The following is a 56,357-nucleotide window of genomic DNA, read 5'->3' as shown; positions in this document are numbered from 1 at the left end:
GCCCAGGCGGGCCGCGTTTCATCAGGTAGACCAGGCAAAGCAAGGAGACTTCGCATGATCAGTCAGCTGGAAATCGTGTCCCGCCTGTTGCTGGCGGCATTGCTCGGCAGCATCGTCGGCATCGAGCGCGAGCGCCTGTCGTGGGCCGCCGGATTGCGCACGCACATGCTGGTGGCGGTGGGCGCCGCGCTCGTGATGGTCGTGTCGGCGTTCGGTTTCGCGGATATCCAGGACGCGAAGAACGTGTCGCTGGACCCGTCGCGCGTCGCCGCGCAGGTGGTGTCGGGCATCGGCTTCCTCGGCGCCGGGTCGATCATGCTGCGCGGCGAGATCATCCGCGGCCTGACGACCGCGGCGAGCCTGTGGGTCGTGGCGGCGGTCGGGCTGGCCGTGGGCGGCGGCATGTATGTCGCCGCGATCGCCGCGACGGCGATCGTGCTCGCGATCCTGGCCGGCCTGAAGCCGATCGAGAAGCGCTTCTTCGCCGCGCGGCAGCGCTGGGGCGTGCGCATCCTCGCGCGCCGCGGCGCGGTGAAGCTGACGTCGCTGCAGGCGATGCCCGGTATCGACCAGGCGCGCATCGTCCAGTTCATCATCGAGCAGGACGACGCCGAGCCGGACGACGACCGCATCCACGTGGTGTTTTCAAAGATGACGAGCCGCGAGTGCCAGGCGGTCCGTCAATCCCTGCAGAACCTCGTCGGCATCAAAAAGATGGAGGAGAGCGCAGCGTAGTCCGCCGTTCGAATAACATTGGCGTTCATTCCGAGGACATTCCATGTGGCAAGAAGAGCGATACCAGAGGATCCGGCTTCTGTTATCGAAGATGCAGCGCGTGTCGACCGACCGGATCATGGCCGACCTGAACGTGTCGCGGGAAACCGTGCGGCGCGATCTCGTCGATCTCGAGGCGCTCGGTGAACTGAAGCGCGTACACGGCGGCGCGGTGCAGGTGGGCGACGAAGCGCCGATCGCAGAACGCGCGCAGACGCACGTGAAGGCGAAGCTGGCGATCGCCCGCGCGGCGGCCAGGCTGGTCGCGGGCTCGCAGACGCTGTTCATCGATGCGGGCACGACCACGACGCTGCTGGCCGAGGAACTGGCGAAGCTGTCGGGCCTCACGATCGTCACGAACTCGATCGACGTCGCGCTGAAGATGCGGTCGAGCGACCCGGCGCAGGCGAGGAACGAAACGATCCTGCTCGGCGGGATGATCGGCAGCCGCGCGGCCGCGACCGTCGGCGACGGCACGGTCGCCGAGATCTTCCGCTACCGCGCCGATCTCGCGCTGCTGTCGCCGGTGGGCGTCGATGCCGTGCGCGGCGCGACCAACTACGACCGGATGGAAACCGAAGTGGCGCGCGCGATGGTCAGCAACGCGGCGGACGTCGCGATCCTGGCCGATTTCAGCAAGCTCGGCACGAACAGCCGGATCAGCTTCTGCGAGCCGGCGCGGATCGGCACACTGGTGACGGATGCGAAGGCGGAATCGGTCGACAGCTACAAGGGCCTCAAGAAGGTCATCAAGCACGTCGTGCTGGCGTAGCGCCACGCAGTGCGGGCACGATCGGCCGCCGTTATGCCGCCCATGCGGCGCGCCTTCTGTCGGCCGGCTTTTTAGCGGCGTAATATATCCGCCGATACAACGCAGGCCTGTCCACCGACGGGCCGTCATGGAGGCGGGCAATGGAGATGGCAGGGACGGCGGCGCCTTCGGCGCATCAGGCGGAGGCAGGCTCGATCGCGCTGACGGGCGCATTCGCGCGGCCGATGACGGTGACGCTCGACGACCTGCGCCAGCACGCGAGCGCGACGGCCGAGCCGTTCGACTTGCGCTGCTTCACGACGAACCGCTTCATCCGCTCGGTCGCGCCGTATCGCGGCGCGCGGCTGAAGGATCTGCTCGACGCGGCCGGGCTGCGCAACGACGCGCCGGGCGACTTCAAGCGCATGGTGTTCATCGCGCATGCGCACGACGGCTACGCGGTCACGTTCTCTTGGCACGAACTGTTCAACACGCCCGTCGGCGAACACGTGATCGTCGCGTTCGAATGCGGCGACGCGCCGCTGTCGATCGACGACGGCGCGCCGCTGCTGTTCTCGGGCGCCGACCGCCTGCCCGCACCGCGTCACGTGAAGCGGCTGGCCGGCATCGTCGCGCGCGTGCTCGAGGTCTGAACCGGCGCCTGCCGCACCGGCCATCGTGTATGCTTGCCCGCATCGTTCAAAGGGCGGGACAACATGAAGACACCGGCACACCCCAAGCCTGAGGTGCGGTTCAGGATGCGTATCCAGCAAGCCGACACGATCGCGCTCGGGCCGGGCAAGGTCGCGCTGCTCGAAGCCGTGCGCGAGCACGGGTCGATTTCGGCGGCGGCGCGCAGCCTGAAGATGTCGTACCGGCGTGCGTGGTTGCTGATGGACGAACTGAACCGCTCGCTGAAATCGCCGGCCACGGTGTCCGAACATGGCGGGCAGAGCGGCGGCGGCAGCGTGCTCACGCCGGTCGGCGAGGAGATCATCCGCCTCTATCGCGGGATCGAGGCGCGCGCTTACGCGGCTTGCGCCGACGACATCGCCGCGCTCACGAAAATGGTCCGGCGCTGAAGGTGCGCGGACGCTGACAACGGGCTTTCACGGGCAGCCTGAAGGGCCTCCCATGCGGCGAAGCGAATCAGAGCCTAGCCGTGCCGCAGGCAAAAGCGCGACGCGTCGCCCGTGGCGGCATCCGGTGCCATCACGTCGCGCGCCTGCGCATCGAGCCGCCCGATCAGCTCGACGAAACTGGCGACGCTCGCCGTGCGCAGCGGGTAGTACGCGATGTGGTGGCGTTCGCAGATGCGCTTGAGCAGGTTCATCGAATCGTGGTCGATACAGTCGACCGGGAACACGACCATCCGCGCGCCCGGTAGCGCCGCCGCCAGCAGGCCCTTGCGATCCTCGATGCCGCCGTCGTGCAGCGTCACCTCGCCGCCCGCCGCTTCGACGATCCGCTTGATCGCGCGATTCGAGCCGGGACGCCCGCCGACGTACACCAGACGCGTACCCAGAAGGATCGACAGCGGATCGGCCGCGCGCTCGGCCGGATCGTCCGCGGACGCCTGCACCGCCTGTTCGATCGCGCTCGCTTCGGCGCGCAGCGTCTTCACCATCGCCATCAGTTCGTCGAGCCGCGCACGCATCGCGCGGGCGCTCGCCTGTTCCGCGGCGATCCGCTGCTCGGCTGCCTCGCGGCGGCTCGTGTGCAGCGCGAGCCGTTCGTCGCGCGCGGCCAGTGCTTCGCGCAGTTCGTGGACTTCGTCGCGCAGGACGCTCTCCGCCGCCAGCGGCTGCGCGTTCTGGCGCGCGGCGAGGGCATCGCGTTCCTGCAGCGCCGCGTCGCGCTGCGCGCTCATTTCGTGCAGGCGCACCTGCTGCCGTTCGATCTTCGCGTGCAGCGCCGCATTCTCTTCCTCCAGCGCGACCAGCCGCCGGATATCGGCACGATTGGCCGCGCCGACCAGGTGCGACAGCATGTGCAGGTCGCCGAACGCGGCCTGGCGCACGCCCATCGTCGTGCGCGGATGCGTCATCAGCGCCCAGTATGCGGGTGGAATGTCGCCGCTCTTCAGCGCTTCCTTCCAGCGCGCGAGGAGTTCGTCCGCATCCTTCACGCTGTCGAACGCGCGGATCGCGCCGGCGTAGCGCTCGTCGAGCGCCTTGTGCAGCGCCTTCGCGCCGGCCGTGCCGTCGATGGCGAGTTCGACGGCCGCGTGATGGATCTCGAGGTCGGTCGCGCGCTGGCGATCGAGGTCGGTGAACTTCGGTACGAGCCTGCGCAGTTCGTGCGTGGTCAGGCAGGTGCCGATGATCGAGCAGTGCAGGTTCGCATCGAGTTCGGACAGGCGCGCGCGGCGCTTCAGCTCGGTCAATTGCGCGCGCGACGGCGCGCAGCATGCGTCGATCCGCGTGCCGGTTGCCGCGGGCAGGGTACCGCCGGGCGTCGAAAGATCCGCCGTGCGGGCAAGGCGAAAGGGCGGAGCGTGCATGTTGACCTCTGTCCGGCCTGGTCGGGCCGGGGACGGATGCGCGAAAGATTTGCGAAATATACCATGGAATATAACGCTGGAAATTCCGGGGAAATCACGGAGCAAGGCCGCGCGGCGCGGTCAGCAGAGCGCGGTCGAATCGTCGGTGAGCGGCAGTGCGGCGGGGGCTGGGGCTTCGGGCGAAACGGGGAGCGATGCCGGCGCGTGACGTGCCATCACGTACTCGACGCACAGCCCGACGAACAGCACGTCGACACGCTCCAGCGCGGCGACCGCGTCGCGCATCGCGGCCGGGTCGTTGCTGAACGAGTCGGAAAACACGTCGTCGCGCGTGCGTTCGAGGCGGCGCGCGTGGCCGATCACCCGTTCGAGTTCGGGCAGGCGCGTGAAGCGGGCGGCGCGGGCGGCGTGTTCGAGCGTCGACAGCAGTTCCCGAAAGCCCATCGCGGACAGCGCATCGTCCGGCCAGCCTTCAGCGTGCGCCGCCGAGAACATCCGGATGAAGCGCACGACGCTGCCGCGCAGGCGCCGGAACGCGTCGACGACATCCGTGACCTGCTGGGCGCGCGCGTCGCTCGACAGCGGCCTGAGCGCGTGGATCTTGCGCGCGAGCGGCTGTTCCCGTGCGGCGCGCTGCGGGGCGCGATCCGTCGGCGTGCGGGGCATGGCGAGTCTCCGGAGGTGCTGGTGTCGATATATTCTACGGAATATATCGAGTGCGCAGAAAAAGACGGCACCGTGGAGGAGACACGGTGCCGTCAACGGCCGGAGCGGCCGACTGGTCAGTCGATATCGCTCACGGCCGTTCCGGACGCGGCCGTGACGCGGAGGGACCTGCCGCCGGGCAGGAGGATCGGCGAGTGACAGGCCCCCCATCCGGCCCAAAGCAGCGAACGTGCCTAATGCTGCCGAGTAACCGCCGCCGGCAGCACGACAGCTCGCGCACCCGCCGTCTGGTCCACGGTCGCCCGGCCACCGTCGCGAAAGAACGCCTGCTCGGCGGCATTGTTCATCACGAGGATGCTGATGCGGCGATTGATCGGCTCGTCCGCCACATTCTTGTCGAGCGGCAGGGCATCCGCGAGCCCGCGCACCTGGAGCAGCTTGTCTTCCCGCAACCCGCCCGCGACCAGCGCGCGCCGCGCCGCGTTCGCGCGATCGCTGGACAGCTCCCAGTTCGAATAGCCCGTGGAGCCGTCGGGATACGGCGTCGAGTCGGTATGCCCCGCGATCGACACGCGGTTGTCGACATCGTCGAGTGCCGACCCGATCTGGGTGAGGATCGCGGTGGCATAGTTTTCGGGTTGCGCGCTACCCGACGCGAACATCGGGCGCTTCAGCGAATCGACGATCTCGATGCGCAAGCCCTCGTTGGTGATCGCGATCCGGATCTGGTCCTGGTACGCGCGCAACGACGGGCTTTGTGCAATCGCCGCGGTCAGCTTCGCCTTCAGGCGTTCGAGCTTTTGCGTATCGACGATGCTGGCGAGTGCGGCGGGCGAGCTGGCCGGCACCGGTTGCGCTTTCGCGTTGATCGCCGGCGTCGGGTCGGACATGTCGCGGCCGCCCCCTTGGACCACGCTCGGACGCGGCGCCTGCGCATTCTGCCCGCCGGACAGCAGCGTCGACAGCGGTGTGTTGAAGTAGTCCTCGATGCCCTGCTTGTCGTACTTGGAGACCGAGCCGAGCAGCCACATCAGCAGGAAGAACGCCATCATCGCCGTGACGAAATCGGCGTACGCGATTTTCCAGGCGCCGCCGTGATGGGCGTCGTGGTCCTCGCCTTTCTTGCGGCGCACGACGACGAGCGATGCCGCGACGGACGGTTTCGACGGGTTGGAGCGACTGTCGGCCATGGCGCCTCCGTTACGCGGCCTTGGGCGACTTCGTCGCGCGGACGGCCTCGTCGAGCTCCTTGAAGCTCGGGCGATCGGCGGTGAACAGCACCTTGCGGCCGAATTCCACCGCCACCGGCGGCGCGTAGCCGCTCATCGACGCGAGCAGCACGGCCTTCACGCACTGGAACGGCTTGGCCGCGGCGCGGCCCTTCGCGTTGAGCAGATCCGCGAGCGGGCCGACGAAGCCATACGCGAGCAGGATGCCGAGGAAGGTGCCGACGAGCGCGCCGGCGATCATCTTGCCGAGCACGGCGGGCGGCGCGCCGACCGAGCCCATCGTGTGCACGACCCCCATCACCGCGGCGACGATGCCGAACGCCGGCAGGCCGTCCGCCATCTTCTGGATCGCATTGGCCGCGACCGACGCCTCCGCATGGTGCGTATGCAGTTCCTCGTCCATCAGGTCCTGCATCTCCAGCACGTTCACGTTGCCGCTCGACATCATCCGCAGGTAGTCGACGATGAAGTCGAGCAGGTGATGGTCTTCGAGCACGTGCGAGTACTTCTGGAACAGCGGGCTTTGCTCGGGCGCATCGACGTCGGCCTCGAGCGCCATCATGCCGTCCCGGCGCGCCTTCTGCAGCAGCTCGTACAGCAGCGCGATCAGTTCGACGTATTGCTGCTTCGTATAGCCGCCGCCCTTGAAACAGGTCGGCAGGGTCTTGAGCGTCTTCTTCAGCGTCGTGACCGGATTGCTGACGACGAACGCACCCAGCGCGGCGCCGAAAATGCATAGCAGCTCGAACGGTTGGAGAAGGGCCGGCACATGGCCACCCACACCGACAAAACTGCCGATCACCGACCCGATCACGACGATCCACCCGATGGCTACAAACATGATTACCTCGTCCGCGACTTGCGCTGGTGCATCCGTTGTTCAATAGCGAGCGGGGCGCCCGGCTGTCCCGCTCCATGCCCGCGATGGCGCCGGTTCGTTGCAAGACGACGTCGATCGGCGGGTGTTGATGCAATAACGGCGATCGTCTGGACAACTGAACCCGTGATTGCACGGATCCCGCGTGGCGCATGAGCTGCACACGTTTGCGCGTGCCGATGTGCGCAACTTTATTGATCGAAGTCAAAAAATGCGCGGCCGTCGCGTGAACGACCGGGCGGATGTGAGCGGGAAACGGGGCGGGAGTGACGCAGCCCTCTCCGAAAAAGGATGGCGCGGGATGCCGCGGAGCGTGGCGCGCATCGCCGGTTGAACGGCAGGGTTTTCATCAGGACAACCGAGGCGCCGCACGATCCATCATGGCGAAAGCGCTATCGCAGCCAACCGCAGGAGGGCGCACCGTGACGTCCGCTTCCATTCCCTCGACCGCCTTCGTGTTCGCCGGCGGCGGCAGCCTGGGTGCGATCGAGGTCGGCATGCTTCGCGAACTGGTCGCGAGCGGCGAACGGCCCGATTGCGTGATCGGCGCGTCGGCGGGCGCGATCAATGCCGCCTATTTCGCCGGCCGGCCGGACGCGGACGGCGTCGCGATGCTTGAAGCGCTGTGGTGCAGGATCCGCCGCCAGGACGTGATGCCGTTCTCGATGCGCAGCCTCATCGCGATGCTGCTGCGCAACCGGCCGCATCTGGTCGAGGCCGACGCGCTGCGCCTGTTGCTGGAAAACAACCTGCCGTATCGCCGGATCGAGCAGGCCGCATTGCCGCTCCACATCGTCGCGACCGACGTGCTGAGCGGCCGCGAAGTCGTGCTGTCGGCCGGCCCGGTCGTGGATGCGGTGCTGGCCAGCGCGGCGATTCCCGGCGTGTTTCCGTCGGTCAGCATCGACGGCATGGAACTCGTCGACGGCGGCGTCGCGAACAATACGCCGATCTCGGTCGCGATCGCGCTCGGCGCCAAGCGGATCGTCGTGCTGCCGGCCGGGTTCGCCTGCGCGTTGCGCGTCCCGCCACGCAGCCCGATCGCGCATGCGACGCACGCGCTGACGCTCGTGATCGCGCGGCAACTGGTGCGCGATCTGGAGCTATACGGCGCGCGCGCGCACATTCATGTCGTGCCGCCGCTCTGTCCGCTCGAGGTGTCGTCCTATGACTACTCGCAGTGTGCGCAACTGATCGACAAGGCCGCGGCACGCACCCGCGCGTGGATCGAGGAGGGCGGGCTCGCGGCGTGTGCGATTCCAGGCCAGTTGCGCGAACACGATCATGCTGCGGTGCTTTCGCATTGATCGTTGCTCATGCACCGTGCAGCCGCAGGGCCGTCGAACGCCGGTTGCCGGGCTGCCCGGGCCTCGTTCCATAAATCGGTAAAAAAGACGGCACCGTGCCGCGAGACACGGTGCCGCCAACGGCCTCGAAGGCCCCACTGATCAGTCGATCGCGCGCATCGCGTGGCGCAGTTCCTGATAGCTGCGCAGCCCCGCCACGCCGAGTTCGCGCCCGATTCCGCTGAGCCCGAAGCCGCCCCAGCACACGTGCGGGTAGATGAGCTGCGGCGCGTTGATCCACACGAGCCCCGCGCGCACGCGCTGCTGGAATTGCTTCGCGATAGCCGCATCGCGCGTCACGACGGTCGCGACGAGCCCGTAGCGCGTGTCGTTCGCGAGCGCGATCGCTTCGTCGTCGGTGCGGAACGATTTCACGCACGCGACGGGGCCGAACACTTCGTCGGTCCACAGCGGGTTGTCGGCGGCCGGCTCGGCGATCACGACGGGCGCCATGAAGAAGCCGTCGCCGCCGGCATCCGCCACGCGGCCGCTGAAGGCGACGCGTGCGCCCGCCTCGATGCCGTGCTGGAGCATCGCTTCGACGCGCGTACGCTGCGCGGCCGAGATCAGCGGCCCCATCGCGACGTGTTCCGCGGCCGGCGGCGCGACGACGAGCGCGCGCACGGCCGTCTCGAACGCGGCCATGAAGCTTCGGTACACGCTGTCGTGCACGAGGATGCGCGCGGTGGCCGAGCACATCTGGCCCGCGTTCGTGAAGGCGCCCGCGACCGCGAGCGACACGGCGACGTCGAGGTCGGCGTCGTCGCGCACGATCAGCGACGACTTGCCGCCGAGTTCGAGCGTCACGCGCTTCATGTCGACGGCGGCGGCCTGCATGACCTTGCGGCCGGCCGCCGTGCTGCCGGTAAACGAGATCTTGTCGATCAGCGGATGCGCGGTCAGCGCCGCGCCGACGTCGGCGCCGCCGTTCACGACGTTGACGACGCCGGCCGGCACGCCGGCTTCGGCGACGATGTCGAGCAGCGCGTGCTCGGTGGGCGACGTGAGTTCGGACGGCTTCAGCACGACCGCGCAACCGGCGGCGAGCGCGGGCGCGAGCTTCCACGCGGTCGTGACCATCGGGAAGTTCCACGGCATGACGAGCGCCGCGACGCCGACAGAATCGTGGAAGCGCTCGGCGGTGACGGCGTCGCTCGGCAGTGCGACCGGTTCGGCCGTGAACAGCGCCGGGTCTTCGCACAGCTTCGCGTAGTACGCGAACGTCGCGGCGACGTCGCCGACATCGGCGTCGGCCTCGAACGGCGGCTTGCCGCTCACCTGCATCTGCAGCGCGGCAAGACGATCGCGCGACGCCTCGACGCGCTCGGCGATCGTCGCGAGAATCCGGCCGCGTTCCGCCGGCGGCGTATCGCGCCAGCCGGCGAACGCGTCGCGCGCGGCGCGCACCGCGGCATCGACGTGCGCAGTCGTCGCGAACTCCTGCCAGCCGATCGCGGCACCCGTCGATGCGTCGAAGATCGGCGCGCCGGGCGCGTCGGCAGGCGTGCGCACGGGCTGGCCGGCGATGTGCGCGGCGGGCAGCACGAACGTGGCGGTGGAACGGGAAAGCTCGGCGGTGGACATGAAGGTCATCCTGTCGGTCGGGTTAGCGGTAGGCGACGCCCGGCATCACGCAGAGCATCTCGAACGCGAGGTTCGCGCCGGTGAGCGCGGTGGTGCCGGTCGGATCGTACGGCGGCGCGACTTCGACGAGGTCCGCGCCGACGATGTTCAGGCCCTTCATCCCGCGCACGATTTCGAGGCCCTGCTGCACGGTGAGGCCGCCGATTTCCGGCGTGCCGGTGCCGGGCGCGAACGACGGATCGAGGCCGTCGATGTCGAAGCTCAGGTAGACCGGCGTGTCGCCGACGCGTTCGCGCACCTGCGCCATCAGCGGCGCGAGCGACTGGTTCCAGCATTCCTCGGCCTGCACGACGGTGAAGCCCTGCTGGCGGCACCAGTCGAAATCGTCCGCGTGGTAGCCGGTGCCGCGCAGGCCGATCTGCGTGACCTTGTCGCATTGCAGCAGCCCGTCTTCCACCGCGCGGCGGAACGGCGTGCCGTGCGCGATCTTCTCGCCGAACATCGTGTCGTTCACGTCCGCGTGCGCGTCGACGTGCACGACGGCGACCTTGCCGTACTTTTTATGCAGCGCGCGCAGGATCGGCCACGCGATCGTGTGGTCGCCGCCGAGCGTGATCGGCCGGCAGCCGTTCGCGACGATCTCGTCGTACGCCTCCTCGATGCGGCGCACCGAGTCCTTCAGGTCGTACGGGTTGGTCGCGACGTCGCCGATGTCGGCCACCTGCAGCGAATCGAACGGCGCCGCGCGCGTGGCCATGTTGTACGGGCGCAGCAGCACGGATTCGGTGCGGATCTGGCGCGGGCCGAAGCGCGAGCCCGAGCGGTTCGACGTGCCGAGGTCGAGCGGCACACCGACAAAGCACACGTCGAGGCCGTCGGTCGTCGCGGCTTGCGGCAGCCGCATCATCGTGGCGATGCCGCCAAAGCGCGGCATCTCGTTGCCGCCCATCGGTTGATTCAGTTCGCGGGGCATGGGCCGTCTCCTTTTTTGTGAGGTCAAGCGATCGGCCGATGGTAGAGGAGAACACGCGCGCGAAGATTTTGAAGTCGCAACGTTTACATCGACGGGCTTCGATGCAAGTGGCGCCACCGCATCGACGCGGCGCAACCGAACGCGGCCGCCAGTGCGGCCGGGTGTGTCAGCGCGAAATGGCGGTCGGCGCGGCGCCGTCGTGCGATCCGGTAGACGGGAACGCGGTGGAGGCTGAACCCCACGCGGCAAGCTCGCGTTTGGTGCGCACGCCGAGCTTCACGAATGCGCGCTTCACGTACGACTCGGCCGACGCGACCCGCACGCCGAGGATCTCGGCCGTCTCCGGCACGGTCTTGCCTGAGAGCAGGTGCTTGCAGGTTTCGTATTCGCGCTTCGACAGCTTCACGCCGTCGGCCGCGATCCGCGCATCGAATTGCGCGAGCGGGTGGACGTCGGGTGTCGGGTGCGCGACGCGCCGCACGGCCGTGGTCGACGCATGCAGTTCGAGCAGCGGGAACAGCATGTCGCTGATGCTGCGAAAGCGGTTCATCTCGGCGAGCGTGAACGGCGGCCGGTCGCGGCCGCGCTCCAGCGCGATCGAATGCTGCGAATAGCGCGTGCCGCGCGCGAGCACGCATTCGTGCCCGATACGCACGTCGTCGAACAGCCGCTGGCGGAATTCACCGGGCGGGATCGCCGCGATGTCGCGCACCACCAGCATCGTGCCCGTCTTGCCGCGCAGCCCCGCGAACAGCGGGTCGCTGTCGAGAAAGCGCTCGTAGTAGAGCGTCATCACGTCGGAGATTTCGGTGGATTCGGTATCGATGCCGCTGCTGCCGATCCATTCGCATCGATAGCCGGTGGGCATCGAGCCGTCGACGCGCGAGCGCTCGACGTGCGCGACGTCGAGCGGCACGACTTCATTGAGCAGTTGCGTAAGGCGCGGCACGAAGTGCGGCGTGCCGACCGTCTCGATCAGCTCGCCCAGCGCCTTGAACGACACGTTGAAACGGTCGTTGTCGCGGTGGAAGGGGTTCACGTTGAGCAGCATGCGGTTCCCCGGGTCAGAAGCCGGCGGATTGTAGCGTTCGCAACCGAAAACGTCATTAAGGGGAAACACCGTCGGTTGTCCTGCCGACCCGTTTGCCCCGGAAAACACCGCTTGTCCCCCCCGGAGGGGGGCATACCGGGGCAGTGTAAATGAGTAACTTTGTCCCTGCTTTTTTCAATCAAGAGACGAAAGATTCACATGACCAAACTGATCAAGGACATCCTGCCGCTCGGCGCAGGCATCGGCGAATTCACGAAGCTCGACTTCGGCATGGACGAAAGCGACTGGCGCGCGGCGGAAGGCAAGAGCGGCAACTACATCATCGGCTGGTGGGAAGGCAAGGTCGGCTCGGTGGAGTTTCCGGAAACCGCGGCCGACGAAGCTGTGTGGCTCGTCGAGGGCCGGATCGCGCTGACCGACGTCGAAGGCAACCGCAAGGAATTCGCGCCGGGCCAGGGCTACCTGCTGCCGGCCGGCTTCGCGGGCCGCTGGGAGACGATCGAGGACGCGAAGAAGTTCTACGTGCTGCTCGAGAAGTCGTGATGTCCGAAGCCGCCGCCGAGGTGTCGTCGTCCGTGTGACGCGCGCCCGGCGGCGGTTTCGCTGTTCGCGTGTGATGGCTGGGATCATGGAAATGGAAGTCAAGACAAGAGAGACTGCACCGGAGCAGGCGCACGCGATGCGTGGCGCACCGGTCGCACTGGGCGTCGAGGCGGCGCTCGCGAATACGAAGCTGTTCCCGTACTGGCTCGACAACCCGGCCGCGCCGGCCACCGAGCCGGAACTCGTCGGCGACGCGACGGCCGACCTGCTGATCGTCGGCGGCGGCTTCACGGGGCTGTGGGCGGCCGTGCAGGCGAAGGAGCAGATGCCGCACCTGAACGTGGTGCTGATCGAGGCCGGCAAGGTGGCGCACGGCGCGTCGGGCCGAGCGGGCGGGATCATCTCGACGTCGGTGATGCACGGGCTGCCGAACGCGGTGCGCGTGTTCCCGAACGACATCGCGCAGCTCGAGGCATTCGGCCATCACAACCTCGACGGTTTCGAGGACACGCTGAAGCGCTACGACATCGACGCCGATATCGAGTGGAACGGCGAGATGACGGTGGCGGTCGATCCCGAGCACATCGCGCACCTGAAGGGCGACTACGACCTGCATCGCGAATACGGCCACAACGTCGTGCTGCTGAACCGCGAGGAAACGCTCGAACAACTGAATTCGCCGCTGTTCGCGGGCGCATTGTGGTCGCGCAACCGCAGCGGCATCGTGCACCCGGCGAAGCTCGCGTGGGGGCTGAAGCGCGCGGCGCTGACGCTCGGCGTGAAGCTCTACGAGCACACGCCGCTCGTGACCGTGACCGACGAAGGCAGCACGGTGTTCGTGACGACGCCGAAGGGCAGCGTGCGCGCACCGCGCGTGGTGTTCGGCAGCGGCACCGCGAAGGTCGGGATTCCCGACATCAACCGCCGCGTGATGCAGGTGCGCGACCACGTGCTCGCGACCGAGCCGCTCACCGACGAGCAGCTCGCGCGCATCGGCTGGAAGAATCGCCAGGGCGTGTACGACACGCGCACGCAGCTCAACTATTTCCGGCTGACGAAGCACAACAACATCATCTTCGGCGGGCTGGTGAGCTATCACTTCGACGGCGACCCGGAACCGCACCAGGACGGCCAGCGCGAAACCTACTACCGGCTCGCGGAAGCGTTCTACCGCACGTTCCCGCAGCTGTGCGACGTGCGCTTCTCGCACGCGTGGGGCGGCCCGATCGACTACTGCTCGCGCGGCTCGGTATTCGCGAAGCGCTACCTCGGCGACAAGGCCGTGTTCGTCGCCGGCTATACGGGCTTCGGCGTCGCGGCGAGCCGGTTCGGCGCGTTCATGGGGCTGAACATCCTGTTCGACCGCGACAGCCCCGAGCGCAAGCTCGACATCGCGAACCAGAGCCCGAGCTATATCCCGCCCGAGCCGATGCGCTGGGTCGCCGCGAAGATCACGTTCCATGCGTTCGACGGCGCGGATGCGGAGGGCGGCTGGAAGCGCGCATGGATCAGCGGCATCAAGGCGATGGGCTTCCCGATGTAAGCGATGACGCGGTGGCGCGGCACCATGCCGGGCCGCCGCCGTCGCGACACAAAAAAGACGATCCCCAGAGGACACGGTCCGCGCCGCGGACACGGAGAGAGACACCAGATGAATGTAGTCAACCTGCAGGATGAAGCGCGGCAGGAAAGCGCGCTGTTCGTCGTCGTGATGCTGCTGCTCGGCATGCTCGGGCCGACGGTCTTCCTCGGCCTGCCCGCGATCGTCGGGCAGGTCGAGCGTCATTGGGGCTTCGGCGAAGCGGCGCTCGGGCTGTCGAGCTTCATCGAGGTGCTCGGCGAATCGACGGGCACGCTGCTCGTCGCGTTCGTGCTCGGCCGCCAGCCGGTGCGATGGGTGCTCGCGGGCGCGGTGACGCTCGCGGCCGGCGCGAACCTCGGCACGCTCGCGACGCACGGGCTGGTGGCGTATTCGGCGTTGCAGTTCATCGCGGGCGTCGGCTCGGGCGGGCTGAACGGCATCGCGCTGCGCTACCTGTCGTATTCGCGCGCGCCGGAACGCAATCTCGGGATCATGCTGATGGGGCAGGTGACGTGGAGCATGGTGCTGCTCGCCTTTATCTTCCCGATGCTGAGCGACACCTGGGGCGCGCACGGCGTGTTCGGGTTCGTCGCGTGCGTGCTCGGCGTGTTCGTGCTCGCGACGCCGCTGTTTCGCCGCGGCGAGACGCTGGCCGCACCGGCACCGGACGGCGTCGCCGGCCGCATCGACCGCAAGGGCGCGATGCTCGTGCTGTGCGCGCAACTCGCGCTGTACGGCGGCGTCGGCGTCGTGTGGACCTTCCTCGAGAAGATCGGCACCGCGGCGGGCCTGAGCGGCCAGTCGGTGTCGCTGGTGCTCGGTGCCGCGAACATCGCGAGCCTCGTGATCTGCGCGGCGATGCCGAAGCTCGGCGCGGGCGCGGGCCTGCGCCGCTGGGCACTCGTGAACCTCGGCGGCTGCGCGGTCGCGGCCGTGCTGCTCGCGCTGCCGGCCTCGGCCGCGACGTTCACGCTCGGCGCGATCGTCTTCATCGGCTGCTGGACCGGTGGCGCATTGCTGATCTACGCGACGATTCCGCAGTACGACCTGGTCGGCAAGTCGGCCGCGTTGTCGCCGGGTTGCGTCGCGCTCGGCTATGGCGTCGGCTCGGTCGCGGGCGGCTCGCTGATCGAGCGCGCGGGCACGCAGTCGGCGCTGATCGCGGCGATCGTGCTGTGCGCGGTGGCGTTCCTCTGCTACCGGCGGCTGCGGCCGGCCGTGTTCGGGATGGAACGCGCGCTCGCGGTGGCATCTGAATGACGGTGGCGACGCGCACCGCTGCCGATGGCGGCGCGCGTCCGGTTCGGTTCATCGGCGCAGGCGGCGAGCGTGACGTGCGAGGCGCGTCGTGCCAGCCGGCCGGGTAACGCGCACACGCGCAGCGGCTTGAAGCATGTTCTCGAATACTTCCGATCTCGATCTCCGGCTCATCCGGGTCTTTCTGGCCGTCGTCGACGCACGCGGCATCACGGCCGCCGAGGCGTCGCTCGGCGTGCGGCAGTCGACCATCAGCACGCAGCTGTCGGCGCTCGAAGCGCGCGTCGGCTTCAAGCTGTGCGATCGCGGGCGCGGCGGCTTTCGCCTGACGTCGAAGGGCGAGCGCTTCGCGGCCACCGCGCGCACGCTCGTCGCGGCCACCTCCGAATTCGTCGCACGGGTGCGCGACATCGATCGCAAGCTGGTCGGCACGCTGTCGATCGGCCTGATCGGCCAGGCGCCGCTCGTCGAGAACGCCCGCGTGGCCGATGCGATCGGCGCGTTCCGCAAGCGCGACCAGGCGGTCACGTTCGCGATGAAGGTCGCGTCGCCGCAGGAGCTCGAGGAGAGCCTCGTCAACAACCAGCTCGATCTCGCGATCGGCTATTTCTGGCATCGCGTGCCGGGGCTGCTCTACACGCCGCTGTTCACCGAGCAGCAGGTGATCTACTGCGGGCGCGGGCATCCGCTGTTCCATGCATCGCGGCCCGTGACCGCCGACGACCTGCAGCTTCACGACTGGGTATGGCGCACCTATCCGGTGCCGGAGGAACAGTACCCGCTGCCCGAGCGGCGCGTGACCGCGAGCGCGGACAGCATCGAGGCCGCGACGATCCTGATCCTGTCGGGTGGCCATCTCGGCTACCTGCCCGCGCATTATGCGGAGCCGTTCGAGCAGCGCGGGCTCGTGAAGGCGGTGGGCCGCACGACGTTCAGCTTCGACGTGCCGCTGCATCTCGCGATGAAGCGCAGCGCGAGCGACAAGCCGATCGTCGACGCGTTCTGCGAGGACCTGCTGCGCGCGTTCAACATCAAGGCGGCCGCGCTGGCCGCCTAATCGGGCGGCGCGCGTTCAGCAGTCGACCAGCACCCAGTCGAACAGCTCGCGGCGCGTGCGCACGCCGAGCTTCGCGAACGCGCGCTTTACGTACGACTCCGCCGTCGACAGCTTCACGTCGAGCTGCTGCGCGGCCTCGGGCACCGAGCGCCCGCACAGCATCAGCCGGCAGATCTCGTGCTCGCGGCGCGACAGCTGCACGTCCTGCCGTTCCAGGCGCGCGTCGAAGCTCGCCTGCGACGCGGTGTTCACCGTCCCCGACGCCACGCGCCGCGCCGCGCAGGTGCGCGCATGCAGCTCGAACATCGGGAACAGCAGGTCGACCATCTGCCGGAAGTGGAACAGCTCGTCCATCGTGAACGCGGGCCGGCCGACGGTGCGCGCCAGCCCGAGTGCGTATTGCAGGTGCGCGTTGCCGTGCACGAGCATGCATTCCTGCTCGATGCCGGGCTCATCGAAGATCCGGCGGCGGAATTCGCCGTGCGCGATCCCTTCCACGTGGCGCTGCACCAGCAGCGTGCCGGCCTTGCCGCGCAGCGGTGCGACCAGCGGATCGACCTGGCAGTAGTCCTGGTAATAGACATCCATCACGCGCAGCGTATCGGCCGCGAAGCGCAGGCTGCCGCTGCCGATCCATTCGACGACGAAGCCCGACGCGCTGCCCGTATCCGCGCGCCAGCGTTCGAGGTGGACGGCGTCGGCGTCGATGCTGTCGTTGACGAACTCCGTGACCGCGCCGACGAAATCCGGCGTGCCGACCGCGCGCAACGTCGCGCCGAGCGTGTCGGGGCGCACACCTATCAGGTAGTGGCCGCGGGCGGCCGGGTCGGGCTGGAGAAGTCGCATGGTCGGGCGTGGGCGGTCAGGGGACAGTGCGACGTTACGCGAACGATATACGCGCGTCAGCCGGGAATTCACCGAATCAACCCCACCAATTTCGTGCGTTGTCCCCAAAACGATGACAAGACCGTGCCCGCGGCGGCCGGAATTCGTCCAAGCCCCGGCAGCGGGGGGGCATACCGCCGTGAATCGTCTGCCTATAGTGAAAGCACTTCGAAAACCTGATCAACAGAAAGGACAGGCCATGCAGATGCAACCGACGCGCGCCGCCGTCAACGATTCAACGCCGGCGGATTTCGTACTGACCAATGCGAATGTCTATACCGTCGATCCGCACAAGCCGTGGGCACAGGCGGTCGCCGTGCGCGACGGCCGGATCGTCCACGTCGGCGACACGGCGGCCGTGCAGGCGTACGTCGGCCCGGATACGAAGGTCGTCGACGCGGCCGGCCGGCTCGTGTTGCCGGGCTTCGTCGAATCGCACTGGCACTTCGAGACGACCGCGTTCGCGTTCCAGGCGTTCGTGAACTACGAGGATCCGCAGAAGGTGCTCGCCGTGCTGCGTGAGTATGTCGAGTCGCATCCGGACGAGCCGGCGATCACCGGGATGGGCTGGGTGCAGGCGACGATTCCGCCGGCGCTGCTGCGCAAGGAGACGCTCGACGCGATCTGCGCGGATCGCCCCGTGTGCCTGCTGTCGACCGATTTCCATTCGATGTGGGTGAACTCGAAGGCGCTGGAGATCGCCGGCATCGACGCGTCGACGCCGCCCGTGCAGGAAGGCGCGAGCTGGTTCGAGAAGGACGCGGTGACGGGCGAGCCGACCGGCCTGATCGTCGACGGCGCCGCGTATTCGTTGCTGATGCAGCGGATCAGCGCGGCCGGCCTGCTGCCGACCGGCATCGACCTGTACCTGAAGTCGATCCCGCCGTGGCAGAAGAAGCTGTGCGCGGCCGGCGTGACGACCGTGTTCGACGCGGGCTTCTTCGACCCGAGCGGCGACCAGTCGCTGCTGTACAAGACGCTGCAGACGATGGAGCGCGCGGGCGACCTGAAGCTGCGCGTGGTGGGCAGCGTCGCGGTGATCGGCGAGATCGACGATCCGGTCGGCACGCTCGTCAAATACCGCGAGCAGTACGATTCGCCGCTCGTGAAGGCGCGCGCGCTGAAGCTGTTCCTCGACGGCACGGAGGCGAACCACACCGCGTACCTGCTCGAACCGTACGCGGACCGCCCCGACACCTGCGGCGCGCCGACGATGCCGGCCGACACGTTCAACCACTACCTGGTCGAAGCCGATCGCGTGAACGCGAACGTGATGGTCCATTGCGTCGGTGACGCGGCGGTGCGGATGGCGCTCGACGGCTTCGACGCGGTCAACCGCACGAACCCGCCGCGCGACCGCCGCCATGTGATCACGCATGCGTTCCTCACGCATCCGGACGACATTCCGCGCTTCCGCCGCGCGGGCGTGATGGCGAACACGCAGCTGCAGTGGGGCGTGGTCGACGCGTACACCGAGCAACTGCGTGACCACTACGGCCACGAACGCTGGAGCAACATGTACAAGTTCCGCACGTTCCTCGACGAGGGCGTGACGGTGTCGATCGGCATGGACGGCCTCGCGTGCCAGTGCCGCTGCCAGCACAAGCCGCTCGAGCAGATCGAGTCGGGCCATACGCGTCAGCTCGCGGGCGAGCCCGATGCGCCGGTGTTCCCGGACATCGCCGAGCGCCTGAGCATTCCGCAACTGATCGCCGCGTACACGATCCACGGCGCGTACCAGCTCGGGATGGAGCATGAGGTCGGCTCGCTCACGCCCGGCAAGCGCGCGGATCTCGTCGTGCTGGAGAACGACCTGTTCGAGGTCGGCCAGTACGACATCGGCCGCATCGACGTCGCGCTGACGATGATGGACGGCCGCGTCACGCACGTAGGCGAGGACTTCGGCGTGCGCACGGGCGTGCAGGCATCCTGAGCGGTTTTCGGTTTTTGATTGGCGTGACGACGCGGCGAAGGAAGCTTTCAATTCGCTTCCTGGTCGGGTCGATCGGGGCATCCGCCCGGAACCGGGTGCCCCGATTGTGCGGCGTGTCCCCCTAACGGCAGGGCAGACCGGCCAATTTCCTCTGGCTACATTTTTCCGGACCGAAGCACACACCGTTCATCGCGAGCGGATCATGACATCGACGGAGGAAACCATGGCAGGGGATTGGAGCAAGCATCTGAAAACGGCATGCGCGGCGCTCGCGCTGGGCGGCGCGCTGTGGGCCGGCGTGCCGGCGGCGCACGCGGCGGACGTCGTCAACGTGTACAACTGGGGCAACTCGATCGGCAAGGCGACGATCGCGAACTTCGAGAAGGCGACCGGCATCAAGGTCGTCTACCAGGAGTTCGATTCGAACGAGACGCTGCAGGCGAAGCTGCTGTCGGGCACGTCGGGGTATGACGTCGTCGTGCCGTCCGACATCTTCTGGGCGCGGCAGCTGCAGGCCGGCCTCTACCGCAAGATCGACAAGAGCCAGGTGCCGAACTACGGGCTGCTCGATCCGGACATCATGAAGGTGCTCGCGAAGGACGATCCGGGCAACCAGTTCGGCATTCCGTGGACGTGGGGCACCGACGGGCTCGGGATGAACGTCGAGAAGGTGAAGGCCGCGCTCGGCAACGACGCGCCGCTCGACAGCTGGGCGCTGCTGTTCGACCCGAAGTACGCGCAGAAGCTGAAGCACTGCGGCATTTCGGTGCTCGATTCGCCGGTCGATGCGTTCGGGATGGCGTTCGTCTACCTGAAGAAGGATCCGAACACGACGAACCCGGCCGACTACCAGGCCGCGTACGAGCTGCTGAAGACGGTGCGGCCGTACATCACGCAGTTCAATTCGAGCAGCTACATCAACGACCTCGCGGGCGGCGACATCTGCCTCGCGCTCGGCTGGTCGGGTGACGTGAACTCCGCGCGGATCGCGGCCGCGTCCGCGAAGAAGCCGTATCACATCAAGTACGTGATCCCGACCGAGGGCAGCGCGATGTGGTTCGACATGATGGCGGTGCCGAAGGATGCGCCGCATCCGGACGCGGCGCTGAAGTTCGTCAACTTCGTGCTGTCGGAGAAGGAGAGCGCGAACCTGACCAACGACACGTCGTATCCGTCGGCCGTGCCGTCGTCGAAGCATATGGTGCGCGCCGACGTGACGAGCGATCCGGCCGTGTTTCCGCCCGCCGACGTGATCCGCAAGCTGAGTCTCAGCAAGCCGGTTCCGCCGGAGCTGATGCGCCTGCAGAACCGTCTCTGGACGAAGCTGAAGACCGAGTAAGCCGGCCGCCGCTTCTCCCCACTCCCGACTACCTTTCGCGCGCCCCGCCGCTCATCGCGGCGGGCGGGGGCGCGCGCGTCCCGACGACCACCCACACCATGAAAATCACACACATGACGGCGCTGTGCCTGCTGGCGTTCGACGCCGCCGCGGCATTCGCGCACACGCCGCAGGCGACCGACGCGAGCAGGATGAAGGCGTTGCAGGCGCAGGTCACCGCGCTGCAGCAGCAGGTGAACGAGCTGCGCGCGAGCATGCTGGCGGCGAAGCCGGCCGGCGCGGCAACGACCGCCACCGCCGCCTCGGGCGGCGCGAAGATCGGCTCGATCAACACGGCCGCCGCCGCCGCACCGGCCGCGGATGCGGCGCCGGCGTTCACGAACGACGACCTGCAGCAGATGCGCGAGCAGATCGCGAACGCGTCGCTGAAGGTCGACTCGCTGCAGGAAGCGGCGACCACCGGCCCGCTCGCGGGCCTGAGCATCACCGGCTACGTCGATCCCGTGTACCTGTTCAACCGCGCGCAGCGCACGTCCGGCTTCCAGTTCCTGAACCATGACCCGGGCGCGTACGACTACTTCAACAGCACGATCGGCGACGTCTACCTCGACATCAAGAAGACCTTCGGCGTCGGCCCGATGGCGCCGGCGGCGGAGGTCGTGATCCAGCCGAACCGCGGCTTCGGCAACGTGTTCAGCAACGCGCACGGCGGCATCGGCAACAACATCGTCACGCAGGCGGTGGTCACCGTGCCGCTCAGCACGACCCGCACCTTCGAGATCGGGATGATGCCGAGCCTCGCCGGCTACGAGGTGCAGCCGTCGACGCAGATGCTGACGCTCACGCACGGGCTGCTGTACGACTTCAGCGAGCCGGGCAACCTGATCGGCGTCGGGCTGAAGGGCTCCAACGCGGCGATGACGCGCTTCTGGCAGGTCGTGATCGGCAACGAGGTGCTGCGCACCGCCGGCGCGATCGCGAACGCGGCGAACAACACGACGAAAACCAACTGGACGCCGACGATCACAGCGCGCTTCGACAACGCGACGTCGACGGCCTTCGACTTCGGCCTCTCCGGGATGCTCGGCCGGCAGTCGCTGTTCTCGCCGTGCGCGCAGCCGGGCGGCTACGGCTACCAGTGCAACGGCGCGTCGCCGACCGGCCTCTACAAGTACGTGGAAACCGACGTGACCTATACGCACGACAAGACGCAGGTCAACGCGCAGGTGGACTACGGCGAGCTGCAGAAGGGCGCATGGAACGGCGGCACCGCGCGCTGGTACGGGATGTCGCTGCTCGGCCACACGAAGTGGACGACGTCGTGGGTCGGCCGCATGGGCGCGACGCTGCGCTTCGACTACCTGAACAACACGTCGAACGGTGGCGGCGGCACCAACATCCAGTACGGGCTCGCGGGCGGCAATCCGTCGGTGAACGGGTCGAGCGGCTTCGGCATCGATCCGGCGTGCTTCCAGGGTTCGTCGACGAACGGCACCGAGTGCAAGGGCGCGCAGCGTTATGCGATCACGGCCGACCTGTTGTTCTATCCGACACAGCAGATCACCGTGAAGCTCGAATACCGCCACGACGCGGCGAACCATCCGGTGTTCCTGAAGAGCAACGGCACGTATGCGCGCAGCAACGACCTGGCCGGTATGCAGTTCATTTACTCGTTCTGACCCGCTGCACGATGTATCACGCTCCGGGCCGTACAGGCCCGGAACGCATTCAACCGAGGAGATTTGATCTTGAAGCTGCACACCTTCGTGACCGACATCACCGATCCGCGCGAGCGCGGCCGCCTGCTCGGCGAGCGCTTCGCGCCGGCGATCCGCGAGACGGTCGCGCTGTATCTCGCGTTCTTCCCGAAGCTCGGCATCGCGCCGCAGCGCGCACGGGAGATCGGCGAAGCGAGTCTCGCCACGCTCGGCGCGTGGTGCTCGCGCCTCGCCGCCGAAGTCGAGGCGATCGCCGACGGCGTCGACCTGCCGCGCTGGCAGCTCGCGTGCCTGAACGCGCGCACCGAGATTCTCGCCACCGCACCCGCATCGGCCGAAGGCGAGTGCTCGACGACCGTCCATGCGCCGGCCGGCCCGCACGCGCCGCGCACGCTGCAGACGTGGGACTGGCACGACAGCCTCGCACCGCAGGGGCTGCTGATGCAGATCGCGACGCCGCACGGCCGTACCGTCAAGCTGTTCTCCGAATTCGGGATGCTGGCGAAGCTCGGAGTGAACAGCGCGGGGCTCGGGCTGCACTTCAACATCCTGCATCACGCAAGCGACAACGACAGCGCCGGCGTGCCCGTGCATGCGATCGCGCGGCGGCTGCTCGAAGACGCGACGACGGTGCAGGAGGCGATCGACATCGCGCGCACCGCGCGCGTGAGCGCGTCGACGGTGCTGACCGTGTTCACGCGGCACGACGCGAACCCGCGTGCGGCGAGCATCGAGCTGAGCCCGTCGGGCGTGGGCGTGGTGGTGCCGCGTCCGGACGGCTGGCTGCTGCATACGAACCACTTCCTCGATCACGCGCTGAGCGGCGGCGAGTGCATGCCCGACAGCTCGACCACGCGCGAGCGTTTCGCGCACCTGAATGACGTCGTGAACGGGATGACGAGCGCCGATGTGCGCGAGCGCGCGGCGGCGATGTGCGGGGCGGCCGGCGACCAGGCCGTCGTGTGTTTCCATCCGGACCTGTCGATGCCCGACACCGAGCGCTGGGAAACGCTGCTGACCGTCGGCATCGACACCGATGCGTGCGCGCTCGACTACGCGGCGGGCAATCCGCACGACCTCGCGCGGGAGGGGGCTCTGCGGTTCTGACGTGACGTACGACGCACGACGCGTGGTCAGCGGTAGCGGTAGAGCCGGGCGGCACGCGCGGGCCGCCCGTGCGTTGCCGACGCTTATGCGTCGATGCGCTCGACCTTGCCGACCAGCAGCCCATACGACAGGCTGCCGGCGAGCGCCATCGCGGCGATGTAGGTGATCGCGCGCGAGAAGTCCGCGCCGTTCACCAGCAGCCCGATCACGATCGGTGTCGCGATCGCGGACAGGTTGCCGATCAGGTTGAACACGCCGCCCGTGAGGCCGAGCAGCCGCGCGGGCGCGAGCCCCGACACGAGCGACCACGTGATCGACGCGAAGCCGTTGCCGAAGAATGCGATCGTCATGAACGCGATCACCCAGCCGGTCGACGTCACGTAGTTCGCGCCGATGATGCAGGTCGAGATCAGCAGGCCCGAGATGATCGGCAGCTTGCGCGCGAAGCCCTGCGATGCGCCGCGGCGCATCAGCCAGTCCGACAGCACGCCCGAGCACAGCACGCCGACGAACGCGGCGAGGAACGGCAGCGACGCGAGGAAGCCGGACTTTATGAAGTCCATCCCGCGATACTTGACGAGGTAGGTCGGGAACCACGTGAGGAAGAACCACAGCGTCGAGTTCAGCGCGAACTGGCCGAGATAGATGCCCCACAGCTTGCGCCGGCCGAGCACGACGCCGAGGTCACGCCACGTCGACGGCGCGCGTTCGGTGCGTGCCGCGACGCGATCCTCGAGATCGACGAGCCCGCCGCCGTCGCGGATCAGCGCGATCTCGGCCGCGTTGACGCCACGAAACGCGCGCGGCTCGCGATACACCGCATACCAGATCGCGGCCCACACGATGCCCGCGAGGCCGGTTGCGACGAACACCATGTGCCAGCCGAGATGCACCTGCAGCCACGCGAGCACCGGCGTGAGGAACGCGAGGCCGACGAACTGGCCCGACGTGTAGCCGCCGATCGCGCTCGCGCGTTCGCGGGTCGGGAACCAGGTCGTCACCACGCGGTTGTTGATCGGATAGGCGGGCGCTTCGAGTGCGCCGACCGCGAGGCGCAGCACGATCAGCCCGACGAACGAGCCCGCGAAGCCGAGCAGCAGCGTCGCGGCCGACCATAGCGCGAGCGCACCCGCATACAGCACGCGCGGCGACACCTTGTCGACGAGCCAGCCGCCCGGGACCTGCATCAGCGCGTAGGTCCAGCCGAACGCGGAGAACACGAGGCCCGCGCGCACCGGATCGATGTTCAGCTCCTTGAACAGCGCGGGCGCGGCGATCGACAGGTTGCTGCGGTCGAGATAGTTGATCACGACGGTCACGAACAGCAACGCGAGGATCAGCAGCCGCTTGCGGCTGGGCGGCGTGGTGGGTGCCGCGGCCGAACGGGCGGCGGGATCGGATGCGAGGCCGGCGCGCGCGGGCGGTTGTTCCGGCGGGTGGGCGTGGGTACGCGACGCGGAATGGGCCACGGTTGTCTCCTGTGTTCGGTGCCCGGCCGTCGCCCGCGAACGGGGCGGCCGAATCGAATGGCATTGGGGCGAACGTTAGAGCCGTGGCGGGAGGCACGTCAACATTTGGACAGGCATCCCTATTAATGGGACGTGACGCGCTCAATATGTGGGAATGAGCGGCGATCACGTCGCCGCGTGCATCAGTTGGCCATCGCTTCCTTCGCGCTGACCCAGCCCTGCACCGCGCCCGCTTGCGGGTTGCGATACCGCACCTTCAGCCACTGGAAATCGGCGCTCGTGTCGATCAGCTCGACCGTGTCGCCCGCGACGACGTAGCGGCGCGTGGGTGCATCGTTCATCGTATCGTGCAGCGGCAGGCGCGCCGGGCGCACCTTGAACGTGACGGTGCCGCCGCCGTACGCGTCCGGGCGGCGCGATACGCGCTTGCCTTGCGCGTCGTAGGTCAGCAGCATCGACGACGGGCCGGAATCGGTGTCGAGCAGGTCGCGCAGGTCGTCGGGGATCGCTTCGCTGGACTGGTACAGATACAGCTTGCCGCGCGCATCGTAGCGGTACGCATCGGTGTACCAGATCGGGCCGCCGCGGCAGGAGCTGTACAGCGTGCGTTCCTTCGGCTTCGCGACCACGTTGACCAGGTCGTCGCAGTTGCCATGCCGCATATTGCTCGCCGGCATGCGCAGCGGCTCGAACTGCTGGCGTGCGGGGTCGTACAGGTAGATGCCGTAGCTGTCGTTGACCATGCCGAGCGTCGCGTGCATGGCGAGATCGCGGTGGCCGTCGAAGTTGTAGTCGTCCGACGAGAGGTGATAGTGACCTTCCTCGTCGGCAGCGATCACGTCGAGCGTTTGCGTCTTGCCGCTCGGCAGGAAGCGCACGGTGATGTGCGCGCTGTCCGCGCGTTCGACGCGAGCCGTGACGGTGTCGTCGACCTTGAACGTGAGCAGCGGCTTGGCTGCGTGCGCGGCAGGCGCAAGCGATACGCACGCGGCGAGCAGCAGCGCGGTCGCGGCAAGACTGGGAAGCGGGAAGCGCGTCATGAGCAGGCGTAATAGCGAAAGTCGAGGATGAACCGGCTGACGACGGCCTAGCCGCGCGTGCTGTCGTCCTGAAAGCCGTTCTTGCCGACGAAGATCTCCTTCAGCGCGGCGCGCAGCGTGACCGGATCGTATTGGCCGGGCGCGAGATGGATCACGTAGCGCGTCTGGCCGTCGAGCCGCGCGGCGAGCGCGGGTTCGATCTCGACGTCGATCGTGTCGTCCGTCAGGCGCACCGACAGATCCTTGACGCGCGCGTTGACCTGGTCGCGCACCATCACTTCGATCAGCGCGTCGTCCGGAAAGCGCGACAGCGCGAAGCAATAATCCTGCTCGGCGTCGTGGCAGTAGATGTTGGCGAAGCTTTCGTCGTCGTCGAGATCGGACGTCGCCGCGCCGATGGTGGCGTGAAGTTCCATGAGTGTGGGTTCCTGCGTATGGGAGTCGGGGTTATCGGGTGGAATGGTGTGCTGTTTCGATGGCGGCTGCCGCGCCGGGCGCGACGCCGATATCGCACGACGCATCGGCATCGCGCGCTTTCAGCCACAGGCCGAATTCGCGCATGACTTCGACGACGGGCCGCAGCCGGTCGCCGTCGGCGGTCAGATCGTACTCGACCCGCACCGGCACTTCCGGATAGACGGTGCGCCGCACGAGCCCGGCGTCTTCGAGCGCGCGCAGGTCGAGCGTCAGCATGCGCTGCGAGATGCCGGGCATGTCGCGCCGCAGGTCGCTGAAGCGTCGCGGCCCGTCGAGCAGATACGACACCAGCAGCAGCCGCCAGCGGCCGCCGAGCAGGCGCATCGCTTCTTCAACGGAACATCCGGTCGCACTTGTTTTCATCGTGGCGAATCCTGGTCGGTAAATTTTTTGTGACTACGGCACAAACGACTGCCGTCTTCTCAGCCTTGCGCCGATGCGAGATATTAGCGCCCGCGTCGCGGCGAATCGATACATGAACCACTCACGAAGGACACGCATGAAGCTCTATCACGCTCCCGGAAGCTGTTCCCAGGCGATCTGCATCGTGCTGCGCGAAGGCGGCATCGACGCGGAAGTCATCAAGGTCGACGCGCGCAAGCATGTCATTGAAGACGGGCGCAATTACTACGATGTGACCGAACTCGGCTACGTGCCGCTACTCGAACTCGACGACGGCACGCGGCTGCGCGAAGGGCCGGTGATCGCGCAGTATCTCGCGGACGTGCGTCCGGATGCGGGGCTCGCGCCCGCCTACGGCACGCTCGCGCGCTATCGGCTGATGGAGTGGCTGAACTTTCTCACGGCGGAAATCCACAAGGGGTTCATTCCGCTGCTGTACGCGGTGCAGGCAGGCAAATACGTCGACCCGGCGAGAACGAAGCTCGACAGCCGCTTTGCCTGGATCGATCGCCAGCTCGATGGCAATACGTTCTTGATGGGCGACTCGTTCACGCTCGCCGATGCATACCTGTTCGCGCTGACCGGCTGGGGCAAGGCGGAATGGCTGCGGTCGGTGTACCACGCGGATATCGACCTGACCCGCTATGCGCATCTGCGTGCGTGGTACGAGCGGGTGCGGGCGCGGCCGGCGGTGCAGGCGGTGCTGGAGGCCGACGGGCTCGCGCGGTAGCAGGCGACGGCGGTCGCGGAGTCGGCACGTCGTTACGCTTCGTCGACGCGCCGCCACACAGCAAAACCCCGCGCTATAATCCCCGCCATGAAATTCCTCCGGACGCTCATCCTGCTGCTGCTCTGCGCGGTGCTGCCCATCAGCGGGCTGGCAGCCAGCGGCCTGGCCGGGGAATGTCCGATGATGCAGCAGGGCATGTCGATGTCGATGGACATGGACGCCGGCATGTCCGCCGACATGCCGGGCTGCGATTCGATGCAGTCGTCGTCCGCCGGCAAGGCCCACGCGAAAGCGAAGGGCACGGCCTGCAAGCTGACGGCGCAATGCCAGTTCGGCAGTCTCTATCATCCGGCCGCTCGCGCCGAAGTCAGTCGTCCCGCGGCATTCGCCAGCACCGTCGCGTTCCACTACGCGCAAATCCTCCCGGTCCGCGATCCGAACGGATTGTGGCGCCCTCCACGCGTCAGCTGATCCCGATCCGATAGGTTCGCCGCATTCGCGGTGAGGTTCGTCCTGTATCAGGACGTGGAATCCCTATGGGGTTCCGCCGTTGGGGTTCAACCATGTCATTCCATCCCGGCATGCCGCTTGCGCGGCGTGCACGTCGGCGCGCGCCCATGCTTTGGGCGGCGCTGCTGGTGGCGGGCGCCGTTCACGCGCAGCCATCGCCTGTCACGCTTGACGCCGCGCTGCAGTCCGCCACCGATCATTCCGCTTCGATGCAGGCCGCGCAGGCGTCGGTGCGCGCGAGCGCGGAGGCGGCCGTGAAGGCCGGCCAGCTGCCCGACCCGATGCTCAAGGCCGGCATCGACAACCTGCCGGTCAACGGCGGCCAGCGCTTCACCGTCGGCCAGGACTTCATGACGATGCGCCGCATCGGCATCGAGCAGGAGTGGGTGTCCGGCGACAAGCGGCGCCTGCGCTCGGCACTCGCCAACGAGCAGGTCGGGCGCGAGCGCGCCGGCTATCTCGCGCAGCTCGCGAGCGTGCGCCAGCAAACCGCGACGGCCTGGCTGAACGCCGTCTACGCGAAGCAGGCGCTCGCGCTGCAGCAGGCGCTGCTCGATCACATGAACCATGAGCTTGAAGCGACGAAGGCGTCGTATCGCGGCGCGAAGGCGAGTGCGGCCGACGTCGTCCAGGCGCGGGCCATGCTCGCGCAGACGCAGGATCAATTGCTGAAAGCGCGGCAGGTCTACCAGACCGCGCTCATCGCGCTGTCGCGCTGGACCGCCGTGCCGGTCGACGACGTTGCGGGCGCGCCGCCCGCGCCGGAATCGTTCGTGTCGTCGTTGCCGCCGGACGAGTTGCGGCTGTCGCAGCCGGCGCTGATCACCGCCGCCGACGATATCGCGGTGGCCGAGGCCGATACGGCCGTCGCGGACAGCGAACGCAGCCCGAACTGGACCTGGGAAGTCGCGTACCAGCAGCGTGGCGGCGCGTATTCGAACATGGTGTCCGTCGGCGTGACGATCCCGCTGCCGCTCAATCGCAAGAACCGCCAGAACCGCGACGTCGCCGAAAAGGCCGCGCTCGCGACGAAGGCGCGCCTGATGTACGAGGACACGCTGCGCCAGGTGCAGGCCGATATCCGCACGCAGTCCGCGACGCTCGCGAGCGGTCGTGCGCGCATCGCGCATCTCGGCGACGCATTGCTGCCCGCCGCCGACCAGCGCGTGCAACTGGCGAACGCGGCCTACCGTGCCGGCACAGGCTCGCTCGCCGATACGTTCGCCGCGCGCCGCGCGCAACTGGATGCGCAATTGCAGGTGCTCGATCTCCGGCGCGAGGTGTCGCAGACCTGGGCGCAGCTCGAATACCAGGTCGTGCCGTCGACGCTGGCCGCCGCGCAATAAAGGAGAACGACATGACGAAGCAAACATGGGCCCGCGCGGCCGTGCTGGCGTTCGCCGGTGCCGCGCTGCTCGGCACGGGTTATTTCGTGGGCGCACGCCATGCGGCAAGCGCCGCGACTGACGCCGCCGCGTCGGCCTCGACCGGCCAGCCCGGTTCGACGAGCGGCCGAAAGGTGCTCTACTGGCACGACCCGATGGTGCCGAACCAGCATTTCGACAAACCGGGCAAGTCGCCCTTCATGGACATGCAACTGCAACCCGTCTACGCGGACGAAGGCGGCGGCGCGTCCGGCATCCGGATCGATCCGGGCCTGCAGCAGAACCTCGGCATCCGCTATGCGACCGTGCGCTGGCAACAGACGGCGGCCGGATTCGATGCGGTGGGCACCACGCAGTTCGACGAATCGCGCGCGGACGTCGTCCAGTCGCGCGTGACCGGCTACATCGACCGTCTCCATGCGCGCGCACCGATGCAGCGTATCGCGAAGGGCGCGCCGGTCGCATCGCTGTTCGTGCCCGACTGGCTCGCGCCGCAGGAGGAATACCTCGCGCTCAAGCGCGGCGGGATGGACGCCAGCCTGCTCGATGCATCGCGTGCACGGATGCGGGCGCTGTCGATTCCCGGCGGCATGATCGCGAGCCTCGATCGCACCGGCCGCGTGCAGACGCATGTCGTGCTGACCGCGCCGGAAACCGGCGTCGTCAGCGAGTTGAACGTGCGGGACGGCGCGATGGTTGCGCCCGGCCAGACGCTCGCGAAGATCGCCGGGCTGTCGACGCTGTGGCTCATCGTCGAGGTGCCGGAAGCGCTTGCGCTGAACGTGCAGCCGGGGATGGCGGTCGATGCGACGTTCGCGGGCGACCCAACACAGCATTTCACCGGACGCATCCGCGAAGTGCTGCCCGGCATCAGCGCGAGCAGCCGCACGCTGCAGGCGCGCGTGGAGATCGACAACGCGGCGCTGAAGCTCACGCCCGGCATGCTGATGCGCGTGCGGGTCGCCGCGCGGCAGAGCGTGTCGCGCCTGCTCGTGCCGTCCGAAGCGGTGATCGCGACCGGCAAGCGCTCGATCGTCATCGTGAAGAATCGCGACGGCCGGCTCCAGCCCGTGACGGTGACGGTGGGTAACGACGTCGGCAGCGACACCGAAGTGCTCGGCGGGCTGAACGAAGGCGACACGGTCGTCGCATCGGGGCAGTTCCTGATCGATTCCGAGGCGAGCCTGAAAAGCGTGTTGCCGCGGCTGGAAAGCGGCACCGGCGCGAGCGGGGCAGCGGCGATGCCCGCGTCGACGCCGACAGCAGCGACACCGGTCTACGAAACCACCGGCAAGGTCGAACAGGTCACGGCCGACGACATCACGTTCTCGCATCAGCCCGTTCCGGCGCTCGGCTGGGGCGCGATGACGATGGCGTTCGGCAAGCCGTCGGCCACCGCGTTCCCGGACGTGAAGCCAGGCCAGACGGTGCGCTTCGCGTTCACGCAGGGCGACGACGGTTACCGGCTGACGAAGGTCGAACCGCAGGGAGGCGAACGATGATCGCGCACGTCATTCGCTGGTCCGTCCACAACCGCTTCCTCGTGCTGCTCGCCACCGTGCTGATTGCCGCATGGGGTGTTCATTCGCTGCGGCAGACGCCGCTCGATGCATTGCCCGACCTGTCGGACACGCAGGTGATCGTGAAGGCGTCGTATCCGGGCAAGGCGCCGCAGATCGTCGAGGATCAGGCGACTTACCCGTTGACGACCACGCTGCTCGGCGTGCCCGGTGCGAAAACCGTCCGCGCGTATTCGTCGTTCGGCGACGCGTTCGTCTACGTGCTGTTCGACGACCGCACCGATCCGTACTGGGCGCGTTCGCGCGTGCTCGAATACCTGAGCCAGGTGCAGAGCCGGCTGCCAGCCGGCGCGACGGTGTCGCTCGGGCCGGATGCGACCGGCGTCGGCTGGGTATACGAGTACGCGCTCGTCGATCGCACGGGCCGTCACGATCTCGGGCAACTGCGCGCGCTCAACGACTGGTTCCTGAAGTTCGAGCTGAAGGCGGTGCCCGATGTGTCGGAAGTCGCGAGCATCGGCGGCATGGTGCAGCAGTACCAGGTCGTGCTCGACCCCGACAAGCTGCGCGCATACGGCATCACGCAGGCGGAAGTCGCGAGCGCGCTCGGCAGCGCCAACCAGGCGTCCGGCGGTTCGGTCGTCGAGCTGGCCGAGTCGGAGTACATGGTGCGCTCGACCGGCTACCTGCGCACGCTCGACGATTTCCGGCACGTGGTGCTGCGCACGAACGACGCCGGCACGCCGGTGCTGCTCGGCGACGTCGCACGCATCCAGGTCGGCCCGGCGATGCGGCGCGGGATCGCGGAGCTGAACGGGCAGGGCGAGGTGACGGGCGGCGTCGTCGTGATGCGTTCGGGCAAGAACGCGCTGACCACGATCGATGCGGTGAAGGCGAAGCTCGCCGACCTGAAGCGTTCGCTGCCGCCCGGCGTCGAGATCGTCACGACCTACGATCGCTCGCAGCTGATCGCGCGCGCGGTGGGCAACCTGAAGGACAAGCTGATCGAGGAGTTCGTGATCGTCGGCATCGTCTGCGCGGTGTTTCTGTTCCACCTGCGCAGCGCGTTCGTCGCGATCCTGTCGCTGCCGCTCGGCGTGCTGGCCGCGTTCATCGTGATGCGCTACCAGGGCGTGAACGCGAACCTGATGTCGCTCGGCGGGATCGCGATCGCGATCGGCGCGATGATCGACGCGGCGATCGTGATGATCGAGAACGCGCACAAGCATCTCGAAGCGTACGACCACGCGCATCCCGGCGAGCCGATCACGCCGGCCAGACGATGGGAGCTCGTCGCGGCGTCGGCCGCGGAGGTCGGGCCCGCACTGTTCTTCTCGCTGCTGATCATCACGCTGTCGTTCATCCCGGTGTTTTCGCTGGAAGGGCAGGAAGGCAAGCTGTTCGCGCCGCTGGCGTTCACGAAGACCTACACGATCGCCGCGGCCGCCGGCCTGTCGGTGACGCTGGTGCCGGTGCTGATGGGCTATCTCGTGCGCGGCCGCATTCCGCACGAGCACGCGAACCCCATCAACCGCGTGCTGATTCGCGCGTACCGTCCGCTGCTCGAAGCGACGCTCAGGCGCCCGTGGGTCGCGATCGGCATCGCGGTCGTCGCGCTCGTGCTGACGGCCGTGCCGCTGTCGCGGCTCGGCGGCGAATTCATGCCGCCGCTCGACGAAGGCGACCTGCTGTACATGCCGACCGCGCTGCCCGGCATCTCCGCCGACAAGGCGAGCGAGCTGTTGCAGCAGACCGACCGGCTGATCAAGACCGTGCCCGAGGTCGACACGGTGTTCGGCAAATCGGGCCGCGCCGATACCGCGACCGATCCCGCGCCGCTCGAGATGTTCGAGACGACGATCCGCTTCAAGCCACGCAGCGCCTGGCGGCCCGGCATGACGCCGGAGAAGCTCGTCGACGAACTCGATCGCACGGTGAAGGTGCCGGGGCTGTCGAACGTGTGGGTGCCGCCGATCCGCAACCGGCTCGACATGCTGTCCACCGGGATCAAGACGCCGGTCGGCGTGAAGATTTCCGGGCCGGACCTGGCCGGCATCGACGCGATCGCGAAGCAGGTCGAGGCGGCCGTGAAGCCCGTGCCGGGCGTGACGTCCGCGCTCGCGGAACGGCTGAACGGCGGCCGCTATATCGACGTCGACATCGACCGGCTCGCGGCCGCGCGCTACGGGCTGTCGGTGGCCGACCTCCAGTCGGTCGTGTCGACGGCGGTCGGCGGCGACGACGTCGGCGAAGTGATCGCGGGGCGCGAGCGCTTTCCGATCAACCTCCGCTACCCGCGCGAGGTGCGCGATTCGGTCGAGAACCTGCGGCAGCTTCCGGTCGTCACCGCGCGCGGCGCGCAGATCCGCCTGGGCGACGTCGCACGCATCGCGATCGCCGATGGCCCGCCGATGATCCGCAGCGAGAACGCGCGACTGTCCGGCTACGTGTACGTCGACCTCCGCGGCGTCGACCTGAGCACCGCAGTGCGCACGATGCAGCAAGCCGTCGCGCGGCAGGTCGCGTTGCCGCCCGGCTATTCGATCGCGTGGTCGGGGCAGTTCGAGTATCTCGAACGCGCGGCGGCCAAGCTGCGCACCGTCGTGCCGGTGACGCTCGTGGTGATCTTCGTGCTGCTGTTCCTCACGTTCGGCTCGGCGGCCGATGCGCTGCTGCTGATGTCGACGGTGCCGTTCGCGCTGGTCGGCGGCTTCTGGCTCGTGTGGGCGCTCGGCCACGCGGTGTCGGTCGCGACGTCGGTGGGCTTCATCGCGCTCGCGGGCGTGGCCGCCGAATTCGGCGTCGTGATGCTGCTGTACCTGAAGGGCGCGCTGCAGCGCCGGCTCGACGCCGGCGAACCACTCACCGATGCGCTGCTGCTCGACGCGATCCGCGAAGGCGCGGTGCTGCGCGTGCGGCCCAAGGCGATGACGGTGGCCGTCGTGCTCGCCGGCCTCGTGCCGATCATGGTCGGGCACGGTGCCGGTTCCGAAGTCATGCAGCGCATCGCCGCGCCGATGGTCGGCGGCATGGTCACCGCGCCGCTGCTGTCGATGTTCGTCATTCCCGCCGCCTGGCTCCTGCTGCAGCGCCGTCGTGCGCGAAGCGCGGGCCATGCGTGGCATTCCGAAGCAGTTCCTCACGGCACGAACGTGCCATCCATCCCAACCGGAGAATCCCGATGAAGAAGTTGATTGCCGTCACCGTTGCTGCTGCCGCCGTGCTTGCTGCCGGCACGCTCGTCACCCCCGCCTTTGCAGCCGGCGACATGGCCGGCATGGACATGTCCGGCATGAAGATGTCGTCGGGCGGCATGGCCGAATCGAATGCCGCGCTGACCGACGCCGAAGTGAAGAAGGTCGATGCCGCGACCGGCAAGATCACGCTGAAGCACGGCGCGCTCGAGAACGTCGGGATGCCGCCGATGACGATGGCGTTCAAGGCGAAGGACGCGGCGATGCTCGAGCACGCCCATGCGGGCGACAAGGTCAAGGTGCGGATCGAGAAGGTCGACGGCACGCTGACGATCGTCAAGCTGGTGAAGGCGTCCTGACCTGAGCGCATGCCGGTGCGTCGCCCGTCCGCGAGGCGGGCGGCTGCACCGGTGCCGTGCGCGTCGGGCCGGAAGCCGCGCGTGCGGCCGGGTTTGACGGTGCGCGAAGGGCTGGGGAGCGGCCACGCACGGGATTCGCACCTTCATTTCAACAATGCTTGAAATATTGAAATGATGGCGCTATCCTTCGCGCCATGGACTCCAATCTCGTCGTGCGCGCCCTGGGCGCGCTTGCTCATGAAGCGCGCCTGGCCATCTTTCGCGCGCTGGTCGTGGCCGGGCCCGAAGGGCTGCCGGCTGGTGCGATCGCCCAGCAGATCGGGCTGTCGCCATCGAGCCTGTCGTTTCATCTGAAGGATCTGTCGCATGCCGACCTGGTCACCGCGCGCCAGGACGGCCGGTTCATCTATTACGCGGCGAATTTCGAATCGATGAGCGGGCTCATCGGGTTCCTGACCGAGAACTGCTGCGCCGGCGCGGCCTGCGGCGTGCCGACGGCGCCCGATTGCTGCGGAGGCGATGCATGACCGGCTCGGACGTTGCACAACCGCAAGCCGTGGCGGCGCAGCCCGCCATCGGCTTCTTCGAGCGCTACCTGAGCGTCTGGGTGGCGCTGTGCATCGTGCTCGGCATCGCGCTGGGCCAGGCGCTGCCCGGGCTCTTTCAGCACATCGGCCGCATGGAATACGCGCAGGTCAACCTGCCCGTCGGGCTGCTGATCTGGGTGATGATCGTGCCGATGCTGGTCAAGGTCGATTTCGGCGCGTTGCATGAGGTTCGGCAGCATGTGCGGGGGATCGGCGTGACGCTCGTCGTGAACTGGCTCGTCAAGCCGTTTTCGATGGCGCTGCTCGGCTGGCTGTTCATCCGGCAGCTGTTCGCGCCGATGCTGCCCGCCGACCAGATCGACAGCTATATCGCCGGCCTGATCCTGCTGGCCGCCGCGCCGTGCACGGCGATGGTGTTCGTGTGGAGCCGGCTGACGGGCGGCGATCCGCTGTTCACGCTGTCGCAGGTCGCGCTGAACGACAGCATCATGGTGATCGCGTTCGCGCCGCTGGTCGGCCTGTTGCTGGGAATGTCCGCGATCACGGTGCCGTGGGCGACGCTGCTCACGTCGGTCGTGCTCTACATCGTCATCCCGGTGATCCTCGCGCAAGTGTGGCGCAGGCTGTTGCTCGCGAAGGGGCCGGCGGCGTTCGACCGCTCGATGGCGAAGATTGGCCCTTGGTCCATCGCCGCGTTGCTGGCCACGCTGGTGCTGCTGTTCGCGTTCCAGGGCGAGGCGATCCTGAAGCAGCCGCTGGTGATCGCGCTGCTCGCGGTGCCGATCCTGATCCAGGTGTTCTTCAATGCAGCGCTCGCCTATGGGCTCAATCGTCTCGTCGGCGAGCAACACAGCATCGCGTGTCCGTCGGCGTTGATCGGTGCGTCCAATTTCTTCGAGCTGGCCGTGGCCGCCGCGATCAGCCTGTTCGGCTTCCACTCGGGCGCCGCGCTCGCGACCGTCGTCGGCGTGCTCGTCGAAGTGCCGGTGATGCTGCTCGTCGTGCGTGTCGTCAACCGTTCGAAGCGCTGGTACGAGTGCGCGTGAAACCATTCAGGAATCCGGAAATGACCGACATCACGATCTATCACAACCCCGATTGCGGCACGTCGCGCAACACGCTGGCGATGATTCGCAACGCCGGCGTCGAGCCGCGTGTCGTGCTTTACCTCGAAGCGCCGCCGAGCCGGGCAGAGCTGCGTGCGCTGATCGCGGCGATGGGCGTGCCCGTGCGCGACGTGCTGCGGCGCAAGGGGACACCGTATGAAGCGCTCGATCTCGACAATCCGAAGTGGAGCGACGACGACCTGATCGGCTTCATGGTCGCTCACCCGATCCTGATCAACCGCCCGATCGTCGTGACGCCGCTCGGCACGCGGCTGTGCCGTCCGTCCGAGCAGGTGCTCGACATCCTGCCCGATCCGCAGAAGGGGCCGTTTGCGAAGGAAGACGGCGAAATCGTGATCGATGCGGAGGGCAAGCGTGTCTGAGCGACTGAACGATCTGCCGCAACTCGATGCCACGCTGTTTCGCGTGCCGGACGCGAGCCGGTTGCAGCCCGCGCAGCCGTCGACGCATCCGCCTCGAATCGTGTTGCTCTACGGGTCATTGCGCACGCGCTCGTTCAGCCGGTTGCTGGTCGAGGAGGCGGCGCGGTTGCTGGCGGCGATGGGCGCCGAAGCCAGGATCTTCAATCCGGCCGGCTTGCCGCTGCCTGACGATGCGCCCGACGACCACCCGAAGGTGGCCGAGTTGCGCGAGCTCGTGCAATGGTCGGAGGGCATGGTGTGGTGCTCCCCCGAGCGGCACGGCGCGATGACCGGCGTGATGAAGGCGCAGATCGACTGGATTCCGTTGTCGGTCGGCGCGGTGCGGCCGACGCAAGGCAAGACGCTGGCGGTCATGCAGGTCAGCGGCGGATCGCAGTCGTTCAATGCGGTCAACCAGATGCGCGTGCTCGGGCGCTGGATGCGCATGCTGACCATCCCGAACCAGTCGTCGGTCGCGAAGGCGTTCATGGAATTTGGCGACGACGACCGGATGAAACCGTCCGCGTATTTCGACCGGGTCGTCGACGTCATGGAGGAGCTGGTCAAATTCACGCTGCTGACGCGCGACGTCGGCGTGTATCTGACTGACCGCTACAGCGAGCGCAAGGAAAGCGCCGAGCAACTGTCGCAGCGTGTGAACCAGACGCGCATCTGAATCGCTTGCGGGCCGCCGGCGCGATGAGGCTTCGTTCGCGCCGGGCAGCAGGATCGCGCCCGGCGCGTCCATTGAGCCATTTCAGCGCGCCAGCGTCAGGAACAAATACCCCGCATACCCCGCGCCGTTCGCGAGCAACGCCCAGATCGCGAGCCCGCGCGTGCGTGCATTGACGCGCAGCCATGCCGCCGCCGCGAGCGTGATGATCACGCCGGTCAGCACTTCGGGGCGCGGCTCCCACGGCGTCAGCATGATGCCGATCGCCGGCAGCAGCGTGCCCTGGAACACCATCGCGCCGGTGATGTTGCCGAACGCGAGCGTGTCCTTCCTGCGGCGGATCCACAGCACGCTGTTGACCTTCTCCGGCAGTTCCGTCGCGATCGGCACGATGATCAGCGACAGCAGCAGCGCCGATATGCCCAGCGCGTGCGACACGCCTTCCACGCCGTGAATGAAACCCTTCGCCCCGCCGACCAGCAGCGCGACGCCGAGGAGCAGTTGCAGCGCGATCGTCGCGAGGTTGGTCGGCACACCCAGGCGTGACAGGAACATCGTGTGCGGCGCCTCGGTGCCGTGCCCGGCATCGACGAGCTGGCTCGACGCCCGGAACGTCATCACGACATACATCACGTAGATGCCGACCAGCGTCGCCGCGAGCAACGCACGCACGGCCCCGTTGTGATGCGGGACGAACATCGCGGCGGTGGCCAGCGAGAACGCGGCGAGAAAGTAGTTCATGTCGCGCACGAAGCCCGTGCGTTCGGGCGCGATCGTGCCGCGCAGCCCGCGCGAGCGGATCACGGCGAGCGTCATCAGGAAGGTGGTGAGCGTCGCGAGCATCAGCGGCGCGCCGAGAATCGCGCCGACGCCGATCTCCTCGTTCACGGCCTGGTTCGCGGTGCCGCCGGCGAGCGCGAGCAGCGGCACCATCGTTTCGGGCAACGCGGTGCCGACGGCCGCGAACAGCGAACCGGTGACGCCTTCGGAAATCTTCAGGCGTTCGCCGAGATGTTCGAGCGCATTGGTGAAGACCTCGGCGGCGATGAGGATGACGACCAGCATGAACGCCAGTTCGACAAACATGAGAGTCATGCGGCACCTCCGCAGGCATGCGCGCGGACGGCGGCGAAACGCGGGGAGAGGGCGGTGTGGGACATGGGGACTCCGTGGTCGGACGCTGACGAACCATGGCGCATCCGCCGACGTCCGACCAGGAACGACGCGATGCGCCCATGGTCTCGCCAGGCCAATCAGGCTGATCGTGCCACGGCTGCAGGCCGAGTGTGTTGACACGATCGCTTTCCGGGGACGGAAAGCAGGCTACTCCCCAAAGACGAAAGGCAGTCTAGCCGGGCGGATTGCTTTCGACAAGCCTTCATCTCAAATTCCCGGCAGAACCCGTCGCAGCAGTACGCGCGCCTCTCGTCGGTGATGTGCTGCATCTGTCCTTTGAGGGGCGGCAGGCTAATCATGCCTGAGCGATGGGCATGGACTGACGATCTGAGATGGTATTGACGAACGGTTGTCGACCATCTTCGTGTGACCGGAGTGCAATTCCGTCAAGAGCGTTCGTGGCGGGATGCGATACACGTACCACCGCGGCTCGCCGAGGCGAATCTGTTCATTCCACGCGCCAGGCACTCGTGGATGCTGACACGGTTGCCAAAATGGATAGACAAGAGGCTGCGGAACTCGAGGACCCAATGTCGGGCTGTCTGGCCACGAAACCTTCCGTAACAATCGTGCCGCCGGAAAACTGCTCGTGCCTCTACGACCCACGTAGGTTTGGCTTGATCTGGCAAGTCATCCTCATTATTGCCGTTGGGTTTGTGGTTGGAATTGTCGGGGTTTTGATTACGCTGAGACCGGTTCTCTTGCGAATCACTATTCAAGCGTTATGCTCGACGTCAAAAAAGTCCCGTATTACCAGCTGGAATCTGGAGTCTTCTATCGCGGCAAACGGTGGAAATGTCGCGCTGGCGTGGTCGGATGCGTTCCCATCGACACGCAGCAAACAATCTCGTTCGACAGGCGTGCGCCGAACGAGCCACCATCGCCGCCCAAGACACCCGTTCCGGTCAAAGCGCATCACACGTCCACTCCTGCGCCAGCGCCCACCAAACCGCAACCGAGCGACAAGCCTCGAGACGCGGAGCAAGCCGACAAACTGCCCAAGTTCGATCTTCAGGACATCCCCAAAGCGATGGACAAGATGGGCTGGCCAATCTCGGCCAAGCTCGCGCGAGAATGGTTTGCGCGCCCAAGACACGTCTATGACGACGACCTCAATTCTGTACAGCCGATCGATGACACGACGGTTTCCCTGGATTGGGCGCTGAAATTTCGCGGTGCAACCGAGCGATTCAATCAACTTGTCCGGCAAGCGATTTACACACCGAATGCCGCACGAGCAGTCACGAAAGTCCTGGCGCCCGTGGTCGAGCGGAGTTTTTCGGCCGGGCAATTGAATGCAGCAGGTATCGCTATCGACACCTCACCGTTTCTGAAGGACCCGCTCCAGTTTCACATCGCCTGGGGATTCCAGTACCAGCCCGTCTCATCCCTCGACACGCTTGACGGTACCGCGATGACTGATTTGACCGGCGCCCTGGCGAACTTCAATTTCTACGCTGCCGTAGGGAAGGCTGCCGTAACTGGCGAACGCTTTTATCAATACGAAGGCAAGAACAAGATATTCTGTCTCGAGCCTGTCGCACAGATTACCCACGTCTATGTCTACATCAAAGACAGCTACTCGTTCAACGACGATTCGCTTTCCAAGAGCCAATACCTCGGCCACTGGAACAAGAACGGGATGGTTCTGTCCTACGCCGCGGCAGTCAACGATTTTTTCAAAGGCAGCAACTTGAACGTCGGGAACTCGACTATCGAAGAATGGCGCTACCTCCCCACGGGCGAAGAGGTCGACAAGCCGATCGACAAACGCACAAGCCTCTTTCGGAAGTTCCTGGCGAAGGATGTCTACTGGCCTGTTCATAACAAGACGTACCGCGACTGGAGGTCGGCGCATAATCGTGGTGGCGACTTCATGGTCTACAGTCGCCCCAAACTCATCAAGCTGAACAAGCCGATCATTCTGAAATTCGATACCGTATGCAGAACCATCCCGGCCGAGCAATGAAGGCGATCTCCACCGTTTTCAAAGTGGTCTTGACCGTTGTCGTCTTGTGCCTGGTTGTCGCCATTGCGTGGATGTTCCTGCCGGCCCACACGCGGAACGCGATCACGCTTTTCTCGCTCAAGAATGCGAAGGGCATGATCTTCGCCATCACGTCGATCATCTTCGTGCTCTACTTCTACTGGTTTGTTAGAAATATCGACCACTTCAGCCGAATGAAACGCGTAGGACTGGCGGTCGTCACGCTGAGCTTCCTGGTGTTCTTCTATCTCGTCAACTTTCGCGGGATCACGACCGACGACACCGATTGCCAGCGATTCAACTACAACGCCAAGCTGAACGGTGGCGTCAAGCAGATCGATGGCACAACCTATATCGTCAACATCTGCGGCAGTGGCCGCAGCGGCAATGGCCTTTTTGCTGATCAGAACGAGCAGGTCAAAATCGTCGTGGCCGATGCGCACGGGTCGACCCTCGCGACCCGGCTATTTTTCGTCTTTTGGAGCGGCCGGCCCGGAAATGATCCGATCGAGATCCATGACGGAAAGCTGATCTACTTCGACGCATCGGATGCGTACGACAGCACACGGACGATCTCGATGCCGCCTTCCACGATGGATTGGGTCGCGGCGAGAATTCCGATTTCGATGCGCTGATCCGAGCGCTGAAACGCATCGCAGTCCCTGCGCAAGGGATTCAGTGACAACACCTTATGTTGTCTGGCCCGCACATGATCCAACAACCCTATGCGGGCAGGAACCCACAGCGGTCCATCGGCATTGTGCACCGATGTGAAGTGCGTGAACGCTTCCCACTTCACAGCCCTGGAGGCGCACAACTCGCGTCAATCCATGACCCTTTCCCCCTTAACTCGATGGTCTACGGGATGCGCCCTGGTGCAGGTTCGTCAGCAGCCCGGGCATTGCGAAAGATAGGCTCGGTATAGACGGACGGCGCTTGAGACAAGTGGGCCGGCACGGAAAGATACGGAGTGGACCTCCCTGTCAAACGTGTACCTGAGATGAAAGCCTGTCGAAGGCGAAATACCCCTCGCCTCTATAGGGGAAACCTCCTGGAGATATACTCCCCCTCCCTATCCAGGAGTCCCGTCATCGATGAGCCATACCGTTCGTGAAAAACAGAAGCTGCTGAACCGCGTGCGCCGTATCAAGGGCCAGGTCGAGGCGATCGAGCGCGCGCTCGGGGATGAGCGCGGCTGCAACGAGGTGCTGCAATTGATCACGAGTTGTCGCGGCGCGATGAACGGGCTGTTGGCCGTCGTGCTGGAGGACCACATCCGCGAGCACATGGTCGATGCACATGGACCGGATGAGCACGAAGGCAGCGCGACCGAGCAGCTGATCGACGTGGTGCACAGCTATTTCAAGTAATCGGGGCGGAACATGGGCAATTTCACGAATGACGCGTTCGGCGCGGGGCACGACCATATTTTCCTCGGCGCTGCGCACGAGCAGAACGAGCGGCGGACGTGGATGGTGATCGGTCTATGCTCGGCGATGATGGTGGCCGAGATCGTCGGCGGTACGCTGTTCGGTTCGCTGGCGCTCGTCGCCGACGGGCTGCACATGTCGACGCACGCAGGCGCGATGCTGATCGCCGCACTGGCCTATACCTATGCGCGCAGGCATGCCGACGATCCGCGCTTCGTGTTCGGCACCGGCAAGCTGGGCGACCTGGCCGGGTTCACGAGCGCGATCGTGCTCGCGATGATCGCGATCCTGATCGGCTACGAGGCCATTGCACGTTTGCTGGCACCCGTTCCCATTCACTTCGGCGAGGCGATTCCGATTGCCGTGCTGGGGCTCGCGGTGAACCTCGCCAGCGTGTGGTTGCTGAGCGGCGACCATCACCATGCGCATGGCCACGGACATGGTCACCACCACGACCACGACCACGACCATGATCACGACGATGACCACCACGCGCATCACGATCACGGTTCGCACGCGGCCGCCCATCGCGACCACAACATCCGGTCGGCCTACGTCCACGTGATCGCCGACGCGGCCGTGTCGGTGCTGGCCATCGTCGGCCTGCTGCTCGCACGCGCGTTCGGCTGGGTCTGGATGGACCCCGTCGCGGGCATCATCGGCGCACTCGTCATCGCGAACTGGTCGTACGGGCTGATGCGCGATACGGGCGGCATCCTGCTCGACGTCAACGTCGACCGCAAGCTGGCGGAGCGCGTACGTCATGCGATCGAGGCGCTCGGCGACAAGGTCAACGATCTTCACGTGTGGCGTGTCGGCCCCGGCCATATGAGTGCGATCGTGTCGGTCGAGACCATCGATGCGGCGCGCGACGCGCGCTTTTACCATGCACTGGTCGAAGGTTTCGACGGCGTGTCTCACGTGACCGTCGAAGTGATGACGCCTGCGAAGGCGGCCTGATCGTGGCCGTGAAATCGCCGTGTATCGAGCTGTGCGCGTTCGATGGCCGCACCGGATTCTGCGTGGGTTGTTTGAGGACGCGCGACGAGGCACGTGACTGGAAGAAACTGACCGACCATCGCCGGCACCAGATACTGAACGACCGCAATCGCCGCCACGCGAAGATCCGGCGCGAGCCGGGGGAGTGACGGCGTCGAGCGGTGGTGGTCGTCGCGCTTCGTTCGGCGTTGCACCGGTCGTCATGCCGATGCGAAACGCGAGACGAACGGCTTACCCTTCCGTGCCCCGCGGAAAATAAAGCGCGAACGTCGTGCGCCCGTCGCGGCTCGCGACCTCGACCTTGCCGCGATGCAGCTCCATGATCGACTTCACGATCGCGAGCCCGAGCCCCGCGTTGCGCGCCGCGCCGTGCCGCGACGAATCGATCCGGTAGAAGCGCTCGAAGATCTTGTCGACCTGTTCGGGCGGAATCGCGGCGCCGCGATTCGTGACTTCGACGACCGCGTAGCGGCCTTGCGCCGACACCGCGAGCTCGATCGTCGACGCGGCTTCCGCATGTTCGAGCGCGTTTGACGTAAGGTTGCTGACGGCACGCCGGAACAGCGTCGCATCGGCGACGACCGGCGCTTCGCCGTGCACGTCGATGCGCACGCCGGCTTCGTCGGCCAGCGCCTGGAAATACGACGCGAGCCGGCGCAGCTCGCTGCCTGCATCGAGCTCGGTGGTCTTCAGGTGCTGCCGCGCATTATCGGTGCGCGCGAGAAACAGCATGTTCTCGATCATCCGCTGCAACCGTTCGCATTCCTCGATGTTCGAGTCGATCAGCGCTTCGTATTCCTCGGTCGTGCGCGCGCGCGACAGCGTGACCTGCGACGCGCTGATCACGTTGGCGAGCGGCGTGCGCATGTCGTGCGCGAGATCGGACGAGAACTGCGACAGCCGCACGAACGCGCGTTCGAGGCGGTCGAGCATCCGGTTGACCGACGTCGCGAGTTCACGCAGCTCGACCGGGCCGCCGCGCGCGTCGAGCCGTGCGTTCAGGTTGTGGGCCTCGATGCGCGACGTCTGCCGGCCGAGGCTCTCGACCGGGCGCAGGCCGCGCGACGCAACCGCATAGCCGAGCGCGCCGACCAGCAGCGCGCCCACGGCCGCCGCGAGCCAGATGTCGACGCGATAGCTTTCGAGCAGCGACTGGCGATCGGTCGCCGTGCGCGCGAGCGCGACCTGGATCGCGTCGCCGGACGGCAGCGTTTCGCGTGCGTAGACGCAACGCGACGTGCCGATGCCGGGCGGCGAACAGGTGAACGGCACGCCGGCTCGGCTGGCCGGATGCGGTGCCGCGATCACCGACGCGAGCGTATTGCCGGCCTCGTCGGAATGCTCGACGAGCGCGCGGTTCTGCGCATCGTAGATGCCGAGATACACGCCCGGGTGCGACAGCAGCACCTCGTGAAACACGGCCGGATCGGCCCGCAGCGCGGCGATCGAGCCGCTCGCGTGCGCCAGTTGCAGGAACTGGTTGAGCTTGCCGGAAATCTCGATGTCGTCGCGCCGCGTCAGCTCGGCGGACAGCGAGCGATACAGGTACGCGCCGGTCAGCGCGAACACGAGCGCGGCGACGACGGCGAACGCGAGCGTCAGCCGCTGCAGCAGCGAATACGCGCCAGGGCGGCGCGTCACGCGCGATCCTCGAGCACGTAGCCCATTCCGCGGATCGTGTGGATCAGCTTCTTCTCATACGCGTTGTCGATCTTCGCGCGCAGGCGCTTGATCGCCGCATCGACGACGTTCGTGTCGCTGTCGAAATTCATGTCCCAGATCTGCGACGTGATGAAGGTGCGCGTCAGCACTTCCCCCTCGCGTTCGGCGAGCAACTGCAGCAGCGCGAATTCCTGCGCGGTCAGGTCGATGCGGGTGTCGGCGCGCCGCACGCGGCGGCGGATCAGGTCGACTTCGAGATCGGCGACCTGCAGGATGTCGCGCACGTTGCGCGGCGCGCGCCGCAGCAGCGAGCGGATGCGCGCGAGGAACTCGGCATACGCGAACGGCTTGAGCAGGTAGTCGTCGGCGCCCAGTTCGAGCCCGGCGACCTTGTCCTCGATCGCCTCGCGCGCCGTGAGCAGCAGCACGGGCGTCTGCTTCTGCGCGCGCAGCCGCTTGAGCACCTCGAAGCCGTCCATTTCCGGCAGCATCACGTCGAGCACGACGAGATCGAACTCCTCGTGCAGCGCGAGGAACAGCCCGTCCTTGCCGTTTTCCGCGACGTCGACCGTGTAGCTCGCCTCCATCAGCCCCTTGCGGAGGTACGACGCCATCTTGGGTTCGTCTTCGACTATCAGTATTCGCATGGTGAGGCAGGCTGTCCGTGAGTCATCCGTGATTTCAGCCGGTCAGTGTAACGCGTGAGCTTACGGCGCCGTGCGTGCGCGAAGGGTGACCGCCGGATGACGGAATTGTCATGAAATGCCGGTCATGTTTCGGCCATGTCGTCGTCACCGCGGCGGCGATAAGCTGCGGCCGTCGTGTCCCCGGAGCGCGCCGTCGCGGCGCTGCGCCGGCCCATCCGGTCGTTGCCTGCGTGATTTCGCATCCATGTCGTACTGGCGCAAATTCCTCGTCGTCGTGCTGCTGGCGCTGAGCCTGCCGATCCAGTCGTTCGCGGCTGTGTCGATGGCGTGCGCGGGGGCGGTCGTGGCCATGCCGCACGCGGGGGACGGAGCAAGCGCCGATGACGCGGTCGCGCCGCGTGCGATGCCGAGCGCGCATGGTGGCCAGCATGAAGACGAGCACGCGCACGGCGATCATGCGCGACATGCACAGCCATGTTCCGCATGCGGGTCCTGCTGCCTCGGCGCTGGCATGGCGGATCTTTCCGCGATGTCCGTTGCGTCGGGTATCGGTATCGCGCGCGTTTCTTTCGCTCCGACGCCGGTCGTCGTATCGTTCCTGACTGGCGGCATCGACAGGCCGCCACGCGGGCATCTCGTCTAAATCGGCCCGCGGCTTCGACCTGCCGCGCTCTGCAATCCGTTCCGGCGGCGGCATCACGACCGCCGGACGACTCATGACGAGACCCATTCATGCGATCCATTACTGCGGCGCTGTTGAGCGCGGCGGCCCTCGTGCCGTCGCTCGCACCAGCGCAAACCCCGCTGCCTGATCCAGCGGATGCCACCGTGGCCGTGCCGGATATCACCGTGACATCCGCATTCGACGGCTACCGGCCGTATCGGGACGACGAAGGCCCGGGCTGGAAACAACTGAACCGCGACGTGATTGAACGGCCCGCGAAAGGACGTGCGACGGGCGGTGCGGCCGGAAGCGGCGCCGCGCATTCGAAGCACGGAGGCACCGCGCAATGACGATGCTTGCGATATCGCCGAGGATCGGCGCGGCCGCGGCCGTGCTGGCCTTCCTCGCCGGCTGCACGACGTTTTCGAAGGACGGTGGTTTCGACGCGGTGTCGTCCGCCGCGTCGGAACGCATCGGGAAAGACGCGGTGGTGATCAAGACCGACGCCGACCGCGAAGCTGTCGACAAGCGCACGAAGGAGCTGCTTGCGAAGCCGCTGTCGATGGACGACGCGGTGCAGGTCGCGCTGCTGAACAACCGCGGGCTGCAGGCTTCGTATGCGGAACTGGGGCTGTCGGAAGCAGACCTCGTCCAGGCCGGCCGGCTGCCGAACCCGCGCTTCGCGTTCAGCCGCACCCGTGCCGGCGACGGCGAGCTGACGCTCGGCCGCACGTTCTCGGCGAACGTGTTCGCGCTGCTGACGATGCCGCTCGCGACGAACATCGAACGCCGCCGCTTCGAGCAGACCAAGCTCGAAACCGCCGACGCGATGCTGAAGGTCGCAGCCGACGCACGCCGCGCGTACGTCGAGGCCGTCGCGGCCGAGCAGGCCGCGAACTATGCGCAACAGGTGCGCGATGCCGCGAGCGCGGCCGCCGAACTCGCGCTGCGCATGCGGCAGGCCGGCAACTTCAGCCGTCTCGATTACGCACGCGAGCAGGCGTTCCATGCCGATGCGGTTGCGCAGCACGCGAAGGCGCGCCAGCAGGCCGTCGCCGCGCGCGAGAAGCTCACGCGTGCGATGGGCCTGTGGGGCGAACGCACGCAGTACGCGCTGCCCGAGCGCTTGCCGGACCTGCCGAAAGCGCGGCCGAACCTGCCCGATCTCGAGCGGTTCGCGATGAGCAACCGCTTCGACATCCAGGCCGCGAAGCTGCAGACGCAGGGCGTCGCGTCGTCGCTCGGCCTGAGCAAGGCGACGCGCTTCGTCAATGCGGTCGACCTCGGCTACGTGAACGACTACGAGACCGGCAAGGGGCACGAGCACGGCTACGAGATCAGCGTCGAGATTCCGCTGTTCGACTGGGGCGGCGCGAAGGTCGCGCGGGCCGAGGCCGTCTACATGCAATCGGCGAACCGGCTCGCGAAAACGGCCATCGACGCGCGCTCCGACGTGCGCGAGTCGTATGCGGCGTACGTGACGAGCTACGACGTCGCGACCCACTATCGCGACGAAGTCGTGCCGTTGCGCAAGACGATCTCCGACGAGCTGCTGCTGCGCTACAACGGGATGCTCGCGAGCGTGTTCGAGCTGCTGGCCGATGCGCGCGAACAGGTCGGCGCGGTCAACGGCTACATCGATGCGCTGAAGGACTACTGGCTTGCCGAAACCGATCTGCAGATGGCCGTCGGAGGCCGGCTGCCGACCGACGGTGCCACGCCGCGCGCGACGCCATCCGTCGAACCCGCATCCCCTTCACACGCCGACGCTGCGCCGCAGCCGGCTTCTTCATCCGCGGCGCAACCGGCGCCCGCGACACAACCGCATCCGGAAGGTCATTGACATGGTGTCCCGTCGACAATTTCTCAGCGGCTCGGGCGCCGCGCTGCTGGGCGCCGCGATGGTCAGCAAGGCCGGCGCCGCGTCGCTGCCCGAAGCGCCCACGATGGCGAAAACGGCCACACAGCCGCCGCTCGTGCCGCCGAACGGCCGCCCGTACACGCCCGTCGCGACGCTGAACGGCTGGACGCTGCCGTGGCGGATGAAGAACGGCTGGAAGGAATTTCACCTGACGGCCGAGCCCGTCGTGCGCGAGATGGCGCCCGGCATGAACGCGAACCTGTGGGGCTACAACGGCCAGTCGCCCGGCCCGACGATCGAGGCCGTCGAAGGCGACAAGGTGCGCATCTTCGTGACCAACCGGCTGCCCGAGCACACGACGATCCACTGGCACGGGCTGCGGCTGCCGAACGGGATGGATGGCGTCGGCGGCCTCACGCAGCCGCATATCCCGCCCGGCAAGACCTTCGTCTACGAGTTCCAGCTGGAAGCGCACGGCACGTTCATGTACCACCCGCACGCCGACGAGATGGTGCAGATGGCGATGGGGATGATGGGCATGTTCATCGTGCACCCGAAGGATCGCGGCACGATGCCGGTCGATCGCGATTTCGTGTTCCTGCTCGCCGCGTACGACATCGATCCGGGCAGCTACACGCCGCGCGTGAACGAGATGACGGACTTCAACATGTGGACCTTCAACTCGCGCGTGTTCCCGGGCATCGATCCGCTGCCGGTGCGCGCGGGCGACCGCGTGCGGATTCGCTTCGGCAACCTGACGATGACGAACCATCCGATCCACCTGCACGGCTACAGCTTCGAAGTCGCGGGTACCGACGGCGGCTGGATTCCGCCGGCCGCGCGCTGGCCGGAAGTGACGGCCGATGTCGCGGTGGGCCAGATGCGCGCGATCGAGTTCACCGCCGATCGCCCGGGCGACTGGGCATTCCATTGCCACAAGTCGCATCACACGATGAACGCGATGGGCCACCAGGTGCCGAACCTGATCGGCGTGCCGCAGAAGGATCTCGCGCAGCGCATCGGCAAGCTCGTGCCCGACTACATGGCGATGGGCAGCACCGGCGGCGCGATGGGCGGCATGGAGATGCCGCTGCCCGACAACACGCTGCCGATGATGACGGGCACGGGCCCGTTCGGGCCGCTGGAGATGGGCGGCATGTTCACGGTCTGCAAGGTGCGGCAGGGGCTCGGCCGCCACGACTATCGCGATCCGGGCTGGTTCAAACATCCGAAGGGCACCGTCGCATACGAGTACACCGGCGAACTGCCGGACGGCTGAGCAGCAGCATGCGGCGGCTGCGTGCATGCGGCCGCCGGTTTCGTTTCATTCACTGGGAGTCGACATGATGAAGAAGGGACTGGTTTCGATGGCAATGGGGTGTGCACTGGTGTTTTCCGGCGCATCGTACGCGGCCGGCGACATGGCCGGCATGGACATGAGCGGCGGCGCGAAGCAGGCAGCCGCGGCGACGCCGGGCATGTCGCACGGCGAAATCCGCAAGGTCGATACGGCTGCCGGCAAGCTGACGATCAAGCACGGCCCGCTGGACAACCTCGGGATGGACGCGATGACGATGGTGTTCAAGGTGAAGGACCCGGCGATGCTGTCGCAGGTGAAAGCGGGCGACAAGATCGACTTCGTCGCGGAAGACGTGGACGGCGCGCTGACCGTCGTCGAGCTGAAGAAGCCGTGACGCGGAGCGTGCAGATGAAGATCACGACCCTCACGCGGCTGACCGCGATCGTCGCGGCCGGTGCGATGCTCGCCGCCGCACCGATCGCGGCATCCGCGCACGGCAAGCTGGAAAGTGCGGCACCGGCGACAGGCAGCACGGTCGACACCGCGCCCGACACGGTGCGGCTCACGTTCAACGAAGACCTCGAACCGGCGTTCAGCTCGGTGAAGGTGTCGGATGCGAACGGCAACGCCGTCACGCAGGACAAGGCGAAGGTCGATGCGGCGAACCCGCGCGTGATGACCGTCGCGATGCCGAAGCTCGCGCCCGGCGCGTACACGGTGCAGTGGGTGGCGATGACGGCCGACGCGCATCGCACGAAGGGCACCTATACGTTCAAGGTGAAGGGGTGAACGACGTTTTCATCGGTCTCCTGCGGCTGGTATCGGTGGCGATCCAGAATGCCGGGTTCGCCGTCGTCATCGGCGCGCTGCTCGGCAGCCACTGGCTCGCGCGCGGCGCGTCGGCGTGGCAGCACGGCATCGGGCGGCGGCTCGTCGCGACGCTGCGCATCGCGTCCGTCATCTCGCTGCTCGCAAGCGTCACCGCGTTCTGGGCGCACTGCGCGCTGATGAGCGAGGTGTCGTTGCTCGAAGCGGGGCCGGCCGTCTGCGCGATGCTCGCGGGCACCGGGTTCGGTCATGCGTGGCTGGCCGGCGCGGTGTTCATGCTCGTTGTCGTGGTGCTGTCGTTCGTCCGGCGCGCGAACGACACGCGCTGGCCGTTCGCGATGTGGGCCGCGCTGGCCTGCGTCGCGCTCGCGCGCAGCAACGGCGGACATCCGGTGGATGCCGGATTGTTCAGCGTGCCGGTGTGGATCGACTGGCTGCATCTGCTGGCGATCAGCGCATGGGTCGGGCTCGTGCTCGTGACGGCATTCGGCGTGATGCCGAGGCTTGCAGCGATGCCCGCGAGTGAACGCACGACCGGCGCATCGTTCGTGCAGTCGCTGTCCGATGCATCGACTTATGCATTGATCGTGCTGTTCGCGACCGGTGCGTACAACGGCTGGCGCGGCGTCGATACGCCCGCCAATCTGCTCGCATCGACGTACGGGCAGATCCTGCTGCTGAAGCTCGCGCTCGTGCTGATCGCGGCGGCGCTCGGCGGACACAACCGCTTCTTCGGGATGCCCACGTTGCTGGCCGCGTTGAAGGATCCGGCCGCGTCGATGCCGGCCAGTTCGTTGAAACGATTCGGCACAGTATTGCGGATCGAGGCGGTCGTGCTGGGCGGCGTGCTGATGGTCGCGGCCGTGCTCGTGTCGAGCGCGTTGCCGGGCACGGTGTAGCGTGGCGGCGCGGAGCCGCGCAGCAAGACCACGCGGGGTAATCGTCACGGTCACGGTGGATTTTCATCAGACGATTTCCCCGCTTTTTCAGGCGTAAACGCACGCTCGACGGCGATCGCGGCGTGATAACGACAATTACATCCGCCTGTCTTCCGATTACCAAAAACTGTCATTGAGCGCCGCTAAGCTTTCGCCACCCTCACAACCGGGATTCCCCGTCATGCGCTCGACAATCCGCCTCATCACCCCGCTATTGCTGCTCCCGACGCTCGCCGCGCCGGTTTTCGCCGCCACGGCCGCGCCCGTCAGCCCGAACTGCGGCGGCAGCACGACGCCGATCGCCGATATCCAGGGGCCGGGCGCGCCGTCGCCGCTCGCCGGCCAGAACGTGTCGATCGAAGCGGTCGTCACCGCCGATTTCGGCGGCACCGACGGCTTCGGCGGCTTCTTCGTCCAGCAGGCCGACGCGCAGCGCCGCAACCAGCCGGGCGTGTCGGAAGGCCTGTTCGTCTACGCGCCGAAAGTGCGGGCGAAAGCGGGTGACCTCGTGCACGTGACCGGCAAGGTCGAGGAGAAGTACGGCCAGACGCAGCTCACGCAGTCGGGCGCGATCGCGGTGTGCGCGAACAACCAGACCGTCACGCCCGTGACGCTCACGCTGCCGGTCGACAGCCCGAACGCGTTCGCCGCGTATGAAGGGATGCGGGTGCGCCTGCCGCAGACACTGAACGTCACCGACAACTACGAGCTCGGCCGCTACGGCAGCGTGATGCTCAGCAACGGCCGCCTGCGCACGCCGACGAGCGTCGTGCCGCCCGCGCAGGCGCAGACGCAGATCGAGGCGAACGCACGCAACCGCCTGATCCTCGACGACGGCTCGAACAAGCAGAACCCCGCGACCGTGCCGTACCCGGCGCCGGGCCTGTCGGCCGCGAACACGCTGCGCGCGGGCTACACGGTGCGCGACGTCGAAGGCGTGCTCGAAGTGCGTTACGGCGCATGGCGCGTGCAGCCGCTGCCGGGCGCCGCCGTGCCGGCATTCGAAGCCCGCACGAACCCGCGCACCAACGCACCGGCGCGCGATCCGAAATCGAACCTGCGCGTCGCGTCGTTCAACGTGCTGAACTACTTCAATGGCAACGGTCTCGGCGGCGGCTTCGACGATCCGAACAATCGCGGCGCGAAGAACTTCCAGGAATTCCAGCGCCAGGAAGCGAAGATCGTCAGCGCGCTGAAGGCGATCGACGCCGACGTGATCGGCCTGATGGAAATCCAGAACAACGGCTACGGCGAACTGAGCGCGGTGCGCCAGCTCGCGGCGAAGCTCGGCACCCAATGGCGCGTCGTCGATCCGGGCGTGTCGCGCCTCGGCGGCGATGCGATCACGGTCGCGATGATCTACGACAGCCGCAAGGTCGAACCGGTCGGCCGCGCGGCGACGCTCGCGATCGACGACAAGAACCGCCAGCCGCTCGCGCAGTCGTTCCGGCTGATCAACGGCAACAAGCAGTCACTGACGGTGGCCGTGAACCACCTGAAGTCGAAGAACTGCCCTGACGCCGCGAACGACGATCTCGACCAGGGTGACGGCCAGGGCTGCTGGAACCCGACGCGCACGCGCGCGGCGGCGAAGGTGGCCGACTGGCTCGCCGGCAACCCGACGGGCGTCGCAGGCCAGGGCGTGCTGCTGATCGGCGACTTCAACAGCTACACGTACGAAGACCCGATCCGCACGCTCGAATCGCGCGGCTACCGCAACCTCGTCGCGCGCTGGATCGGCGCGAACGCGTACAGCTACGTGTACAACGGCGAAGCCGGCTACCTCGATCACGCGCTCGCGACGCTGCCGCTCGCGTCGCACGTGAAGGCCGTGCACGAATGGCACATCAACGCGGACGAGCCGCTCGCGCTGCAGTACACGCTCGCGTACAAGTCGGCCGAGCAGCAGAAGACGTTCTACGCGCCGGATGCGTATCGCTCGTCGGATCACGATCCGGTGCTGATCGATATCGCGCTGCCGGGCGGCGGGAAGTAATGGCGGATTGAATGCGGAAGAGGCGCGGCGTGCGGCGAGGTTGCACGCCGCGCTTCTTCCCTGCTGGAAGGCCAGCAATAGAAAGGGTAAATAATTCCGCTGAATTTTCGAGGAATGGAGAAATCGGTATTTTATGGATGACGCGGTGCGGATAAGCGCATCGATTGAAGAATGGCTGAAGTGACTTGAATCATCGAATGGCGGCGTATGCATGCCGTCGCGCAGAATTAATCGATCCCGGATAATTAAAATGAAAGAATAATTCCGGTGATCTGAAGGCTTTCGAGGCGCAACATCAACGCCGGTAAAGGATTGCCGGTCGTGCGATAAAAGCGGCAGATTCGGCGGATTATTGTCGATAGAACGAGCAATGCACGAATAATCCTGTTTTCTTTCAATTGCCAGACACTGTCCGCCGTTAGCATCATTGCGGGTTTTTTAATATCCGAATGATCTTTGACAACGCGGCGCAGCACCGCCTATTTTTGTGTTGTCGTAAATTTGGGTCATATAAAAGTTGTCCAAACTGCAGGGGGCGTCCGAGCACCATTCTCGCCAGCAGTTTGCTGTGTCTGTATCAAGTTCAGTCTCTTGGAAGTCCAATCCCCAACCGCCGACTGCCGACCGTGCAACGCGAGTGGCGGGTCGGCCTGCGCGTTTCGCAGGCGTTGGCGGCCTGTGTGAAACGGTATCCGAATCAAAGGACAGAGATGAAACCAGACAGGAGCTGTACCGGCAGCCGCCGTGGCCGTCACGGCCGGTTGGCCGGGCTAGGTGCATTGACCGTCATGACACTGGCGCTCGCGGCATGCGGCGGCGACGATTCGTCGTCCGTCGGTGCGTCGAGCCTCGCGCAGGCCACCGCCAGCCAGCAGGCGAGCGCGCAACAGGCGGCCGGGCAGACGCCGGCCAACCAGCCGTACGTCGACCCGGTCGCGTATTCGATGAATGCGACCGACGGCCTCGCCCCCGGGCAGGTGTCCGAGAAAACCGCCGTCATGCATTACCAGTGGAAAAACGGCGGCACGACCGTCAACTACACGACCACCACCGGCCACCTGACCGCGCAGGACGCGAACGGCAACCCGGAAGCGTCGATGTCGTATGTCGCGTACACCGCGCCGAGCACGAACGGCAAGCCGCGCCCCGTCACGTTCGTCTATAACGGCGGCCCGGGCTCGTCGTCGATCTGGCTGCGGCTCGGCTCGTTCGCACCGACCCGCGTGGCCACGCCCGATCCGCTGTTCGGCAGCAACTGGCCGAACTATCCGCTCGTCGACAACGCCGAAAGCCTGATCGACACCACCGACCTCGTATTCATCGACCCGCCCGGCACCGGGCTGTCGGAAGCCGTGTTGCCGAACACCAACCAGAAGTACTGGGGTTCCGATGCGGACGTGAACATCATGCGCGACTTCATCCAGCGCTACCTGAACGTCAACAGCCGCGGCACGTCGCCGATCTACCTGTACGGCGAATCGTACGGCACGCCGCGTACCGACATGCTCGCGCTGGCGCTCGAATCGGCCGGCGTGCACCTGACGGGCATCGTGCTGCAGTCGGCGATCCTGAACTACTTCGCGGATGCGGTGGAAGCCGTGGCGATCACGCAGTCGACGGAGGGGCTGCTGCTCGAAACCGATACCGTGGCCGGCTACCTGCCGGGCTATGCGGCGGTCGCGGCGTACTTCAACCAGGTGTCGCCGGCACCGGTGAACCCCGGTCTGTACGCACTGCAGACGGAACTGTTCACGACGCTGATCTACAACCAGCTGCAGAAGTACTCGCAGTCGTGGGTGTTGAGCCAGCTCGGCATTCCGGATGCGCTCGGCACGCCGGTGTTCCCGAGCGATGCGACGCTCAAGCTGTGGTCGATCCCGTCGAGCCTCACGCAACAGGCGCTGCGCGGCTACTTCAACGCGAATCCGTTCGGCACGAGCCTGCTGCCCGGGACGACGATCGGCCGGTATGACGGACGCGTGTCGTTGCCGAATTCCGATCCGCGGCTGCAGAACGACGGCGACCCGTCCGACATCCTGATTTCGCAGCCGTTCACGAACGCGCTCGCGACGCAGATGCCGGATTACCTCGGCTACACCGCACCGAACGCGACCTACCTGCCGCTGAACGACAACATCATCGGCGTCTGGGACTTCACGCACGACGGCCAGCCGATGCCCGACACGATCCCCGATCTGCTCGGTGCGCTGCAGCTCAACCCGAAGCTTCGCGTGCTCGCGGAGAACGGCTTCCACGATCTCGCGACGCCGTTCTTCAACACCGAGAAGCAACTCGCGCGGCTGCAGACGGTGAAGGGCCTCAATCCGAAGCTGCAGGTGAACTTCTTCCAGGGCGGCCACATGACCTACCTGGACGACGTCGCCCGTCCGCAGATGAAGCGGGACCTGAAGACGTTCTACAAGGGTGCGCGGATTCCGACGGCGCTGACGCTGCACATGCTGCCGCCGCCGTGGCCGGATGAAAACCCGCCGAGCGTGCCGACCGGCAGCGTCCCGGGCGCGACCGCCGGGACGACGCTGGCGGCGGCCCCGTGAGCGAGCCTGAGCGACGGACTCCTTGTCAAAGGAACCCTCTATTCATCCATTGAATGCGAGTGATCATGTCCCTAATCAAATTGATGCGGCGTATGTCTCCGTTGATCGTCCTCGGTGCCGTGATGAGCAGTGCCTACGCGTTGCCGCCGCAGGCGGTGGCGCCGGTGAGGCTGCCGCACGGTGGGCGCGGTGTCGACGGTCCGTTCTTTCCCGCCACGAAAGCGGCGCCGGTGTTGCCGTCGACCGGCGCGACGCTGCAGCAGCAGGCGCAGCAGCGTGTCGATGCGCGGCTCGGCGCCAATACGGTGCTGAGCAACGGCGCGGCCGTGACGAAGGCGCAGGCGCAGAGCAGCGGTCTCGGCTTCGTGTCGAAGCACTTCGACGAGATCGATGCGAAGCACACCGGCCGCGTGACGATGAGCGATGTGCGGCAGTTCATCCAGCAGCGGCAGGTGCAGGCGCAGCAGGAACAGCAGGACGAGTGACGTAGCAGGCAGGGCGGCGGCCGGTGCGGATTCCTGCGCACCGGCCGCCGGACGATGAACGACAGCGTGAACGACAGGCGCTAGAGCGCCTGGCGCGCGTAGCGCTTCGCGGTGGCCGACGGCAGTTCGCCGAACATCGCGCGATAGTCCTGCGCAAAACTGCTCAGGTGCCAGAAGCCCCACTTGGTGGCCGCGGTCGTCACGGAGTCGCCGAGCCGCAGCTCGCGGCGCACGTGGTTCAGCCGCACGGCCCGCAGGTACGCGATCGGGTTCAGGTTCAACGTGTCCTGGAACGCGTATTGCGCGGTGCGCCGGCTCACACCGAGTTCCACGCACAGCTCGGCGATCGACAGCGGGCAGGTCGATGCATCCTGCAGCCGCTCCCGCACCGCATTGACCAGCGACCAGTACTTCGTCGGGCGCACGATCTGTGCGCCGGCCACTGGCGTCGCGGCCGTCATTACTTCCGAGATCGCGTAGAGCACGGTGCGTTCGAGCAGTTCGATCCTGGCCTGCGTCGTCACGTCGTCGATGCGGGTGGTTTTTACGGCGGCGGCCAGTGTCTGGCGCAGCAGGTCGCGCAGATGATCGGCCACACCGGTCGCCATCGGGATCACCGGCGCATGGGTTTGGGCGCGCAGTGACGCGGCCACCGTGCGCAGCGCCTGCGTCGACAGTTTCTCCGGCTCGATTTCGACGTTCACGAGCAGATGGCGGTCGGGCGAATAGAACTCGAAGGCCGGCTGGCTCGAGAACACGTGCAGGCTGTCGCGCCCGCTCTTCTCGCCGCACAGGCGCGCATGCCCTTCCAGTTCCAGC

The 56,357-nt window shown here is 66.8% G+C and carries 55 protein-coding genes and 1 riboswitch (1 of these 56 only partly in view); of the genes, 37 read left to right on the top strand and 18 right to left on the bottom strand.

The features are described 5' to 3' along the window. Positions 1-54 precede the first annotated feature (54 nt). From G3N98_RS03060 to G3N98_RS03045, 4 genes are all read left to right on the top strand, one after another. Positions 55-735 carry an MgtC/SapB family protein gene (locus G3N98_RS03060; RefSeq protein WP_206147181.1) on the top strand — a complete coding sequence of 227 codons (681 nt, stop codon included), beginning with the start codon at positions 55-57 and terminating at the stop codon, positions 733-735. 43 nt (positions 736-778) lie between these two features. Then, complete coding sequence (locus G3N98_RS03055) at positions 779-1,546, top strand: DeoR/GlpR family DNA-binding transcription regulator (protein WP_089474029.1); 768 nt, start codon at positions 779-781, stop codon at positions 1,544-1,546. Between the two features lie 140 nt (positions 1,547-1,686). Further along, entirely contained in the window at positions 1,687-2,178 is a 492-nt protein-coding gene (locus tag G3N98_RS03050; RefSeq protein WP_206147180.1) for a molybdopterin-dependent oxidoreductase, read from the top strand. A 105-nt stretch (positions 2,179-2,283) separates the two neighbouring features. Then, the gene (locus tag G3N98_RS03045) at positions 2,284-2,607 is read left to right on the top strand and encodes a LysR family transcriptional regulator (protein WP_034188511.1); all 324 of its coding nucleotides are present in this window, start codon (positions 2,284-2,286) and stop codon (positions 2,605-2,607) included. A 74-nt stretch (positions 2,608-2,681) separates the two neighbouring features. On the opposite strand, the gene G3N98_RS03040 is transcribed toward G3N98_RS03045, so the two are convergent. The 4 genes from G3N98_RS03040 to motA all read right to left on the bottom strand — a co-directional run bounded on the left by G3N98_RS03040 (position 2,682) and on the right by motA (position 6,764). Further along, entirely contained in the window at positions 2,682-4,028 is a 1,347-nt protein-coding gene (locus tag G3N98_RS03040; RefSeq protein WP_206147179.1) for a DUF2325 domain-containing protein, read from the bottom strand. A gap of 120 nt (positions 4,029-4,148) precedes the next feature. After that, positions 4,149-4,694, bottom strand: coding sequence for a hypothetical protein (locus tag G3N98_RS03035; RefSeq protein WP_206147178.1), 546 nt, complete (start codon positions 4,692-4,694; stop codon positions 4,149-4,151). Positions 4,695-4,927: 233 nt separating this feature from the next. After that, on the bottom strand, positions 4,928-5,884 hold the full coding sequence (gene motB / locus G3N98_RS03030) for a flagellar motor protein MotB (RefSeq protein WP_206147177.1): 957 nt from the start codon (positions 5,882-5,884) through the stop codon (positions 4,928-4,930). Positions 5,885-5,894: 10 nt separating this feature from the next. Continuing rightward, the gene (gene motA, locus G3N98_RS03025) at positions 5,895-6,764 is read right to left on the bottom strand and encodes a flagellar motor stator protein MotA (RefSeq protein WP_089474033.1); all 870 of its coding nucleotides are present in this window, start codon (positions 6,762-6,764) and stop codon (positions 5,895-5,897) included. Positions 6,765-7,180: 416 nt separating this feature from the next. On the opposite strand from motA, the gene G3N98_RS03020 reads away from it, so the two are divergent. Further along, positions 7,181-8,107 carry a patatin-like phospholipase family protein gene (locus G3N98_RS03020; protein ID WP_206147176.1) on the top strand — a complete coding sequence of 309 codons (927 nt, stop codon included), beginning with the start codon at positions 7,181-7,183 and terminating at the stop codon, positions 8,105-8,107. Between the two features lie 141 nt (positions 8,108-8,248). Here the strand turns inward: G3N98_RS03020 and G3N98_RS03015 are convergent, their stop codons facing one another. The 3 genes from G3N98_RS03015 to G3N98_RS03005 form a co-directional block, all read right to left on the bottom strand. Next, positions 8,249-9,730 carry an aldehyde dehydrogenase family protein gene (locus G3N98_RS03015; RefSeq protein ID WP_206147175.1) on the bottom strand — a complete coding sequence of 494 codons (1,482 nt, stop codon included), beginning with the start codon at positions 9,728-9,730 and terminating at the stop codon, positions 8,249-8,251. Positions 9,731-9,752: 22 nt separating this feature from the next. Then, positions 9,753-10,703: an agmatinase gene (speB, locus tag G3N98_RS03010; RefSeq protein ID WP_089428442.1), complete on the bottom strand. Its 951-nt coding sequence runs from the start codon at positions 10,701-10,703 to the stop codon at positions 9,753-9,755. 166 nt (positions 10,704-10,869) lie between these two features. Next, entirely contained in the window at positions 10,870-11,754 is an 885-nt protein-coding gene (locus tag G3N98_RS03005; RefSeq protein ID WP_206147174.1) for a helix-turn-helix transcriptional regulator, read from the bottom strand. A gap of 198 nt (positions 11,755-11,952) precedes the next feature. Here G3N98_RS03005 and G3N98_RS03000 point away from each other — a divergent pair, with 198 nt between their 5' ends. The 4 genes from G3N98_RS03000 (at position 11,953) to G3N98_RS02985 (ending at position 16,193) form a co-directional block, all read left to right on the top strand. Beyond that, positions 11,953-12,297, top strand: a complete 345-nt coding sequence (locus tag G3N98_RS03000) for a cupin domain-containing protein (RefSeq protein ID WP_031402035.1) — start codon at positions 11,953-11,955, stop codon at positions 12,295-12,297. An 85-nt stretch (positions 12,298-12,382) separates the two neighbouring features. Further along, positions 12,383-13,840, top strand: coding sequence for an FAD-dependent oxidoreductase (locus tag G3N98_RS02995; RefSeq protein WP_206147173.1), 1,458 nt, complete (start codon positions 12,383-12,385; stop codon positions 13,838-13,840). A 108-nt stretch (positions 13,841-13,948) separates the two neighbouring features. After that, positions 13,949-15,139 carry an MFS transporter gene (locus tag G3N98_RS02990; protein ID WP_206147172.1) on the top strand — a complete coding sequence of 397 codons (1,191 nt, stop codon included), beginning with the start codon at positions 13,949-13,951 and terminating at the stop codon, positions 15,137-15,139. Between the two features lie 133 nt (positions 15,140-15,272). Further along, positions 15,273-16,193 (top strand): LysR family transcriptional regulator, encoded by a 921-nt coding sequence (locus G3N98_RS02985; protein ID WP_039353976.1) that lies wholly within the window; start codon positions 15,273-15,275, stop codon positions 16,191-16,193. 15 nt (positions 16,194-16,208) lie between these two features. Here G3N98_RS02985 and G3N98_RS02980 read toward each other — a convergent pair whose 3' ends face one another. Beyond that, positions 16,209-17,039, bottom strand: coding sequence for a helix-turn-helix transcriptional regulator (locus tag G3N98_RS02980; RefSeq protein ID WP_206147171.1), 831 nt, complete (start codon positions 17,037-17,039; stop codon positions 16,209-16,211). A 238-nt stretch (positions 17,040-17,277) separates the two neighbouring features. On the opposite strand from G3N98_RS02980, the gene G3N98_RS02975 reads away from it, so the two are divergent. The 4 genes from G3N98_RS02975 to G3N98_RS02960 all read left to right on the top strand — a co-directional run bounded on the left by G3N98_RS02975 (position 17,278) and on the right by G3N98_RS02960 (position 23,175). Further along, the gene (locus tag G3N98_RS02975) at positions 17,278-19,011 is read left to right on the top strand and encodes an amidohydrolase (RefSeq protein WP_206147170.1); all 1,734 of its coding nucleotides are present in this window, start codon (positions 17,278-17,280) and stop codon (positions 19,009-19,011) included. A 223-nt stretch (positions 19,012-19,234) separates the two neighbouring features. Continuing rightward, positions 19,235-20,350 (top strand): polyamine ABC transporter substrate-binding protein, encoded by a 1,116-nt coding sequence (locus G3N98_RS02970; protein ID WP_206147169.1) that lies wholly within the window; start codon positions 19,235-19,237, stop codon positions 20,348-20,350. Between the two features lie 98 nt (positions 20,351-20,448). Next, positions 20,449-22,029 carry a DUF3138 family protein gene (locus G3N98_RS02965; RefSeq protein WP_206147168.1) on the top strand — a complete coding sequence of 527 codons (1,581 nt, stop codon included), beginning with the start codon at positions 20,449-20,451 and terminating at the stop codon, positions 22,027-22,029. Between the two features lie 69 nt (positions 22,030-22,098). After that, positions 22,099-23,175, top strand: a complete 1,077-nt coding sequence (locus tag G3N98_RS02960; protein WP_206147167.1) for a C45 family peptidase — start codon at positions 22,099-22,101, stop codon at positions 23,173-23,175. An 83-nt stretch (positions 23,176-23,258) separates the two neighbouring features. Here the strand turns inward: G3N98_RS02960 and G3N98_RS02955 are convergent, their stop codons facing one another. From G3N98_RS02955 to G3N98_RS02940, 4 genes are all read right to left on the bottom strand, one after another. Then, complete coding sequence (locus G3N98_RS02955) at positions 23,259-24,644, bottom strand: MFS transporter (protein ID WP_206147166.1); 1,386 nt, start codon at positions 24,642-24,644, stop codon at positions 23,259-23,261. 182 nt (positions 24,645-24,826) lie between these two features. Beyond that, positions 24,827-25,684: a hypothetical protein gene (locus G3N98_RS02950; protein ID WP_206147165.1), complete on the bottom strand. Its 858-nt coding sequence runs from the start codon at positions 25,682-25,684 to the stop codon at positions 24,827-24,829. A gap of 47 nt (positions 25,685-25,731) precedes the next feature. Continuing rightward, positions 25,732-26,100 (bottom strand): hypothetical protein, encoded by a 369-nt coding sequence (locus G3N98_RS02945; RefSeq protein ID WP_089428430.1) that lies wholly within the window; start codon positions 26,098-26,100, stop codon positions 25,732-25,734. A 31-nt stretch (positions 26,101-26,131) separates the two neighbouring features. Next, the gene (locus G3N98_RS02940; RefSeq protein WP_175239273.1) at positions 26,132-26,524 is read right to left on the bottom strand and encodes a helix-turn-helix domain-containing protein; all 393 of its coding nucleotides are present in this window, start codon (positions 26,522-26,524) and stop codon (positions 26,132-26,134) included. A gap of 136 nt (positions 26,525-26,660) precedes the next feature. Here G3N98_RS02940 and G3N98_RS02935 point away from each other — a divergent pair, with 136 nt between their 5' ends. From G3N98_RS02935 to arsH, 10 genes are all read left to right on the top strand, one after another. Further along, the gene (locus tag G3N98_RS02935) at positions 26,661-27,293 is read left to right on the top strand and encodes a glutathione binding-like protein (RefSeq protein WP_175239274.1); all 633 of its coding nucleotides are present in this window, start codon (positions 26,661-26,663) and stop codon (positions 27,291-27,293) included. Positions 27,294-27,380: 87 nt separating this feature from the next. After that, positions 27,381-27,764 carry a hypothetical protein gene (locus tag G3N98_RS02930; protein ID WP_206147164.1) on the top strand — a complete coding sequence of 128 codons (384 nt, stop codon included), beginning with the start codon at positions 27,381-27,383 and terminating at the stop codon, positions 27,762-27,764. Between the two features lie 92 nt (positions 27,765-27,856). Then, the gene (locus G3N98_RS02925; protein WP_206147163.1) at positions 27,857-29,149 is read left to right on the top strand and encodes a TolC family protein; all 1,293 of its coding nucleotides are present in this window, start codon (positions 27,857-27,859) and stop codon (positions 29,147-29,149) included. Between the two features lie 11 nt (positions 29,150-29,160). Next, positions 29,161-30,690, top strand: a complete 1,530-nt coding sequence (locus G3N98_RS02920) for an efflux RND transporter periplasmic adaptor subunit (protein ID WP_206147162.1) — start codon at positions 29,161-29,163, stop codon at positions 30,688-30,690. Further along, positions 30,687-33,893 carry an efflux RND transporter permease subunit gene (locus tag G3N98_RS02915; protein ID WP_206147161.1) on the top strand — a complete coding sequence of 1,069 codons (3,207 nt, stop codon included), beginning with the start codon at positions 30,687-30,689 and terminating at the stop codon, positions 33,891-33,893. Before G3N98_RS02920 ends, G3N98_RS02915 begins: the two co-directional genes overlap by 4 nt. After that, on the top strand, positions 33,884-34,261 hold the full coding sequence (locus tag G3N98_RS02910) for a copper-binding protein (protein WP_206147197.1): 378 nt from the start codon (positions 33,884-33,886) through the stop codon (positions 34,259-34,261). Before G3N98_RS02915 ends, G3N98_RS02910 begins: the two co-directional genes overlap by 10 nt. Before the next feature lie 194 nt (positions 34,262-34,455). Beyond that, entirely contained in the window at positions 34,456-34,788 is a 333-nt protein-coding gene (locus G3N98_RS02905) for a metalloregulator ArsR/SmtB family transcription factor (protein WP_206135907.1), read from the top strand. Continuing rightward, complete coding sequence (arsB, locus tag G3N98_RS02900) at positions 34,785-35,855, top strand: ACR3 family arsenite efflux transporter (protein ID WP_206147160.1); 1,071 nt, start codon at positions 34,785-34,787, stop codon at positions 35,853-35,855. Before G3N98_RS02905 ends, arsB begins: the two co-directional genes overlap by 4 nt. A gap of 20 nt (positions 35,856-35,875) precedes the next feature. Further along, positions 35,876-36,298: an arsenate reductase (glutaredoxin) gene (gene arsC / locus G3N98_RS02895; RefSeq protein ID WP_206147159.1), complete on the top strand. Its 423-nt coding sequence runs from the start codon at positions 35,876-35,878 to the stop codon at positions 36,296-36,298. Beyond that, positions 36,291-37,013 carry an arsenical resistance protein ArsH gene (arsH, locus tag G3N98_RS02890; RefSeq protein ID WP_346779060.1) on the top strand — a complete coding sequence of 241 codons (723 nt, stop codon included), beginning with the start codon at positions 36,291-36,293 and terminating at the stop codon, positions 37,011-37,013. The genes arsC and arsH overlap by 8 nt, the downstream gene beginning before the upstream one ends. An 81-nt stretch (positions 37,014-37,094) precedes the next feature. Here the strand turns inward: arsH and G3N98_RS02885 are convergent, their stop codons facing one another. After that, complete coding sequence (locus tag G3N98_RS02885; protein ID WP_175239284.1) at positions 37,095-38,105, bottom strand: sodium:calcium antiporter; 1,011 nt, start codon at positions 38,103-38,105, stop codon at positions 37,095-37,097. 81 nt (positions 38,106-38,186) lie between these two features. Then, positions 38,187-38,354, bottom strand: a riboswitch (yybP-ykoY riboswitch). Between the two features lie 556 nt (positions 38,355-38,910). On the opposite strand from G3N98_RS02885, the gene G3N98_RS02880 reads away from it, so the two are divergent. The 5 genes from G3N98_RS02880 to G3N98_RS02860 all read left to right on the top strand — a co-directional run bounded on the left by G3N98_RS02880 (position 38,911) and on the right by G3N98_RS02860 (position 42,751). Continuing rightward, positions 38,911-40,155: a DUF6402 family protein gene (locus tag G3N98_RS02880; protein WP_089474059.1), complete on the top strand. Its 1,245-nt coding sequence runs from the start codon at positions 38,911-38,913 to the stop codon at positions 40,153-40,155. Further along, complete coding sequence (locus G3N98_RS02875) at positions 40,128-40,808, top strand: hypothetical protein (protein ID WP_089474060.1); 681 nt, start codon at positions 40,128-40,130, stop codon at positions 40,806-40,808. Before G3N98_RS02880 ends, G3N98_RS02875 begins: the two co-directional genes overlap by 28 nt. Before the next feature lie 459 nt (positions 40,809-41,267). Then, a complete protein-coding gene (locus G3N98_RS02870; protein ID WP_089428418.1) occupies positions 41,268-41,543 on the top strand; it encodes a metal/formaldehyde-sensitive transcriptional repressor in 276 nt (91 codons plus the stop codon). 12 nt (positions 41,544-41,555) lie between these two features. Beyond that, on the top strand, positions 41,556-42,563 hold the full coding sequence (gene dmeF / locus G3N98_RS02865; protein WP_206147157.1) for a CDF family Co(II)/Ni(II) efflux transporter DmeF: 1,008 nt from the start codon (positions 41,556-41,558) through the stop codon (positions 42,561-42,563). A gap of 2 nt (positions 42,564-42,565) precedes the next feature. Beyond that, positions 42,566-42,751, top strand: coding sequence for a DUF1289 domain-containing protein (locus G3N98_RS02860; protein ID WP_089474062.1), 186 nt, complete (start codon positions 42,566-42,568; stop codon positions 42,749-42,751). Positions 42,752-42,833: 82 nt separating this feature from the next. Here the strand turns inward: G3N98_RS02860 and G3N98_RS02855 are convergent, their stop codons facing one another. Genes G3N98_RS02855 through G3N98_RS02845 form a run of 3 tightly spaced genes read right to left on the bottom strand, consistent with a single transcriptional unit; the run spans position 42,834 to position 45,641 of the window. Then, positions 42,834-44,243 (bottom strand): heavy metal sensor histidine kinase, encoded by a 1,410-nt coding sequence (locus tag G3N98_RS02855; RefSeq protein ID WP_206147156.1) that lies wholly within the window; start codon positions 44,241-44,243, stop codon positions 42,834-42,836. Next, positions 44,240-44,911 carry a heavy metal response regulator transcription factor gene (locus G3N98_RS02850; protein WP_089432079.1) on the bottom strand — a complete coding sequence of 224 codons (672 nt, stop codon included), beginning with the start codon at positions 44,909-44,911 and terminating at the stop codon, positions 44,240-44,242. The genes G3N98_RS02855 and G3N98_RS02850 overlap by 4 nt, the downstream gene beginning before the upstream one ends. 34 nt (positions 44,912-44,945) lie before the next feature. Further along, the gene (locus tag G3N98_RS02845) at positions 44,946-45,641 is read right to left on the bottom strand and encodes a hypothetical protein (RefSeq protein ID WP_206147155.1); all 696 of its coding nucleotides are present in this window, start codon (positions 45,639-45,641) and stop codon (positions 44,946-44,948) included. A gap of 2 nt (positions 45,642-45,643) precedes the next feature. On the opposite strand from G3N98_RS02845, the gene G3N98_RS02840 reads away from it, so the two are divergent. From G3N98_RS02840 to G3N98_RS02810, 7 genes are all read left to right on the top strand, one after another. Next, on the top strand, positions 45,644-45,925 hold the full coding sequence (locus G3N98_RS02840; protein ID WP_206147154.1) for a hypothetical protein: 282 nt from the start codon (positions 45,644-45,646) through the stop codon (positions 45,923-45,925). Further along, positions 45,922-47,418, top strand: a complete 1,497-nt coding sequence (locus tag G3N98_RS02835) for a TolC family protein (protein WP_206147153.1) — start codon at positions 45,922-45,924, stop codon at positions 47,416-47,418. The genes G3N98_RS02840 and G3N98_RS02835 overlap by 4 nt, the downstream gene beginning before the upstream one ends. 1 nt (position 47,419) lies before the next feature. Then, entirely contained in the window at positions 47,420-48,715 is a 1,296-nt protein-coding gene (locus tag G3N98_RS02830; RefSeq protein ID WP_089474068.1) for a copper oxidase, read from the top strand. Between the two features lie 67 nt (positions 48,716-48,782). Then, positions 48,783-49,130, top strand: coding sequence for a copper-binding protein (locus tag G3N98_RS02825; protein WP_206147196.1), 348 nt, complete (start codon positions 48,783-48,785; stop codon positions 49,128-49,130). A gap of 14 nt (positions 49,131-49,144) precedes the next feature. Then, positions 49,145-49,525, top strand: a complete 381-nt coding sequence (gene copC / locus G3N98_RS02820; protein ID WP_206147152.1) for a copper homeostasis periplasmic binding protein CopC — start codon at positions 49,145-49,147, stop codon at positions 49,523-49,525. Next, positions 49,522-50,463 (top strand): CopD family protein, encoded by a 942-nt coding sequence (locus G3N98_RS02815; protein WP_206147151.1) that lies wholly within the window; start codon positions 49,522-49,524, stop codon positions 50,461-50,463. The genes copC and G3N98_RS02815 overlap by 4 nt, the downstream gene beginning before the upstream one ends. Positions 50,464-50,683: 220 nt before the next feature. Next, positions 50,684-52,498 carry an ExeM/NucH family extracellular endonuclease gene (locus G3N98_RS02810; RefSeq protein WP_206147150.1) on the top strand — a complete coding sequence of 605 codons (1,815 nt, stop codon included), beginning with the start codon at positions 50,684-50,686 and terminating at the stop codon, positions 52,496-52,498. 245 nt (positions 52,499-52,743) lie between these two features. On the opposite strand, the gene G3N98_RS02805 is transcribed toward G3N98_RS02810, so the two are convergent. Continuing rightward, a complete protein-coding gene (locus G3N98_RS02805; RefSeq protein ID WP_241025712.1) occupies positions 52,744-52,974 on the bottom strand; it encodes a hypothetical protein in 231 nt (76 codons plus the stop codon). A 234-nt stretch (positions 52,975-53,208) separates the two neighbouring features. Here G3N98_RS02805 and G3N98_RS02800 point away from each other — a divergent pair, with 234 nt between their 5' ends. Together G3N98_RS02800 and G3N98_RS02795 are read left to right on the top strand one after the other, a co-directional pair. Further along, the gene (locus tag G3N98_RS02800) at positions 53,209-55,053 is read left to right on the top strand and encodes a peptidase S10 (RefSeq protein ID WP_206147149.1); all 1,845 of its coding nucleotides are present in this window, start codon (positions 53,209-53,211) and stop codon (positions 55,051-55,053) included. A 53-nt stretch (positions 55,054-55,106) separates the two neighbouring features. Then, positions 55,107-55,538 carry a 2-oxoglutarate dehydrogenase gene (locus G3N98_RS02795; protein ID WP_206147148.1) on the top strand — a complete coding sequence of 144 codons (432 nt, stop codon included), beginning with the start codon at positions 55,107-55,109 and terminating at the stop codon, positions 55,536-55,538. Positions 55,539-55,618: 80 nt separating this feature from the next. Here G3N98_RS02795 and G3N98_RS02790 read toward each other — a convergent pair whose 3' ends face one another. Beyond that, positions 55,619-56,357: the 3' portion of a helix-turn-helix domain-containing protein gene (locus G3N98_RS02790; protein WP_206147147.1), read on the bottom strand. 266 nt of this gene lie beyond the right edge of the window; 739 of the gene's 1,005 nt are visible here — the last part of the coding sequence; its start codon lies off the right edge, out of view; it ends in the stop codon at positions 55,619-55,621.

The sequence above is a fragment of the Burkholderia sp. Tr-20390 genome (assembly GCF_017104595.1).
Classification (GTDB): Bacteria; Pseudomonadota; Gammaproteobacteria; order Burkholderiales; family Burkholderiaceae; genus Burkholderia.
This window is presented reverse-complemented; position numbering and strand designations above follow the sequence as displayed.

Bases quoted from the DNA above. Each gene is read 5' to 3' on its own strand.
- G3N98_RS03060 (WP_206147181.1), top strand. From the start codon at position 55: ATGATCAGTCAGCTGGAAATCGTGTCCCGCCTGTTGCTGGCGGCATTG.
- G3N98_RS03055 (WP_089474029.1), top strand. From the start codon at position 779: ATGTGGCAAGAAGAGCGATACCAGAGGATCCGGCTTCTGTTATCGAAG.
- G3N98_RS03050 (WP_206147180.1), top strand. From the start codon at position 1,687: ATGGAGATGGCAGGGACGGCGGCGCCTTCGGCGCATCAGGCGGAGGCA.
- G3N98_RS03045 (WP_034188511.1), top strand. From the start codon at position 2,284: ATGCGTATCCAGCAAGCCGACACGATCGCGCTCGGGCCGGGCAAGGTC.
- G3N98_RS03040 (WP_206147179.1), bottom strand. From the start codon at position 4,028: ATGCACGCTCCGCCCTTTCGCCTTGCCCGCACGGCGGATCTTTCGACG.
- G3N98_RS03035 (WP_206147178.1), bottom strand. From the start codon at position 4,694: ATGCCCCGCACGCCGACGGATCGCGCCCCGCAGCGCGCCGCACGGGAA.
- motB (WP_206147177.1), bottom strand. From the start codon at position 5,884: ATGGCCGACAGTCGCTCCAACCCGTCGAAACCGTCCGTCGCGGCATCG.
- motA (WP_089474033.1), bottom strand. From the start codon at position 6,764: ATGTTTGTAGCCATCGGGTGGATCGTCGTGATCGGGTCGGTGATCGGC.
- G3N98_RS03020 (WP_206147176.1), top strand. From the start codon at position 7,181: ATGGCGAAAGCGCTATCGCAGCCAACCGCAGGAGGGCGCACCGTGACG.
- G3N98_RS03015 (WP_206147175.1), bottom strand. From the start codon at position 9,730: ATGTCCACCGCCGAGCTTTCCCGTTCCACCGCCACGTTCGTGCTGCCC.
- speB (WP_089428442.1), bottom strand. From the start codon at position 10,703: ATGCCCCGCGAACTGAATCAACCGATGGGCGGCAACGAGATGCCGCGC.
- G3N98_RS03005 (WP_206147174.1), bottom strand. From the start codon at position 11,754: ATGCTGCTCAACGTGAACCCCTTCCACCGCGACAACGACCGTTTCAAC.
- G3N98_RS03000 (WP_031402035.1), top strand. From the start codon at position 11,953: ATGACCAAACTGATCAAGGACATCCTGCCGCTCGGCGCAGGCATCGGC.
- G3N98_RS02995 (WP_206147173.1), top strand. From the start codon at position 12,383: ATGGAAATGGAAGTCAAGACAAGAGAGACTGCACCGGAGCAGGCGCAC.
- G3N98_RS02990 (WP_206147172.1), top strand. From the start codon at position 13,949: ATGAATGTAGTCAACCTGCAGGATGAAGCGCGGCAGGAAAGCGCGCTG.
- G3N98_RS02985 (WP_039353976.1), top strand. From the start codon at position 15,273: ATGTTCTCGAATACTTCCGATCTCGATCTCCGGCTCATCCGGGTCTTT.
- G3N98_RS02980 (WP_206147171.1), bottom strand. From the start codon at position 17,039: ATGCGACTTCTCCAGCCCGACCCGGCCGCCCGCGGCCACTACCTGATA.
- G3N98_RS02975 (WP_206147170.1), top strand. From the start codon at position 17,278: ATGCAGATGCAACCGACGCGCGCCGCCGTCAACGATTCAACGCCGGCG.
- G3N98_RS02970 (WP_206147169.1), top strand. From the start codon at position 19,235: ATGGCAGGGGATTGGAGCAAGCATCTGAAAACGGCATGCGCGGCGCTC.
- G3N98_RS02965 (WP_206147168.1), top strand. From the start codon at position 20,449: ATGAAAATCACACACATGACGGCGCTGTGCCTGCTGGCGTTCGACGCC.
- G3N98_RS02950 (WP_206147165.1), bottom strand. From the start codon at position 25,684: ATGACGCGCTTCCCGCTTCCCAGTCTTGCCGCGACCGCGCTGCTGCTC.
- G3N98_RS02945 (WP_089428430.1), bottom strand. From the start codon at position 26,100: ATGGAACTTCACGCCACCATCGGCGCGGCGACGTCCGATCTCGACGAC.
- G3N98_RS02940 (WP_175239273.1), bottom strand. From the start codon at position 26,524: ATGAAAACAAGTGCGACCGGATGTTCCGTTGAAGAAGCGATGCGCCTG.
- G3N98_RS02935 (WP_175239274.1), top strand. From the start codon at position 26,661: ATGAAGCTCTATCACGCTCCCGGAAGCTGTTCCCAGGCGATCTGCATC.
- G3N98_RS02930 (WP_206147164.1), top strand. From the start codon at position 27,381: ATGAAATTCCTCCGGACGCTCATCCTGCTGCTGCTCTGCGCGGTGCTG.
- G3N98_RS02925 (WP_206147163.1), top strand. From the start codon at position 27,857: ATGTCATTCCATCCCGGCATGCCGCTTGCGCGGCGTGCACGTCGGCGC.
- G3N98_RS02920 (WP_206147162.1), top strand. From the start codon at position 29,161: ATGACGAAGCAAACATGGGCCCGCGCGGCCGTGCTGGCGTTCGCCGGT.
- G3N98_RS02915 (WP_206147161.1), top strand. From the start codon at position 30,687: ATGATCGCGCACGTCATTCGCTGGTCCGTCCACAACCGCTTCCTCGTG.
- G3N98_RS02905 (WP_206135907.1), top strand. From the start codon at position 34,456: ATGGACTCCAATCTCGTCGTGCGCGCCCTGGGCGCGCTTGCTCATGAA.
- arsB (WP_206147160.1), top strand. From the start codon at position 34,785: ATGACCGGCTCGGACGTTGCACAACCGCAAGCCGTGGCGGCGCAGCCC.
- arsC (WP_206147159.1), top strand. From the start codon at position 35,876: ATGACCGACATCACGATCTATCACAACCCCGATTGCGGCACGTCGCGC.
- G3N98_RS02885 (WP_175239284.1), bottom strand. From the start codon at position 38,105: ATGACTCTCATGTTTGTCGAACTGGCGTTCATGCTGGTCGTCATCCTC.
- G3N98_RS02880 (WP_089474059.1), top strand. From the start codon at position 38,911: ATGCTCGACGTCAAAAAAGTCCCGTATTACCAGCTGGAATCTGGAGTC.
- G3N98_RS02875 (WP_089474060.1), top strand. From the start codon at position 40,128: ATGCAGAACCATCCCGGCCGAGCAATGAAGGCGATCTCCACCGTTTTC.
- G3N98_RS02870 (WP_089428418.1), top strand. From the start codon at position 41,268: ATGAGCCATACCGTTCGTGAAAAACAGAAGCTGCTGAACCGCGTGCGC.
- dmeF (WP_206147157.1), top strand. From the start codon at position 41,556: ATGGGCAATTTCACGAATGACGCGTTCGGCGCGGGGCACGACCATATT.
- G3N98_RS02850 (WP_089432079.1), bottom strand. From the start codon at position 44,911: ATGCGAATACTGATAGTCGAAGACGAACCCAAGATGGCGTCGTACCTC.
- G3N98_RS02845 (WP_206147155.1), bottom strand. From the start codon at position 45,641: ATGGGTCTCGTCATGAGTCGTCCGGCGGTCGTGATGCCGCCGCCGGAA.
- G3N98_RS02840 (WP_206147154.1), top strand. From the start codon at position 45,644: ATGCGATCCATTACTGCGGCGCTGTTGAGCGCGGCGGCCCTCGTGCCG.
- G3N98_RS02835 (WP_206147153.1), top strand. From the start codon at position 45,922: ATGACGATGCTTGCGATATCGCCGAGGATCGGCGCGGCCGCGGCCGTG.
- G3N98_RS02830 (WP_089474068.1), top strand. From the start codon at position 47,420: ATGGTGTCCCGTCGACAATTTCTCAGCGGCTCGGGCGCCGCGCTGCTG.
- G3N98_RS02825 (WP_206147196.1), top strand. From the start codon at position 48,783: ATGAAGAAGGGACTGGTTTCGATGGCAATGGGGTGTGCACTGGTGTTT.
- copC (WP_206147152.1), top strand. From the start codon at position 49,145: ATGAAGATCACGACCCTCACGCGGCTGACCGCGATCGTCGCGGCCGGT.
- G3N98_RS02810 (WP_206147150.1), top strand. From the start codon at position 50,684: ATGCGCTCGACAATCCGCCTCATCACCCCGCTATTGCTGCTCCCGACG.
- G3N98_RS02800 (WP_206147149.1), top strand. From the start codon at position 53,209: ATGAAACCAGACAGGAGCTGTACCGGCAGCCGCCGTGGCCGTCACGGC.
- G3N98_RS02795 (WP_206147148.1), top strand. From the start codon at position 55,107: ATGCGAGTGATCATGTCCCTAATCAAATTGATGCGGCGTATGTCTCCG.